Source organism: Flavobacterium sp. UM26 (genome assembly GCF_057922445.1).
Map to the genome: position 1 here is coordinate 1 of NZ_JBVHCY010000010.1, position 57,671 is coordinate 57,671.

At 33.8% G+C, this 57,671-nt stretch carries 48 protein-coding genes and 1 other RNA gene (1 of these 49 running past the window's edge); 33 read left to right on the forward strand and 16 right to left on the reverse strand.

The genetic code is table 11. The features are described 5' to 3' along the window. Nucleotides 1-2,513: VWA domain-containing protein (locus ACZ1AQ_RS11935; RefSeq protein ID WP_489633117.1), on the reverse strand; the 2,513-nt coding region annotated here is incomplete at its 3' end. 44 nt (nt 2,514-2,557) lie between these two features. Next, nucleotides 2,558-3,097 (reverse strand): hypothetical protein, encoded by a 540-nt coding sequence (locus ACZ1AQ_RS11940; RefSeq protein ID WP_489633118.1) that lies wholly within the window; start codon nt 3,095-3,097, stop codon nt 2,558-2,560. A gap of 431 nt (nt 3,098-3,528) precedes the next feature. On the opposite strand from ACZ1AQ_RS11940, the gene ACZ1AQ_RS11945 reads away from it, so the two are divergent. Genes ACZ1AQ_RS11945 through ACZ1AQ_RS11955 form a run of 3 tightly spaced genes read left to right on the forward strand, consistent with a single transcriptional unit; the run spans nt 3,529 to nt 7,019 of the window. Beyond that, nucleotides 3,529-4,014 (forward strand): SixA phosphatase family protein, encoded by a 486-nt coding sequence (locus ACZ1AQ_RS11945; RefSeq protein WP_489633119.1) that lies wholly within the window; start codon nt 3,529-3,531, stop codon nt 4,012-4,014. Nucleotides 4,015-4,022: 8 nt separating this feature from the next. Continuing rightward, entirely contained in the window at nt 4,023-6,089 is a 2,067-nt protein-coding gene (ppk1, locus tag ACZ1AQ_RS11950) for a polyphosphate kinase 1 (protein ID WP_489633120.1), read from the forward strand. Nucleotides 6,090-6,128: 39 nt separating this feature from the next. Then, entirely contained in the window at nt 6,129-7,019 is an 891-nt protein-coding gene (locus tag ACZ1AQ_RS11955) for a Ppx/GppA phosphatase family protein (protein ID WP_489633121.1), read from the forward strand. A 60-nt stretch (nt 7,020-7,079) separates the two neighbouring features. On the opposite strand, the gene ACZ1AQ_RS11960 is transcribed toward ACZ1AQ_RS11955, so the two are convergent. The 3 genes from ACZ1AQ_RS11960 to dnaX all read right to left on the reverse strand — a co-directional run bounded on the left by ACZ1AQ_RS11960 (nt 7,080) and on the right by dnaX (nt 9,471). Further along, the gene (locus ACZ1AQ_RS11960) at nt 7,080-7,637 is read right to left on the reverse strand and encodes an acetate uptake transporter (protein WP_489633122.1); all 558 of its coding nucleotides are present in this window, start codon (nt 7,635-7,637) and stop codon (nt 7,080-7,082) included. Nucleotides 7,638-7,735: 98 nt separating this feature from the next. Continuing rightward, the gene (locus ACZ1AQ_RS11965) at nt 7,736-8,119 is read right to left on the reverse strand and encodes a DNA polymerase III (RefSeq protein WP_489633123.1); all 384 of its coding nucleotides are present in this window, start codon (nt 8,117-8,119) and stop codon (nt 7,736-7,738) included. A gap of 266 nt (nt 8,120-8,385) precedes the next feature. Further along, the gene (dnaX, locus tag ACZ1AQ_RS11970) at nt 8,386-9,471 is read right to left on the reverse strand and encodes a DNA polymerase III subunit gamma/tau (RefSeq protein ID WP_489633124.1); all 1,086 of its coding nucleotides are present in this window, start codon (nt 9,469-9,471) and stop codon (nt 8,386-8,388) included. A 450-nt stretch (nt 9,472-9,921) separates the two neighbouring features. Here dnaX and rnpB point away from each other — a divergent pair. Next, an RNA gene (rnpB, locus tag ACZ1AQ_RS11975) (RNase P RNA component class A) lies at nt 9,922-10,245 on the forward strand. Between the two features lie 313 nt (nt 10,246-10,558). Here rnpB and ACZ1AQ_RS11980 read toward each other — a convergent pair. Together ACZ1AQ_RS11980 and ACZ1AQ_RS11985 are read right to left on the reverse strand one after the other, a co-directional pair. Next, a complete protein-coding gene (locus ACZ1AQ_RS11980) occupies nt 10,559-11,161 on the reverse strand; it encodes an RsmD family RNA methyltransferase (RefSeq protein WP_489633125.1) in 603 nt (200 codons plus the stop codon). Next, nucleotides 11,158-11,964 (reverse strand): DUF3822 family protein, encoded by an 807-nt coding sequence (locus tag ACZ1AQ_RS11985; RefSeq protein ID WP_489633126.1) that lies wholly within the window; start codon nt 11,962-11,964, stop codon nt 11,158-11,160. Before ACZ1AQ_RS11985 ends, ACZ1AQ_RS11980 begins: the two co-directional genes overlap by 4 nt. A gap of 247 nt (nt 11,965-12,211) precedes the next feature. Between ACZ1AQ_RS11985 and ACZ1AQ_RS11990 the strand changes: the two genes are divergently transcribed. The 4 genes from ACZ1AQ_RS11990 to kdsB all read left to right on the forward strand — a co-directional run bounded on the left by ACZ1AQ_RS11990 (nt 12,212) and on the right by kdsB (nt 15,701). Then, entirely contained in the window at nt 12,212-13,633 is a 1,422-nt protein-coding gene (locus tag ACZ1AQ_RS11990; RefSeq protein ID WP_489633127.1) for an ATP-dependent DNA helicase, read from the forward strand. Nucleotides 13,634-13,638: 5 nt separating this feature from the next. Next, entirely contained in the window at nt 13,639-14,031 is a 393-nt protein-coding gene (locus ACZ1AQ_RS11995) for a VOC family protein (RefSeq protein ID WP_489633128.1), read from the forward strand. A 5-nt stretch (nt 14,032-14,036) separates the two neighbouring features. Further along, a complete protein-coding gene (ygiD, locus tag ACZ1AQ_RS12000) occupies nt 14,037-14,867 on the forward strand; it encodes a 4,5-DOPA-extradiol-dioxygenase (RefSeq protein WP_489633129.1) in 831 nt (276 codons plus the stop codon). 105 nt (nt 14,868-14,972) lie between these two features. Beyond that, nucleotides 14,973-15,701 carry a 3-deoxy-manno-octulosonate cytidylyltransferase gene (kdsB, locus tag ACZ1AQ_RS12005; protein WP_489633130.1) on the forward strand — a complete coding sequence of 243 codons (729 nt, stop codon included), beginning with the start codon at nt 14,973-14,975 and terminating at the stop codon, nt 15,699-15,701. A 41-nt stretch (nt 15,702-15,742) separates the two neighbouring features. On the opposite strand, the gene ACZ1AQ_RS12010 is transcribed toward kdsB, so the two are convergent. Next, complete coding sequence (locus ACZ1AQ_RS12010; RefSeq protein ID WP_489633131.1) at nt 15,743-16,408, reverse strand: spermidine synthase; 666 nt, start codon at nt 16,406-16,408, stop codon at nt 15,743-15,745. A gap of 65 nt (nt 16,409-16,473) precedes the next feature. Between ACZ1AQ_RS12010 and ACZ1AQ_RS12015 the strand changes: the two genes are divergently transcribed. The 5 genes from ACZ1AQ_RS12015 to ACZ1AQ_RS12035 all read left to right on the forward strand — a co-directional run bounded on the left by ACZ1AQ_RS12015 (nt 16,474) and on the right by ACZ1AQ_RS12035 (nt 22,291). Further along, on the forward strand, nt 16,474-17,025 hold the full coding sequence (locus ACZ1AQ_RS12015; protein WP_489633132.1) for a 1-acyl-sn-glycerol-3-phosphate acyltransferase: 552 nt from the start codon (nt 16,474-16,476) through the stop codon (nt 17,023-17,025). Nucleotides 17,026-17,288: 263 nt separating this feature from the next. Further along, entirely contained in the window at nt 17,289-18,443 is a 1,155-nt protein-coding gene (locus ACZ1AQ_RS12020; protein WP_489633133.1) for a M14 family metallopeptidase, read from the forward strand. 78 nt (nt 18,444-18,521) lie between these two features. After that, the gene (locus ACZ1AQ_RS12025) at nt 18,522-19,001 is read left to right on the forward strand and encodes an Lrp/AsnC family transcriptional regulator (RefSeq protein ID WP_159685266.1); all 480 of its coding nucleotides are present in this window, start codon (nt 18,522-18,524) and stop codon (nt 18,999-19,001) included. 178 nt (nt 19,002-19,179) lie between these two features. Further along, nucleotides 19,180-21,765, forward strand: a complete 2,586-nt coding sequence (locus ACZ1AQ_RS12030) for a phosphoenolpyruvate carboxylase (protein ID WP_489633134.1) — start codon at nt 19,180-19,182, stop codon at nt 21,763-21,765. Nucleotides 21,766-21,775: 10 nt separating this feature from the next. Then, nucleotides 21,776-22,291 carry a DinB family protein gene (locus tag ACZ1AQ_RS12035; protein ID WP_489633135.1) on the forward strand — a complete coding sequence of 172 codons (516 nt, stop codon included), beginning with the start codon at nt 21,776-21,778 and terminating at the stop codon, nt 22,289-22,291. Here the strand turns inward: ACZ1AQ_RS12035 and ACZ1AQ_RS12040 are convergent. From ACZ1AQ_RS12040 to aroB, 6 genes are all read right to left on the reverse strand, one after another. After that, nucleotides 22,286-22,771: a DNA-deoxyinosine glycosylase gene (locus ACZ1AQ_RS12040; protein ID WP_489633136.1), complete on the reverse strand. Its 486-nt coding sequence runs from the start codon at nt 22,769-22,771 to the stop codon at nt 22,286-22,288. The two genes, ACZ1AQ_RS12035 and ACZ1AQ_RS12040, sit on opposite strands and share 6 nt — an antisense overlap. After that, nucleotides 22,768-24,876 carry a DNA helicase RecQ gene (gene recQ, locus ACZ1AQ_RS12045; protein ID WP_489633137.1) on the reverse strand — a complete coding sequence of 703 codons (2,109 nt, stop codon included), beginning with the start codon at nt 24,874-24,876 and terminating at the stop codon, nt 22,768-22,770. The genes ACZ1AQ_RS12040 and recQ overlap by 4 nt, the downstream gene beginning before the upstream one ends. A gap of 86 nt (nt 24,877-24,962) precedes the next feature. Further along, on the reverse strand, nt 24,963-25,358 hold the full coding sequence (locus ACZ1AQ_RS12050; protein ID WP_489633138.1) for a DNA primase: 396 nt from the start codon (nt 25,356-25,358) through the stop codon (nt 24,963-24,965). Nucleotides 25,359-25,366: 8 nt separating this feature from the next. Next, complete coding sequence (locus ACZ1AQ_RS12055) at nt 25,367-26,338, reverse strand: deoxyhypusine synthase family protein (RefSeq protein ID WP_489633139.1); 972 nt, start codon at nt 26,336-26,338, stop codon at nt 25,367-25,369. 82 nt (nt 26,339-26,420) lie between these two features. After that, entirely contained in the window at nt 26,421-27,821 is a 1,401-nt protein-coding gene (locus ACZ1AQ_RS12060) for a type III PLP-dependent enzyme domain-containing protein (protein WP_489633140.1), read from the reverse strand. Between the two features lie 293 nt (nt 27,822-28,114). Next, nucleotides 28,115-29,182 (reverse strand): 3-dehydroquinate synthase, encoded by a 1,068-nt coding sequence (gene aroB / locus ACZ1AQ_RS12065; protein WP_489633141.1) that lies wholly within the window; start codon nt 29,180-29,182, stop codon nt 28,115-28,117. 92 nt (nt 29,183-29,274) lie between these two features. On the opposite strand from aroB, the gene ACZ1AQ_RS12070 reads away from it, so the two are divergent. The 5 genes from ACZ1AQ_RS12070 to ACZ1AQ_RS12090 all read left to right on the forward strand — a co-directional run bounded on the left by ACZ1AQ_RS12070 (nt 29,275) and on the right by ACZ1AQ_RS12090 (nt 35,535). Further along, nucleotides 29,275-30,444 (forward strand): proline dehydrogenase family protein, encoded by a 1,170-nt coding sequence (locus ACZ1AQ_RS12070; protein WP_489633142.1) that lies wholly within the window; start codon nt 29,275-29,277, stop codon nt 30,442-30,444. A 250-nt stretch (nt 30,445-30,694) separates the two neighbouring features. Beyond that, complete coding sequence (gene fabG / locus ACZ1AQ_RS12075; protein WP_489633143.1) at nt 30,695-31,441, forward strand: 3-oxoacyl-[acyl-carrier-protein] reductase; 747 nt, start codon at nt 30,695-30,697, stop codon at nt 31,439-31,441. Between the two features lie 90 nt (nt 31,442-31,531). After that, nucleotides 31,532-33,559, forward strand: coding sequence for a hypothetical protein (locus tag ACZ1AQ_RS12080; protein WP_489633144.1), 2,028 nt, complete (start codon nt 31,532-31,534; stop codon nt 33,557-33,559). Nucleotides 33,560-33,586: 27 nt separating this feature from the next. Next, a complete protein-coding gene (locus tag ACZ1AQ_RS12085; RefSeq protein ID WP_489633145.1) occupies nt 33,587-34,483 on the forward strand; it encodes a LysR family transcriptional regulator in 897 nt (298 codons plus the stop codon). Between the two features lie 74 nt (nt 34,484-34,557). After that, on the forward strand, nt 34,558-35,535 hold the full coding sequence (locus ACZ1AQ_RS12090; RefSeq protein WP_489633146.1) for a YeiH family protein: 978 nt from the start codon (nt 34,558-34,560) through the stop codon (nt 35,533-35,535). On the opposite strand, the gene ACZ1AQ_RS12095 is transcribed toward ACZ1AQ_RS12090, so the two are convergent. Then, nucleotides 35,532-37,631, reverse strand: a complete 2,100-nt coding sequence (locus ACZ1AQ_RS12095) for an LTA synthase family protein (protein ID WP_489633147.1) — start codon at nt 37,629-37,631, stop codon at nt 35,532-35,534. The genes ACZ1AQ_RS12090 and ACZ1AQ_RS12095 overlap by 4 nt on opposite strands. A 172-nt stretch (nt 37,632-37,803) precedes the next feature. Here ACZ1AQ_RS12095 and ACZ1AQ_RS12100 point away from each other — a divergent pair, with 172 nt between their 5' ends. The 10 genes from ACZ1AQ_RS12100 (at nt 37,804) to ACZ1AQ_RS12145 (ending at nt 49,421) form a co-directional block, all read left to right on the forward strand. Further along, nucleotides 37,804-38,262 carry a thioredoxin family protein gene (locus ACZ1AQ_RS12100; RefSeq protein ID WP_489633148.1) on the forward strand — a complete coding sequence of 153 codons (459 nt, stop codon included), beginning with the start codon at nt 37,804-37,806 and terminating at the stop codon, nt 38,260-38,262. Next, entirely contained in the window at nt 38,259-39,239 is a 981-nt protein-coding gene (locus ACZ1AQ_RS12105; RefSeq protein ID WP_489633149.1) for an FAD:protein FMN transferase, read from the forward strand. Before ACZ1AQ_RS12100 ends, ACZ1AQ_RS12105 begins: the two co-directional genes overlap by 4 nt. Next, the gene (locus tag ACZ1AQ_RS12110) at nt 39,239-39,448 is read left to right on the forward strand and encodes a DUF4266 domain-containing protein (protein WP_489633150.1); all 210 of its coding nucleotides are present in this window, start codon (nt 39,239-39,241) and stop codon (nt 39,446-39,448) included. The genes ACZ1AQ_RS12105 and ACZ1AQ_RS12110 overlap by 1 nt, the downstream gene beginning before the upstream one ends. 38 nt (nt 39,449-39,486) lie before the next feature. Further along, complete coding sequence (locus tag ACZ1AQ_RS12115) at nt 39,487-40,803, forward strand: DUF3570 domain-containing protein (protein ID WP_489633151.1); 1,317 nt, start codon at nt 39,487-39,489, stop codon at nt 40,801-40,803. Between the two features lie 2 nt (nt 40,804-40,805). After that, nucleotides 40,806-41,468, forward strand: coding sequence for a response regulator transcription factor (locus tag ACZ1AQ_RS12120; RefSeq protein WP_489633152.1), 663 nt, complete (start codon nt 40,806-40,808; stop codon nt 41,466-41,468). A 12-nt stretch (nt 41,469-41,480) separates the two neighbouring features. Beyond that, complete coding sequence (locus ACZ1AQ_RS12125; RefSeq protein ID WP_489633153.1) at nt 41,481-42,860, forward strand: sensor histidine kinase; 1,380 nt, start codon at nt 41,481-41,483, stop codon at nt 42,858-42,860. A gap of 93 nt (nt 42,861-42,953) precedes the next feature. Beyond that, nucleotides 42,954-43,358, forward strand: coding sequence for a hypothetical protein (locus ACZ1AQ_RS12130; RefSeq protein WP_489633154.1), 405 nt, complete (start codon nt 42,954-42,956; stop codon nt 43,356-43,358). Nucleotides 43,359-43,455: 97 nt separating this feature from the next. Beyond that, nucleotides 43,456-47,790, forward strand: a complete 4,335-nt coding sequence (locus ACZ1AQ_RS12135) for a CusA/CzcA family heavy metal efflux RND transporter (RefSeq protein ID WP_489633155.1) — start codon at nt 43,456-43,458, stop codon at nt 47,788-47,790. A 9-nt stretch (nt 47,791-47,799) separates the two neighbouring features. After that, entirely contained in the window at nt 47,800-48,915 is a 1,116-nt protein-coding gene (locus ACZ1AQ_RS12140) for an efflux RND transporter periplasmic adaptor subunit (RefSeq protein ID WP_489633156.1), read from the forward strand. A 26-nt stretch (nt 48,916-48,941) separates the two neighbouring features. Beyond that, nucleotides 48,942-49,421: a DUF2231 domain-containing protein gene (locus ACZ1AQ_RS12145; RefSeq protein WP_489633157.1), complete on the forward strand. Its 480-nt coding sequence runs from the start codon at nt 48,942-48,944 to the stop codon at nt 49,419-49,421. A gap of 78 nt (nt 49,422-49,499) precedes the next feature. Here ACZ1AQ_RS12145 and ACZ1AQ_RS12150 read toward each other — a convergent pair whose 3' ends face one another. After that, the gene (locus ACZ1AQ_RS12150; protein WP_489633158.1) at nt 49,500-51,200 is read right to left on the reverse strand and encodes a putative transporter; all 1,701 of its coding nucleotides are present in this window, start codon (nt 51,198-51,200) and stop codon (nt 49,500-49,502) included. Between the two features lie 298 nt (nt 51,201-51,498). On the opposite strand from ACZ1AQ_RS12150, the gene pckA reads away from it, so the two are divergent. The 5 genes from pckA to hisB form a co-directional block, all read left to right on the forward strand. Beyond that, nucleotides 51,499-53,103 (forward strand): phosphoenolpyruvate carboxykinase (ATP), encoded by a 1,605-nt coding sequence (gene pckA / locus ACZ1AQ_RS12155; RefSeq protein WP_489633159.1) that lies wholly within the window; start codon nt 51,499-51,501, stop codon nt 53,101-53,103. A gap of 371 nt (nt 53,104-53,474) precedes the next feature. Then, nucleotides 53,475-54,332, forward strand: coding sequence for an ATP phosphoribosyltransferase (gene hisG / locus ACZ1AQ_RS12160; RefSeq protein WP_024981796.1), 858 nt, complete (start codon nt 53,475-53,477; stop codon nt 54,330-54,332). A gap of 126 nt (nt 54,333-54,458) precedes the next feature. Continuing rightward, on the forward strand, nt 54,459-55,757 hold the full coding sequence (gene hisD / locus ACZ1AQ_RS12165) for a histidinol dehydrogenase (RefSeq protein WP_489633160.1): 1,299 nt from the start codon (nt 54,459-54,461) through the stop codon (nt 55,755-55,757). A 76-nt stretch (nt 55,758-55,833) separates the two neighbouring features. Beyond that, the gene (gene hisC / locus ACZ1AQ_RS12170) at nt 55,834-56,880 is read left to right on the forward strand and encodes a histidinol-phosphate transaminase (RefSeq protein ID WP_489633161.1); all 1,047 of its coding nucleotides are present in this window, start codon (nt 55,834-55,836) and stop codon (nt 56,878-56,880) included. A gap of 138 nt (nt 56,881-57,018) precedes the next feature. Beyond that, nucleotides 57,019-57,671, forward strand: partial view of a bifunctional histidinol-phosphatase/imidazoleglycerol-phosphate dehydratase HisB gene (gene hisB / locus ACZ1AQ_RS12175; RefSeq protein WP_489633162.1) — the 5' portion only. Its footprint extends 484 nt past the window's final position; only the first 653 of its 1,137 coding nucleotides appear in the window; its start codon is at nt 57,019-57,021; its stop codon lies off the right edge, out of view.

The following is a 57,671-nucleotide window of genomic DNA, read 5'->3' on the forward strand; positions in this document are numbered from 1 at the left end:
ACTACAGTATTTGAAGCATTTTTCCAAGAATAGGTCACTGTTCCTACAGCACCTGTTACAGCACCCGCAGTTACCGAACCAGTGCTAGCACCAAAGCAAGACACATCAGTTTTAGAAGAGGCTGCCAATGCTAAAGCTGCTGCTGGTTGACCAATAGTTACTGAATTCGATTTAGAAGAACATGAATCAGTTACGGTTACAGTATAAGTTCCCGCTGGTAAGTTGTTTACTGTTGCAGTAGAACCCACTACAGTATTTGAAGCATTTTTCCAAGAATAGGTTACTGTTCCTACAGCACCTGTTACAGCACCTGCAGTTACCGAACCTGTGCTAGCACCAAAGCAAGATGCATCAGTTTTAGATGAAGCTGCCAATGCTAAAGCTGCTAATGGTTGACCAATGGTTACCGAATTCGATTGTGAAGAACAAGAATCAGATACGGTTACTGTATAAGTTCCCGCTGGTAAGTTGTTCACTGTTGCAGTAGAACCTACTACAGTATTTGAAGCATTTTTCCAAGAATAGGTCACTGTTCCTACAGCACCTGTTACAGCACCCGCAGTTACCGAACCAGTGCTAGCACCAAAGCAAGACACATCAGTTTTAGAAGAGGCTGCCAATGCTAAAGCTGCTGCTGGTTGACCAATAGTTACCGAATTAGATTGCGAAGAACAAGAATCAGTTACGGTTACAGTGTAAGTTCCCGCTGGTAAGTTGTTTACTGTTGCAGTAGAACCCACTACAGTATTTGAAGCATTTTTCCAAGAATAGGTTACTGTTCCTACAGCACCTGTTACAGCACCTGCAGTTACCGAACCTGTGCTAGCACCAAAGCAAGATGCATCAGTTTTAGATGAAGCTGCCAATGCTAAAGCTGCTAATGGTTGACCAATGGTTACCGAATTCGATTGTGAAGAACAAGAATCAGATACGGTTACTGTATAAGTTCCCGCTGGTAAGTTGTTCACTGTTGCAGTAGAACCTACTACAGTATTTGAAGCATTTTTCCAAGAATAGGTCACTGTTCCTACAGCACCTGTTAAAGTTCCCGCAGTTACCGAACCTGTGCTAGCACCAAAGCAAGACGCATCAGTTTTAGATGAAGCTGCCAAAGCTAAAGCTGCTGCTGGTTGAGTAATAGTGATTGTTAAAGCAGCAGTACTGCAACCATTCTTATCAGTTGCAGTAACTGTATATGTTCCTGCGGCGAGATTAGTTCTGTTTTTCGGATTGTTGGTTCCAGTTAAGTCTGACCAATCGTAAGTGTAAGGACTTGTACCTCCAGTTGCATCATTTAATGAAATTGATCCAGTTGTTCCTCCAAAACAGTTTACATTTGTCTTTGATAACAGCGTTAGAGTAGGACAAGGTATGAATACAGAGGGTGTAGTTATAGTCATTGACGACGGGGTACAAGTAGAGTTTTTGTAATTTAAAGTAGAACTACCAACTACTTGATTTCCACAACTAGAACTTGGAGGAGTTAGTTTATAATTTAAAGTAACTGTTTCGGTATTTAAAAAATCAATATTCCATGTTATTTCTTGTCCAACTACCGAAGTTGTTCCTTTTGTAACGTTCACTCCGCTAATGCCATAACCTGTTGGAATAGTTTCTTTTTCAACTAAACTTTGGGCAACCCAAGTAATTTGTGTCGCGATATTATTATAAACTGTAGTTAAATTGGATCCGCTATAAGTTATAGTTGCTGGACTTCCTTGAATTCCGTCTAATGTAAACTTTGCAACATATCGATCACTTCCTACAGTATTTATATCACCTGAGATTCCTCCAAATAAACCAACTGCAAAAATTTGATTATTGTAAACCACAGAGGATACGGTTGTTGTTTTTGCTGCTGTTGCTGCTGCAATAGCCGATGTAACACATACACTTGTTGTACTTACAGTATTGCATGAAGTGGTGTTTCCTGTGTCTCCTGTTCTATTGGCTACTCCATCAGTTAACAAAATTATACTTCTAGCAGTAGTACAATCAAATCTTCCATTAGTGTTTAACTCTGTACTTGCTTTAACTATACCATCTTGAATGTTAGTTGCATTCGTTGCTGTTAAATTGTCAATTTTACTTTTTAAAGTAGCAATATTCGTACTATTCAAAAAAAGAAATCCACTTTCTAGTTTAGCATTAGTGGTATACGAAACTATGGCTATTCTATTATTTGGGTTAGCTGCTGCAGCGTCGATAAAGGATTTAGCTGCATCTTTTGCATATTGCATTGATTTTTTAGAGTCTCCCGCTATAGTGTTATTCATACTCCCCGAAACGTCTATTACTAGAACTACATCAGAATTTCTTGCAGCTGGGTTAGATCCAGTGATTTGTAATTGAACATCAATAACGCCGCAATTGGTTGCACTATTTGTAACTGTTTTTACAGGCGTCATAGTTTGTCCATAAATCCAACTTGATACTAATGTACATAGTATTACCAAATAGTATTTATGAATATTAGTATTAAAATTTCTTGTGGAGAGTATATTTTTTTTCATGATGAATTGTTTTAAAAATGTAAGAATCACTTTTAAATGAAATACTAGTCGTTATTAGGATTTAATACGTAGGTATGTAAAATGGTGTTTACTTTGTAAGAATTACAATTTTTAGAAGCAGCAATAATCTGATTGGTAGACCATCGTGCAAGTGCAGTACCAGAGGGGATAGTTAACTTCGCTAAAAAATGGATAGATTCACCGGGCTCAACATTGACTTCTGTAATTTGATTTTTGTTAGAATCTAAAAAAACAGTAGAGAGTACCACATTTTTATTGGTCGCACTTTCATCTGGATTTTTATGGTTTGAATTAGCAGTATTGGATGATAAAAAATAGGTGTCTGATGTGAATCCATTATTGGTAATTATCATTTTGTAAATTACACCTTCAGAAGATGCGCTATCAACATTACCATTATCTTCGACAACTAATGTAGCTTTACATGAATTTTGCCCATATACAACTGAACTACCTATTGAGATAAAGACAATAAGTAGTAAACTTTTAGTGAAGTTTTGTATTGAAGATTTTGTTGGGTTAGTAGGTAAGTTTATTTTTTTTTGAGTAGATGTAGCTTTCATTGCATATAATTTTAAGAAACAATTTTTGATTTGATTAACTGATTCAAAATTAGATACAAAGAAAATATTCACCTTTTTTTTTCTATCAACAACCTAAAAACTCGTTAAAAAGCGTTTTTTTGTTATATTTTTTTTGTTTTTGGCTCATTAATATTTATTTAAATACTTAAAATCCTACGTAAAAACTACTATTTTATTTCAAATGTTTAGAATTCAATATCTTATAAAAATATTATTTGAATTGTATTTTAGCCTTCATTATTGTTTTGAGCAAAATAAAGACTAAACAATTGTTAATTTATTGTTCGTTATATGAAGACTAAAAAAATAACCGTAATTTAAATGTCTTAAAAAATTAATGATTGATTTTTTATAAAAAAGGAGATTAGCCTCAAGGGAAAGAGTAGTTGAACGAATTAATCCAAAATACCATGAAAAATTTAATCTTAGTTCGGCATGCAAAATCAAGTTGGGAGACACCACTGAAAGATAGAGACAGACCCTTATCGAAAAACGGTTTACAAACAGCTCATCTCGTTTCGAGTTATGTGTCAAAGTATTTGCCCAAAACATATTTATTTTGGACAAGTGTGGCTGAACGAGCTTCGCAAACCGCTTTAATTTTTGCTCAAAATTTATCTTATCCTATCGAGAGTATCATTTACAAAGAGGAACTGTATACTTTTGATGAAAATCAATTAGCAAAGGTGATTAAATCCTGCAAAAATGAATTTGATAGTGTAATTCTTTTTGGACATAATGGGGCAATTACAAATTTTGTTAATAAATTTGGTGACGTTTTTATTGAAAATGTTCCTACATCTGGGTTTGTTTCGCTACAATTTGATGTAGACGATTGGAGTGCCATAGAAAAAGGTAAAACTTTAAAAGTAATTGTTCCTAAAGATTTAAAATAAATAAAGTTTTGATACACAAATATATTGATAGAGAAAAGAGTTGGTTGGCTTTCAACGCCCGAGTTTTGCAAGAAGCAGCCGATGATTCGGTTCCTTTATTAGATAGACTTCGTTTTTTAGGTATTTTTTCCAATAATTTAGATGAATTTTTTAGAGTTCGCTTTGCAGCAATCCGTAGATTGAGTCTTTCCGGAATTTCAGGTGAAAAATATTTAGGAGGTGTATCTGCTCAACAATTGGTTAAAGAAATAACTGAAATTGTTATTGAACATCAAGCCGAGAGTTTGAACATATTAAATGAAATTGAAAGTCAGTTACAAAAAGAAAATATCTACATCATCAACGAGAATGATTTAGATAAAGATCAGGAAAACTACCTAAAAGATTTTTTCATTCAAAGAGTAAGTCCAGAGCTTGTTACTATTATTTTGAATGATCTAGCCGAATTCCCTTTGCTTAAAGATACCTTTGGTTATTTGGCTGTGAAATTGGTTATGAAAAAAGACGAAGAAGTACGCTATGCTGTTATTGAAATCCCTAAAACAATCAACCGTTTTGTTGTACTTCCCTCTAAAAACGAAAAGCAATATGTTATTCTTTTAGATGACGTAATTCGTCAAAATTTAAAAAGCATTTTTAATATTTTCGACTACCAAAGTATTTCAGCACACATGATAAAAATTACTCGAGACGCCTCGTTAGATATTGATAGCGACTTGAGTAAAAGTATGATCGAAAAAATTGCTTTGAGTGTAAAAGACCGTCGCATTGGAGAACCCGTTCGTTTTATTTACGACCAAGAAATAGAAGAGGATACGCTCAACTTCTTTTTGGATAAAATGCATATCGTTTCTACTGATAGTATTATTCCAGGTGGTCGTTACCATAACCGTAGAGATTATATGGACTTTCCAAATTTAGGTAGATATGATTTATTGTATCAGTCCAATGTACCTCTGCCTATTCCTGGGTTGAGTTTAGAAGGAAGCATGCTGGATAAAATAAGTGAAAAAGATTATTTGTTGAACGCACCTTATCAATCATTTTCTTATTTGACTAAGTTTTTAAGAGAAGCAGCGCTGGATCCAAAGGTGCTTTCTATTAAAATTACTTTGTACCGTTTAGCGAAGAACTCACAGATTATTAGTTCTTTAATCAACGCTGCCAAGAATGGTAAGAAAGTAACCGTTCAAATCGAATTACAAGCTCGATTTGATGAAGCTTCAAATATTTCTTATGCCGAGCAAATGAAAACCGAAGGCATAGAGTTAATATTTGGAATCAAAGGCTTAAAAGTACACAGCAAAATATGTGTGATTGAAAGACAAGAAAAGGACAAAGTAAAACGATACGGTTTTGTATCTACTGGTAATTTCAATGAATCAACTGCTAAAGTGTATACCGATGTAACCCTTTTTACAAGCCATCAGCAGATATTAAAAGACATCAACAAAATTTTTGATTTTTTCGATGTAAACTATAGAGTGCACCGCTACAAACATTTGATTGTATCCCCTCATTATACACGTAGCAAGTTTGTAAAATTAATAGATCGTGAAATCACACATGCGTTAGCAGGTAGAAAGACTTATATGAAATTGAAAATGAATAGTTTGTCTGATTTTGAAATGATAGATAAACTGTATCAAGCCAGTAAAGCAGGTGTTAAAATTCAACTTGAAGTAAGAGGTATATGCTCTTTAATACCTGGTATTCCAGGATTAAGTGATAATATTGAAGCCATAAGTATAGTCGATAATTATTTAGAACACTCCAGAGTTTATATTTTTGGAAATGCAGGAATACCTGAAGTCTATATTTCTTCTGCCGATTTTATGACAAGAAATCTCGATGCAAGGGTGGAAGTAACATGTCCTATTTATGACCAAGATATCAAAAATGAATTGATTGATCATTTTGATTTGGGTTGGAAAGGAAATGTTAAAGCGCGTTATCATTCTAAAGCGCTTGATAATCAGTACCGAAAACCTAATGGAGCGCCCTTATTTAGAGCGCAAATAGAAACGTATAAATATTATCAAAATAAACTTGAAGTAATTACCGAAGAAGCATAAAGTAGTGCTTTTTTTTGGTACAAATGAAAGAGATAAAATATGATTAAAATTAAAAAATATGCAGCTATTGATATCGGATCGAATGCGATGCGTTTGTTGATTGCTAATATTGTTGAACAAGAAGGAAAAGAAACACAATTCAGCAAGAGTTCCTTGGTTCGTGTTCCTATACGTCTAGGACAAGACGCTTTTACAGTTGGAGAAATTTCTCCCGAGAACATAGAACGAATGTGCGATGCTATGAAGGCATTTAATCTTTTGATGAAAGTACACAAAGTAGAATGTTATAAAGCTTTTGCAACTTCAGCAATGCGTGAAGCCTATAATGCCAAAGAAGTAGTGGCATTGATTAAGAAAAAAGCTGATATTAAAATTGAAATCATTGATGGTAAAAAAGAAGCAGCTATCATAGCTTCTACAGATTTACATCATTTACTAAAAACAGATGAAACTTACTTATTTGTAGATGTTGGTGGGGGTAGTACCGAGTTTACTTTGTTTTCTCACGGCAAAATGATTACTTCCCGTTCTTTCAAAGCAGGTACTGTACGTTTATTGAACGAAATGGTTCACGATGTGGTTTGGGAAGAAATTGAGAAATGGATCAGAACAAACACTGCCGATTATGAAGAAGTTACGCTGATTGGTTCTGGTGGTAACATCAATAAATTGTTTAAAATGTCTGGTAAACAGCAAGATAAACCGTTGTCTTATATCTATATAAATTCGCAATATGCCTATTTGAGTTCTTTAACGTATGAACAACGTATTTCACAATTGGGATTGAATTCAGACCGTGCCGACGTAATTGTGCCAGCAACTCGCATTTATTTGAATGCTATGAAATGGAGTGGAGCTCGTCAAATTTATGTTCCAAAAATTGGACTTTCAGATGGTATCGTAAAAGCAATGTATTACGGAAAAATCTAGAAACTGAAGAAGCCAACTAATTATATAGTTGGTTTCTTTTTTATGATTAAAAACTTATACTTAGTAAGGCAACACTCTCTTGTTTTTGACTTCTTCTAACAATTCCGCCATAGCCAAATAAAAAGCACTACCGCCACAAATAACACCAATTGCACCACCTATTTGATTGATGAATTCACTACCGGTGAATTTTGAAATCGCTAAAACAAAGAAAAGAACGGTTAGTGAAAGAAATACAAACTGTTGTACTTTGCTACCGCCCCAAGTTCCCCACCACATTAATGCAGTGAATGTTCCCCATAAGATTAAGTAGCAGCCAAAAAATGGGGCAGGAGTAGCGCCAGCCATTTCAAAGCCTGTATTAGGAAATAACCAAATTCCAACCAAAGTAATCCAGAAAAAACCATAAGAGGTAAAGGCAGTTCCGGCAAAAGTTTTCCCTTGTTTATAGGATAAAATTCCAGCCACAATTTGTGCTAATCCTCCATAAAAAAGTCCCATCGAAATGATTACGCCACTCACTGGAAAAAATCCTAGATTGTGAATGTTTAATAGGATGGTGGTCATTCCAAAACCTAAAAGTCCCAAAGGTGCGGGATTGGCTAATTTTTTATCCATATTTTTTAGTTTTTAAAGTTAGTAAACAAGTAAAAATAAGGATTTAAAAGCTAGTATTTTGATACTATTATTTCGAAAACCAAAAAATAGTTACATTATTACGCATCAACGTGCAAACCAAAAGTAGAACGCAACAAATCGATGGCGGGATTAATTTCTTTTAATCGATTATAACGGTCTTGGTCGTTTAGGTTTCTTTTGATTTCGATGCTCTCGTTTACAATTACATCGATAGTGATTTCGTGATTGTGCAAATGCCCTTTAAGATGTCCCAAAAGTCCGTGTTTCTGACTTTCAAAATCCAGTTTAGAACCTTCGTTTGGTAATTCAATCGTAATTCTTGTACCGTCTAATTTTGGGTCGTTAATCAGCAATAACGATTCCATAATTCTATAGCCTTTACTGCCTAATTTTTGGGCATATTTTGTCCATTGCAACAACATTTCGGTTTCTGTAAAAGCTTCTGTAGGAGTATGAACCACTTCTTTTACAATCGATTTGCTACTTTCTTCTAATGCTTTTTTGGCACGAATACTCGATAACGAAAAAGCCGAAATTTTAGGCTCGTCTGTACTTAAAACAGGCGTAATTGGTGTTGCAATTACTGGTTTTTCTACTGTTGCTTCTGTGTTTTGAGTTGTTTCAGTAACTGGTGGAGCAACTACAGGAGTTTCTGGTGCAGAGGCAATAGCAGGCTTAACTACTTCGGTTATCGAATAGTCATTTTTACGGAAATAAGTAGGTGGAATTATGAAAGACTCAGCTTTTTTTTTTCTCCATCAAAAGTGATAGAGGCCAATTGCATCAAACAAAGTTCGACTAGTAAGCGCTGATTCTGACTGACTTTGTATTTCAAATCACAGTCATTGGCAATTTCGATTCCTTTTAATAAGAAGTCGGCACTGCATTTTTGAGCTTGTACACCATAAAGTTGTTGCGCTTGTTCTCCCATTTCTAACAAACTTAGGGTAGAAGGAGTTTTCGCTACCAACAAATCTCTAAAGTGAGAAGCAAGACCCGATACAAAATGATGCGCATCAAAACCTTTGGATAAAATAGTATTAAAAGCCAATAACAAATCTGGAATTTTATTCTCCAAAACCAAATCAGTGATGTTGATGTAGGTTTCGTAATCTAAAACATTTAGATTTTCGGTTACCGCTTGTCTTGTCAAATTCGAACCACAAAACGAAACCACACGGTCAAAAATAGACAGCGCATCACGCATAGCACCATCTGCTTTTTGAGCAATAATGTGCAACGCATCATCTTCATATTGAATGCCTTGACTTTCGGCAACATCAGCCAAGTGTTCTTTGGCATCTTTTACCGTAATACGTTTGAAATCAAAAATCTGACAGCGAGACAAAATCGTTGGAATGATTTTGTGTTTTTCTGTAGTAGCCAAAATAAAAATGGCGTGCTTTGGTGGCTCTTCTAATGTTTTCAAGAAAGCATTAAACGCCGCCGATGACAACATATGCACCTCGTCAATAATGTACACTTTATATTGCCCAGTTTGTGGAGGGATTCGAACTTGGTCAATCAAATTTCGAATATCGTCCACCGAGTTGTTCGAAGCCGCATCCAACTCAAATACATTGAACGCAAAATCTTCTTCGGGGTCATCATAACCGGGCTGGTTAATTTTACGCGCCAAAATTCTAGCACAAGTCGTTTTTCCCACACCACGTGGCCCCGTAAACAACAAAGCCGAAGCCAAATGGTTGTTTTCTATAGCATTAAGTAGCGTATTGGTAATCGCTTTTTGACCTACAACATCCTTAAATGTTTGCGGGCGATATTTACGTGCAGATACTATAAATTGTTCCATTGTTGTCCTATGATTCGAAAGCAAATATAGCTTTTTTGTTTATTTCTTGATGTTCAAAATGGTTTATTTGCCAAAAAATCTTTTCAAATTTCTAATATCCCATTGACAATCAAAATAATGATGCAGCAAACGACATTCTTGCCGATTTTTCTATCGCATCCTTGTAATCTGAAGGATGATTAGGAGCAGCAATTCCCGTTATCATTCACGAGTCGTCCTGCTTTCCGCTATATCTTTTTTAGGTCACAGGTTACAAAAACCTGCGACCTAAAAAAGGATGCCGCTTCAATCAGGGCTATTTAAGTCCTTCTCTTTTTCATAAGGCGTTTACAATCTATTTTAACAAACTAAAATTCAGAATGAAACCAGTTAGTAGTTCATCCGCAAAGTAAATAGCCCTTATAAAATTGACTTTAACAAGGAAATCAAGTTTAAAAAAGTTACTTTTGTACCGCAGACCGCCTTATCGTCGTTCGCCTAGGCGGAGGGAGGAAAGTCCGGACACCACAGAGAAGCATAGCGGGTAACACCCGTCGGTTTGGTCTTTACGGACTAGATTAGGACAAGTGCAACAGAAAGTATGTACAGGTAATGCTGTAGTGAAACCAGGTAAACTCTATGCGGTGAAATATCAAGTATATCAGCATTTAAGGGCTTCTCGTTCGTTGCTGAAGGGTAGATAGCTTGAGCTTACAAGTAATTGTAAGTCTAGATAAATGATAAGGGTTTCGAGTTTTCGAGATACAGAATCCGGCTTATAGGTCTGCATTTTTTTTAGGTTCTTCCCTAAATTCTGTAGGTTTTACCATTTGAAATAGTGTTAAAAAAACTTGTTTTTGAACCATTTAAGGCATTTAAGCTCATATAAGTTTCATAAATATACTGCACTTATCTTTACATACCTTTTGCTAAATCTAATGCAACTAAATAATCAACGTACTTTTATAAATAGATAATTGGTTCATTTTTCCCATTCTTAATATGACCTTAAATGCCTTATATGGTAGTTTTTTTTTGTATGTGTGATTATCTAAATATTTAGGGTAGGAACAAAAAAAAGCCTTTGCTAAGCAAAGACTCTATATTTTTATTCTTCTTCTGAATCGGTTACTTCAAAATCGTCATCATCTAACTCTTCTTCGTCATCGGTATTATTGAATTCAAAGAAGCTAAAAAACGAACCACCATAACTTTTTTGAAACGAAAAATTATCCAAATGCTCCATTTTGGTGTATTTAGAATGCTCGATAATCATCATTCCTTCTTCGTTGAGTAAGTTTTTTTCAAAAACCAAAAGCACCACTTTTTCAAAAGTAGCTTGGTCCAATCCATAAGGTGGGTCGGCAAAAATAATGTCGTAAGTGGTTTTGCAGTTTTCTAAAAACTTAAACACATCGCTCTTGGTTGCCGCAATCGTAAAATCATATTCGGCAGCCACTTGTTTGATGAATTTTACACAACCAAAATCACCATCTACTGAAGTAATTGGATAACTGCCTCTTGAAGCAAATTCGTAGCTGATGTTTCCGGTGCCAGAGAATAAATCCAAGACTTTTAATCCTTCAAAATTAAAATGATTGTTCAACACATTGAATAAAGCTTCTTTACTCATATCGGTAGTGGGACGCACCGGCAGATTTTTTGGTGGTTGAATGCGTCTTCCTTTGTATTTTCCTGAAATGATTCTCATGCGTTGAATAGTATAAAATGTTGTCTGTTGATGGCTTCTGAAAAAGAATTACTACGTTGCAAACTGCTCGCATCAAAAAGAGAAATGTTTCGGATGTATTGGTAAGCTAGTTGGTAGTAAGGACTTTCTTCATTAATATTTCCCATAATTTCCAATGGAAAATTTTCTGGATTTAAACTCAATTGCTCGGCTGTAAAGAGAATGTAATACAAGAAATCTTCAGGTGTGGCGTATTCAAAGGAATTAAAAAGCAATAGTTGCTGGTTTTGTACCACTATGATTTCAAAATGACCGGTATTGAAATGAACGACCATTTTTTTATTGTCATTATTTTTGGAAGCTTCTAAAATTTTGGTAACTAAAATGCTGTTAGCGTGCTTATAATCAAAGGAACCAAATTGGTCAATAAAAAAATTATTGATGTTCACGTACGGAATGTAAACGGTATTCATTTCGTAATTGGCAATGGTATCGTAGGCAAAAAAATCAGTTTCGAACACTTTGGTGTTGTATTGCAAATAACTTCCTAAATAATTCTCATCAAATAGGGCAGTGGGCACAAACGTAGATAAAGTATTGTTGTGAATGACTACGATTTCGTCATACGTGTCCTTTAATTCAGGAAAATCGCTAAATGCATCGGCAAAAAGTTCTTCAATTTTGGTCGCTTTATGAAAGGTGTCAAAATGAACTTCGTTGTAAGAAAGGATTTTTTTATTTAAAGTGTCGAAACAACAAAAAGACAAACCTGTCAATGATACTTGAAGTGCTAATTTTTTGTATTTTTTTTCGGTGATACTCATCTTTTTTTGCTTTTTTTCGACTACGCAAACTTACAAATTTTAATAGCAATAACAATAGCCAAATTCAAGGCGAAATGCAATCTTAATGGTAATTATAAAATAAGATTACACAAAATTAAAAGGTTAGCACTTTTTGTATCAACAAATAATAGTACAGCATTTATGCCTTTGATAAAAATGAAATTGCCTTTGAAAATTGTCTATGCAATAGAAAACTTTCCGTTACTTTGTATCCAAATTTCACTCCATGAATTCCTCTCAATTTTATAGTTTTTTACAGAAAAATTTTCCTTTTCAGCCCACATACCAACAGGATATTTTTTTTCAGAAAATTGCTATTTTTTTAACTGAAATTGAGAACAATACCATTTTTGTCTTAAAAGGTTACGCAGGAACAGGGAAAACTACGGTAATTTCAACTCTTGTGAATAGCTTGTCGGGCATTAACAAAAAAGCAGTTTTATTAGCTCCAACGGGTCGAGCGGCCAAAGTAATCGCTAATTATTCTGAAAAACCTGCTTTTACGATTCACAAGAAAATCTATTTCCCTAAAAAAACATCTGGAGGAGGTGTTTCTTTTACCTTGCAACCCAACAAACATAAAAACACCATTTTTATCGTCGATGAAGCTTCTATGATTTCGGATACCAACTCGGATTCGAAATTATATGAAAATGGCTCACTCTTGGACGATTTGATTTCGTATGTGTATTCAGGAACCAATTGCAAAATGATTCTTTTGGGAGATACTGCACAGTTGCCCCCAGTGAATCTGGATATAAGTCCCGCCTTAGACATTGATACTTTATCGCTTCATTATAATAAAGAAATTGACCATATCGAACTCGATGAAGTGATGCGTCAAGAGGAAAACTCGGGGATTTTATACAATGCAACGGCTTTGCGTGAACTCTTGAACGATGCTTTCGTAACGGATTATCAATTTGATTTGAAAAAATTCAAGGATATTGTCCGTCTCGTGGATGGATACGATATTCAAGATGCGATTCATTCGGCTTATAGTAATTATAGCATCGAGGATACCGCATTTATTGTACGTTCCAACAAAAGAGCGAATCAGTACAACGAGCAAATTCGAGCTAAAATATTAGACAAAGAAAGCGAATTGGCTACAGGTGATTTTTTGATGGTGGTCAAGAACAATTACTTTTGGCTAAAAGATTCTGACGAAGCTGGTTTTGTAGCCAATGGTGACATTATTGAAGTATTAGAGATATTCGCAATCAAAGAATTATACGGTTTCAAATTCGCGAAAGTCAAAATACGAATGGTGGATTATCCCAACCAAAAACCTTTGGAAACCGTTTTGTTATTGGACACCATAAAAAGTGAATCTCCTTCGTTGACTTATGAAGAATCGAATAGGTTGTATCAAGAAGTGATGAAAGATTACGAAGGCGATACCAAATACAAACAGTTTCAGAAGGTCAAAGAGAACGAGTATTTTAACGCACTTCAAGTTAAGTTTTCCTATGCCATCACTTGTCATAAATCACAAGGTGGACAGTGGAACACGGTTTTCATAGAACAGCCGTATTTGCCTAACGGAATAGACACCGATTATATTCGCTGGTTGTACACCGCAATGACACGTGCTAAAAATAAGCTATATTTGATAGGATTTAAAGACGATAGTTTTGTAGACTAAATAAAATGAAACAAAAAATAGCACACATTGCTTTGTTGGTGGCTGATTATGATGAAGCCATTTCGTTTTTCGTAAATAAATTGGATTTTGATTTGGTTGAAGATACTACTTTATCCGAAACTAAAAGGTGGGTTTTAGTAGCTCCCAAAGGAAGTCAAGAGTTTAGTTTATTGTTAGCCAAAGCAGATGGTGCTATTCAAAAACAAAGTATCGGTAATCAATCGGGTGGGCGTGTTTTCTTGTTTTTAAATACAGATAATTTTGATAGAGATTATCAGAATTTAATAAGTAACAATATCGAAATTGTACGTGAACCCAAAACCGAAGATTATGGTAAAGTTCTTGTTTTTAAAGACCTTTACGGAAATCTCTGGGATTTGATTCAACGAAATAACTAAAGGGTATGCGAAGTATAAACGATTTAGATAAAATAGCCAGTTCTTTTTCGACTACCGAGAAGATGCCAGTTTTGTTTTTAGGTCACGGCAGTCCAATGAATGCAATCGAAGAAAATCAGTTTGTTACCTGTTTTCGCAATTTAGCCCAAAACTTACCCAAACCTAATGCTATTTTGTGTGTTTCGGCACATTGGTTTACCAAAGGTTCAAAAGTTACAGCTATGGAAATGCCTAAAACCATTCATGATTTTGGTGGTTTCCCAAAAGAGTTGTTTCAGGTACAATACCCCGCTCACGGAAGTCCTGAATTAGCTACGATTACTCAAGAATTATTGCTTCCTACAGTGGTTGAATTAGACCATCATTGGGGATTAGACCACGGCGCTTGGAGTGTAATCAAACATTTATATCCAAAGGCTGATATTCCTGTCATTCAATTGAGTATAGATTATTCAAAACCTACTGAATATCATTTTAAATTGGCGCAACAATTGAGTCGTTTACGGGAAAAAGGCATTTTGATTATTGGCAGTGGCAACATCATTCATAATTTGCGTTTGGTCGATTTTTATAATTTTGATAAAGATGATTATGGCTATGATTGGGCTATTGAAGCTAGAGCTAGAATTAATTCACTTTTACTAGATGGCAATTTTCAACCATTATTGGAGTATGAAAAACAAAGTCAAGCGTTTCAGTTGGCTATTCCAACTCCCGAACATTTTTTGCCTTTAATCTATACTTTGGGGTTAAAAGACAAAAGCGAAGAAATACAATTATTCAATGATAAATTAGTAGCGGGTTCGTTAAGTATGACCTCGGTTAGAATTGGCTAAAGTATTTAGTAACATTGGAATGTATGTATTTTATATATTTGTTCAATCAAAATTAAATTCAAAAAACTTCACCTCTTAGCGCCTTTACGGCAATAAAATAAAACAATGAAAATAATAGCAGTCATTCCCGCTCGATATGCATCCACACGATTTCCTGCAAAATTAATGCAAGATTTAGGTGGAAAAACAGTGATTAGAAGAACTTATGAAGCCGCCATTGACACCCAACTTTTTGATGATGTGTTTGTGGTAACCGACTCCGATTTAATTTATAACGAAATTGTATCAAACGGCGGAAAAGCCATAATGAGTATCAAAGAACATGAGTCGGGGAGTGACCGTATTGCAGAAGCTGTTGAAAATCTAGACGTAGATATCGTGGTCAATGTGCAAGGTGATGAACCATTCATAAATGCTGAACCCTTGGCAAAAGTGATTGAAGTATTTAAAAACGATACCAACCAACAAGTGGATTTGGCTTCCTTGATGCGAGAAATTACAAATGAAGATGAAATTAATAATCCAAACAATGTGAAAGTGGTTGTGGACCAAAATGGTTTTGCTTTATACTTTTCACGTTCTGTAATTCCGTATCCAAGAGAGAAAAATGTTGGAGTGCGCTATATGCAACATATCGGTATTTATGCTTTTAGAAAGCAAGCCTTATTGGATTTTTACAGTTTGCCAATGAAATCACTTGAAGCGTCTGAAAAACTAGAACAACTTCGTTATTTAGAATTTGGCAAACGAATCAAAATGGTAGAAACAACTCATGTTGGTATTGGTATAGATACTGCTGAAGATTTAGAAAAAGCTAGACAATTATTGAGATAGAGTTTTGTAATACAATTTTATTGACAAAATCATACTTTAATTTAGTGCAAACGCTGTATTAAAATCAATTCATTATGTCTTTCAATTCTGGGAATTGAATTGATTTTAAAATTGGTACTATTAAAATTGGCTATAAATTTTTTATTTCTAGCATTATCCCCTTCATGGATTATCATGGTATTGAAAAGAATAAAACCATTTTGTCTTAAAAGCGAAGCCGTATGATTGATGAAAAAGGTTTCGAATAAAAAATTAGGCATTTGTAAATCCTCAAAAACATCAATAACAATAAGATTGTAGTGGTCTTTACATCTTAAAACAAAATCAAAAGCATCTTGAATATGGATTTTTAAATTTGGAATTTCATTAAGTTGAAAATAAGAATTGGCAACTTCAATAATTGCTGGGTCAATTTCTACACCTGTAATTTTACCTCTATACTCAATTTCATCAACCAGAGTTTTTATAACACTACCTCCAGCTACACCAAGTATCAAAATATGCTCCATTGATTGAATGGTGTTGAAGCCTATTTTACGCAAACCAATTCTGAGAATACGTTGCAAACTTCCATAGGAATAATTGGTGTTTTCAGAATCTATCAACAGTTCACCATTGGTCCATGTTACTTCAATAGACTTACTAACAGTTGATTTCGATTTATAGATATTTATAGGAATAAAATAACTAAAAAGTTTTTTTAGCATTTGAATGTAATTTTATCAAAAATACCATTTTAATCATTTATTTTGCTACATATTTTGAAAAATCAATGAAAAAACAAATCTACAAATGGATCTTTTTTAACCTTATGGGATGGAAGATTGTTGGCAAAATAGAAAAAGACGTTAAAAAATGCGTGATGATGGTTATGCCACACACTAGTAATCATGATTTTTATTTAGGTGTTTTTACCAGAGGGATCGTAGGTCTAGAAATGAATTGGATAGGAAAGAAAGAACTTTTCATGTTTCCTTTTAATTATTACTTCAAGTATATGGGAGGAGAACCTTTGGATAGGAGTGGAGGTTTGAATAAAGTAGATGCTATTGCTGCTATTTTTAAACGAAAAGATGAATTTCGTTTGGCTGTTGCACCCGAGGGAACTCGTAAAAAAGTGCCACAACTCAAAACAGGTTTCTATTATATAGCATTAAAAGCGAATGTCCCAATTATTCCAGTTGCTTTTGATTTTGGTAAAAAAGAAGTAAACTTAGGTATTCCTTTTTTACCAACAGGAAACTATGAAGCCGATTTAAACGTTCTAAAAAAACATTTTGCTGGAGTAATAGGTAAAATACACCAAAACGGATTTGATTGGTAAATTATGTTGATGTAAACTAAACATGTACATTTGTGCATTTTTCAATGCTAATTTTATTTCTATACCTAAATAAAAGTAAAACTTTATTTTGTGAGTTGTAAAATATTTGAAATATACACTTTACTATATTTTATTTCCTTAAATATTCATTCTTTTCTAATGAATTTTGATGCTTGATGATAGGTTTTAAATTTGATTTAAATTTAAATATTTATCATTGCAGTTTTAAAGATGTTTACTTTTGTATAAACAAAATCAAATATATGGAAGCGTTAGAATTATTCCTTCAATTTAAGGAACAATCAATACAAGGCAGATACTTAACATTAGAAGCTATTTTGCCTATACTAAAAAAACATAATACCAATAATCAGTTAAAGCAAGTAGGTGTTTCAGTGCAACAAAAGCCAATTTATACTTATCAAATTGGAAACGGAAAAACTAAGATTTTTTTATGGTCGCAAATGCATGGTAACGAAAGCACCACTACAAAAGCGCTTTTAGATTTTATCAATTTTTTGAATAGTAACACCGAACTAGCTAAAATGCTTTTAGAGGACTATACTTTTCTAGCGATTCCTATCTTGAATCCTGACGGTGCTGCTTTATATACTCGTGAAAATGCGAATAAAGTAGATCTAAATCGTGATTCACAAGATTTGACTCAATCTGAAAGTAAAACCTTAAGAGGTGTTTTTGAAGTTTTTCAACCGGATTATTGTTTTAATCTTCATGATCAAAGAACTATTTTTGGTGTTGCAGATACTGGAAAACCAGCTACAGTTTCTTTTTTAGCACCTTCTTATAATGAGGCTAGAGAAATTAATGCGACTAGATTAAAAGCTATTCGTGTGATTGAAAATATAAATACTATTTTGCAGAATTATATTCCAGGTCAAGTAGGTCGTTTTGATGATTCTTTTAATATAAACTGCATTGGTGATACTTTTCAATATTTGGGTGTTCCAACTATTTTATTCGAAGCAGGACATTTTCCGAAAGATTATGATAGAGAAGAAACTAGAAAATATATCTTCATTTCGTTGCTTGCAAGTTTTACTACACTTTTCGAAAACGATATAGTTGATAATGAAATTGGTCAATATTTGAATATTCCTCAAAATAAAGTGGTTTTTTATGATTTTATATATAAAAATATCAAAATAAATTATGATGGTAATGAAATTATAACGAATTTTGCTGTTCAATATAAGGAAGAATTGATTGATGGTAAAGTAACCTTTACAGCTTACATTGCAGCAATCGATAAATTAGAATCTTATTTTGGTCATTATGAGTATGATGCACAAGGCGCTTTATATTCTGATAACCTTGATAATTTGCCTAAAATTAATCAAATAGCCAATTTTTCATTAGATGAGAAGGTTATTTTTGTTAATGGAATGATTAAAGTTTAATTTTTTTATCAAAACATTGATTTTTTCTTATATTTGTACACATTCTTGCCTTAAAACAGTAATATTAATTAAAGAATTATGAGTAAATTTCGTTTGGATGAAGTAGATCATCAAATTTTAGATATGTTGATTGACAACACTAGAGTTCCTTTCACCGATATCGCAAAAAAATTATTAATTTCTGCAGGTACTGTACATGTAAGAGTTAAAAAAATGGAAGATGCTGGAATCATTATGGGATCTTCATTAGTTTTAGATTATGACAAACTAGGTTATTCTTTTATAGCCTATGTGGGTGTATTCTTAAATAATACGTCACAAACCAAATTTGTTTTGGAACGCATTAATGAAATTCCTTTTGTTACTGTTGCTTCTGTAACTACTGGTAAATTTAATATCTTTTGTAAAATTAGAGCCAAAGATACTAAGCATGCCAAGGATGTTATTTTCATGATCGATGATATCGATGGTGTATACAGAACTGAAACTATGATTTCATTAGAAGAAAGTATCAACGATAAGAAGCGTTTGATGCATACTATCTTTAAAGAGATGTAATAACTTGAATGCGATATATTTATAAATATAACCTCAAGTTTTCTTGGGGTTTTTTTATGAATTTTCATCTTTAAACTATTCTAAATGTTATATCTATATCTAATCTATTTATAGATGTTAGATTTTTATGTTTGAACAGAATGACTACCAATAAAACCAAAATAATTAGTTAAGAATTATGTATACCCTTCCCAAAATTGAACGATTCAATAGAGATGTTCTTTCAAAATATCATATATATAACAGTGTTTTTATAACATTACCTTTCGATTCTGTTGATAATACGGGTGTTTTACTTCCTTTATTCACAGATATTTGTGAAAAAGGTTTTAAAAAACAAGAAACCCCAAAAGAAATCGTTGATTTTTTCTCAACAAAATATTTAAATAATGCAACCGAATCAGAAGCAATCGATTTAATGTTTCGCTTTATTCAATATATAGAAAGACAAATAGTTCTTTTTGATGCCATTGAAGATGCTGCTTTTTCATCAGTAAACAATATGGAAGGTCGTGGCTCTTTGCGTGATATTAAAGAAAAAGCTGACGCCAAAAACAAGCAAAAAGAATTGATTGCATTCTTGGAAAATTTTAATGTGCGTACAGTTTTGACAGCACATCCTACACAGTTTTACCCTGGTCCTGTTTTGGGTATCATTAATGATTTGACAGCAGCTATTCGTAAAAATGACCTAATTGAAATCAAGCAATTATTGGCACAATTGGGAAAAACGCCATTTATTCAAAATGAAAAACCAAACCCTTTTGACGAAGCAATTAGTTTAATTTGGTATTTAGAGAATGTATTCTATAATACTTCGGGTGAAATGGTGCATTATTTGGAAAAAAATGTTTTTGATGGAACAACCATTCAAAATCCATTGATTAAGTTAGGTTTTTGGCCAGGTGGAGATCGAGATGGAAACCCATTTGTAACTACCGAAATTACCTTAAAAGTTGCAGAGAGACTAAGAACAAGTATTCTAAAATGTTATTATTTCGAAATCAGAAGTCTCAAAAGAAAGTTAACTTTTTCTGGAGTTGATGTTTTAATTTCTGAATTAGAACAAAAATTGTATCGTTCTGTTTTTTATTCAAAAGGAGAAATTTTCATCACCTTAGAAGAATTCAAAGAACAAATTCATAGAATTAAAACCATTATAATTGAACAACATCAATCATTGTATTTAGATGATTTAGAGGCATTATTGATACGTGTAAATTTATTCGGATTTCATTTTGCAACATTAGATATTAGACAAAATAGCAAAATACATGATGCTGTTTTTAAAGATGTTGTAGAGTATTACTTAAAGTCAAATACAAATGTGTTTCCTGAAAACTATTACAGCTTATCTGAAAACCAAAAGTTTGAAGTCTTAGCAAACGTAAAAGGTGATTTAGATCCTAATGTTTTCGATAATGTGATCACAAGACAAACTTTAGAATCGATTCAAGCTGTAAAAACTATTCAAGTGAATAATGGAGAGTTTGGAGCCAATCGTTATATTATTAGCAACAACGAAAGTGCCTTAAATGTATTAGAAACTTTTGCATTGATAAAACTGAGTAATTGGGAAGAGGCCAGTATTGATATTATTCCTCTTTTTGAATCAGTAGAAGATTTACAACATGCCCATGAAATTATGGAGAAATTGTATACCAATCCTTCATATGCAAATCATTTGAAAAATAGAGGTAACAAACAAACCATAATGCTCGGTTTTTCTGATGGAACAAAAGATGGAGGGTACTTGATGGCTAATTGGAGTATTTACAAAGCAAAAGAAGCTTTGACTGAAATCTCAAGAAAATATGATGTTCAAGCCATATTTTTTGATGGTAGAGGAGGACCTCCTGCTCGTGGTGGTGGAAAAACACACCAATTTTATGCTTCATTAGGTCCTCAAATCGAGAATAAAGAAATACAAATTACTATTCAAGGACAAACGATTAGTTCTAATTTTGGTACTTTAGATTCTTGTCGATACAATTTAGAAAATCTTTTGAGTGCTGGAGTTACTAATCAAGTATTTAATAATACCAAAAATAGATTGTCTAAAGAGGATAAAGCAATTTTGGATAAAATGTCTGAATTGGGATATGAGAAATATTTGAATTTTAAAAATCATCCTAAGTTTATACCATATTTGGAGCAAATGAGTACTTTAAAATACTATGCAAAAACAAATATTGGTAGCCGTCCTTCTAAGAGAAATACCTCTGAAAATTTAGAATTTAGTGACTTAAGAGCAATTCCATTTGTGGGATCTTGGAGTCAATTAAAACAGAATGTTCCTGGTTTTTTTGGAGTAGGTACTGCTTTGAAATATTTTGAAGACAACAACGAATGGGATAAAGTTCAAAGTTTATATAAAAACTCTTTGTTTGTAAAGACTTTATTAGAAAACAGTATGATGTCTTTGGCTAAATCTTTTTTCCCACTTACGGCATACATGCGAAAAGATCCTGAATTTGGTGAATTTTGGCAAATTATTTATGATGAATTTTTAGAAACTAAGCGTTTGCTATTGAAAATTGCAGGGCATAAAGATTTAATGGAGAACTATCCTGATGGTAAAGCTTCTATAGATATGAGAGAGCGTATTGTGCTCCCATTGCTAACAATACAACAGTATGCCTTATTGCGTATAAATGAGTTGAATAAAGTAGATCAGCCAGATGAAGAACTGATTAAAGTATATGAAAAAATTGTAACCAGATCACTTTTTGGTAATACAAACGCAAGTAGAAACTCAGCTTAATCTTATAATTATGAATTCAAATCAGTTACCTGTAAACGAATATTCAAAGTTTCAAGCTACTTATATCAATGCTGCAATGAACGTAGAATTGATAGAGGAACTAGAAATTTCATTGCATGATTTTATTCGATTTGTTCAAAACATTCCGATGGACAAATTTGATTATCGCTATGCTGAAGGCAAATGGACAATCAAAGAAATTATTCAGCACATCATTGATTCGGAAAGAGTTTTTAGTTACCGTGCGTTGCGAATTTCTAGAAACGATAAAACACCTTTGCCAGGTTTTGAAGAAAATGATTATGTAGATAATACTGATGCCAATAAAAGAGGTTTACAGGAGTTACTTACTGAGTTATCTGCCGTTAGACATGCTACTTTGTTGTTATTCAAAAGCTTTTCTGATGAACAATTGGCTAGGATGGGTATAGCTTCTGAGAACGAAATTTCTGTTCGCGCCATTGGTTTTATTATTATTGGGCATCAAAAACATCATCAAAAAGTTTTTGAAGAACGTTATTTATAAATTACTCAAAATCAAAGACCATTCGTTTAATTTTTTCTCGAATGTCATTGTGTTTGCAGGGCTTGTAGAAGGCATTACATAATAAGTAATGCCTTCTTTTTGTCCATACTTTTTATAGAAAAAATGATAAGCAGTTTTACCGTTGAAGAGAAGTGTTGTGATCTGAGGATATGAATAAAAAAAAGCATCAAAATCATTAATTTTTTGATTTTTGATAGCAATGTCAAGACTACCTTTTCTTTCGCAATTTTGTATCACATCCCACAGACCAATGTGATTTTGAAGTAAAAAATCAACTTTGTTTTTGTAACATTCCGGAACACTATCTTGCTTAAAAATGGAAAAAAGGATTTTCCAAAATTGATTTTGTTTGTTTCCGTAATACTCAATTTTCTCTAAAGATAGTACACCAGGAATAGAACCCAAAATAAGAATTCTAGTCCTAGAATCAACAAGCGGATCAAAGGAAGTAATTGTCATTCTAATTTATTTTCTTTTTCAATAATGGCGAGTGCCAATCTAATTTTGTCATACGGAATTTGTTCTTCAAAATATTCAAAATAGGGTTTTAAAGCATTTGATGATTCAAGCTTTGATTTAGCTTCTCTTATTTTATTTATTTCATCAGGAGTAATATATCTGTCTATATCAATTGGGTGTCCATCTAAATAAAGTTTGGCTAAATGAGATGCAATAGTACTGACGCTTAGATTTCGTTTGGTTGCAATTTCATCTACACTTAAACCAGCGTTAAACAATGCTAATGTTTCTTTGTATGTAGTAGATTCTTTTTTATTGTTTATCGTTTTGTTTTTTTGAAAGGCGATAATTGTCTTTATAAAGATATCTCCATATTTTTCCAATTTAGCTTTCCCTACACCATCTATAGCTAAAAATTCAGAATCACTCATAGGACGTTGATTTTCTAACTGTCTTAGTGTTGCATCGTTAAAAATTACATACGCAGGAACACCTTCCTCTTTAGCTAATTCAGCTCGTAGTTTTCTTAAAATTTCAAATAAAGAATTGGTTGTCGTTTTAGGAGTACGTTCTTTAATTTCTAGTTTGGTTTTGTCAATTTTTTGTACAGTAGTTAATTGCACTTTTTCACCTTCAAATAAAACTTTTTTAGCCAAAGGAGTTAGTTTGATTTTATTTTGTTGATGGAAAGCAATTTCACAAAATCCAAGATTTATCAATTGGATAATATATTGGTTCCAATCGTACCAAGAGACATCAATTCCGATACCATATGTCTTTAGATGTTGGTATTCTTTATCGAAAATAGAGGCGTTCTTGGAGCCTCTTAAAAAGTCAACAATTACTGCTAATGGTTCTGATTCTTTCAATCTTGCAATTGCAGACAAGGCCTTTTGAGCAATAATAGTTCCATCAAAAAAAGCAGGCGGATTTTTGCAGATGTCACAATTTCCACAATTTTCAGTAACCAATTCACCAAAATAAGAGAGCAAAATTTTTCGTCTACAGCTTAAAGCATCAGCATATTGTTTCATTCGCTCCAATTTTGCTAATTGCACTTCGGCATTTGAACCTTCAGAAGCAAATTTTTGTAACTGAATCATGTCACCATAGCTTTCGAACAAAATCGTTTCTGAAGGTAAACCATCTCTTCCGGCACGTCCAATTTCTTGGTAATATCCTTCAATATTTTTGGGTAGATTGTAATGAATCACCCAGCGTACATTCGATTTATCAATGCCCATCCCGAAAGCAATGGTAGCACATACTACTTGACAGTCATCATTGATAAAAGCATCTTGTACTGCTGATCGAGTTTGACTATCCAAACCTGCATGATACGCTCTTGCATTAATTCCTACTTTTTGAAGCTTTTCAGCGATTTCTTCGGTGGTTTTTCTGCTTAAGCAATAAATAATTCCAGATTCATGTGGTTTTGTATCTATGAAATCAATGATTTGTTTTACACGGTCCAATGCAGGTCTTACTTCTAGGCTTAGATTTTTTCTATCAAAGGAAGCTACGAACGTTTTTGGGTTGACTAAGTTTAATTGATCTGAAATGTCAGTTCTAGTCGCTTTGTCTGCTGTAGCTGTCAATGCTAATATTGGAGTAGAAGGGAAGCGATTTTTTAAATATCCTAAATTGGTATAAGCGGGTCTAAAATCATGGCCCCAAGCCGAAATACAATGAGCTTCATCAATGGCTATTAGACTTATGGTTATTGAGTTGAATAAGTTTTCAAGGTATGATAAACTTTCTGGAGCAATATAAACCAATTTGAATTCATTTGTTTGTAAAGCATGAATATAAAACTGTTGCTCCTCAGTTGATTGACTACTATTGATAAAACACGCTTTAATTCCATTGGCTTTTAAACTATCAACTTGATCTTTCATTAAAGCAATTAATGGAGAAATAACGATTGTAATTCCTGGCAGAATAAGTGCTGGTAGCTGGAAGCAAATAGATTTTCCTCCGCCCGTGGGCATAATGGCTAGAGTATCTTGTCCAGATAAAATGCAATTGATAATTGCTTCCTGATTGGGTCTGAATTTTTCAAACCCAAAATTCTCTTTAAGAGTGGCATGTAAATTAGTTTTCATTTTGGCTTGTATTTATTTTTGATTAATAAAAGTATAAAAAAAGGAGCTCTTGTTATGAGCTCCTTTATATTTTTTTAGGCTAACTTTTAGTCTTCGTCATCCTCATCGTCTTCATCAGCAACATCATTATCGCCATCTTCATCGTCTTCAGGATCTAGATCTGGTTTGTCTAAATTATCGTCATCATCGTCATCGTCTGATACTGCGTCTTCGTCATCTATTTCAATACCACTAATTGGTACTACTACATCATCCAAATCTTCGTCATCATCAAAGTTTTCGATACGATCTGCAAGTTTAGTACTTACCTTTACAAGGTAAATAGTGTCTTCAGTGCGTACTTCAACTGCTTCAACTAATTCATTTTTAGCATTTCTGAAACGAATTACATCCGAATCATCATATCCATCAGGAAATTTCTCAACTAAAAGATTTAAAATTTCGTTAGTCAATTTTGCGTAATCAACAATTACTCTTTTCATAAAATATTCTATAAATCTAACAAATAAGCGAAAATTAATGGAGCCACAATAGTAGCATCCGACTCAATAATAAATTTAGGAGTTGTAATATCTAATTTACCCCAAGTGATTTTTTCATTTGGTACGGCACCAGAATAGGAACCATAACTAGTAGTTGAATCAGATATTTGACAGAAATAACTCCAAAATGGCACATCATGCATTTCCATATCTTGATATAGCATAGGAACTACACAAATTGGAAAATCTCCAGCAATTCCACCTCCGATTTGGAAGAATCCAATTCCGTTAGACGAATTTTTAGAATACCAATCAGCTAAGAAAGTCATATATTCAATACCAGACTTCATTGTTGAAGCTTTCAAATCTCCTTTAATAACATAAGAAGCAAAGATGTTACCCATTGTACTATCTTCCCAACCTGGGACTATAATAGGTAAATTTTTCTCAGCAGCAGCATACATCCAGCTGTCTTTTAAGTCAATTTCATAATATTCTTCTAGTACTCCAGAAAGCAACATTTTGTACATGAATTCATGAGGAAAATAACGTTCTCCTTTATCATCTGCATCTTTCCAAATCTTGTAGATGTGTTTTTGTAGACGACGAAACGCTTCATGTTCAGGAATACAGGTGTCTGTAACACGGTTTAATCCACGCTCTAATAAATCCCATTCATCTTGTGGAGTCAAATCACGATAGTGAGGAACTCTTTCGTAGTGAGAATGAGCTACAAGATTCATGATGTCTTCTTCTAAATTCGCACCAGTACATGAAATGATTTGTACTTTATCTTGACGGATGATTTCGGCGAAAATTATTCCTATTTCTGCAGTACTCATTGCACCTGCCATACTTACCAACATTTTGGCTCCGTTGGCTAATTGCTGCTCATAAGCTTTTGCAGCATCTACTAACGATGCAGAGTTGAAATGCAAATAATGCTTTTCAATAAACTGACTGATTGGTCCTTTACTCATTTTAATTAATTTAAATTATTAAAAATCATAAATTGTATTTCAAATTTAAGTAATTTTTAAATTGACTATGATTATGTGTTTATTATTTTTTTCCGTAACCCAATATTTTCAAAACTTCTTCAGAGGTTTGTTGTTCTGAGAAAACTTCTGTAGCTAAAATTCCATTTTCATCTCTATCAATCAAAATGTGTTTGGGCTGTGGAATTAAGCAGTGATGTAAACCACCGTATCCTCCAATGGTTTCTTGATAGGCTCCTGTATTAAAGAAACCAATATAAAGTGGTTTTTCTTTGTTGTACTTGGGTAAATAAATAGCATTCATATTTTGCTCAGAGTTGTAATAGTCATCACTATCACAAGTCATGCCGCCTAACAAAACTCTCTCGTACGTATCGTTCCAACGGTTGATAGCCAACATGATAAAGCGTTTGTTAATCGCCCATGTATCTGGTAAAGTAGTAATAAATGAAGAGTCAATCATGTTCCATTTTTCTCTATCATTTTGTTGTTTTTGATACAATACTTGATAAATAGCACCACCACTCTCACCAACTGTAAACGAACCAAACTCTGTAAAAATGTGTGGTACATCAACTTCAGCTTCTTCACAAGCAATCTTAATTTGATTGATAATCTCATCAATCATATATTGATAATCGTATTCGAATGTCAATGAGTTTTTTATTGGAAAACCACCACCTATGTTCAAACTATCAAGAGTAGGGCATTCTTTTTTTAGTGCCACATACACTTTGATACATTTTACTAATTCATTCCAATAGTAAGCATTGTCGTTTATTCCTGTATTGATAAAAAAGTGTAACATTTTAAGTTCCAACTTTTTATTTTCTTTAATCTCTTTTTTATAAAAAGGAACAATGTTTTTGTATCCAATACCTAATCTAGAGGTATAGAATTCGAATTTTGGTTCTTCTTCAGCGGCAATACGAATTCCAATCTTGAATTTGTTTTTTATTTGTGATTGCAACAAATCTAATTCCTCGTAATTATCAATGATTGGAATGGTGTTTTTGTGACCATTATTAATCAATCGAGCTATGTTTTCTACATATTGATCTCTTTTGAAACCATTGCAAATTACATAAGTACTTTTGTTGATTTTACCATTTTCAAGCAAATTCTCAACAATATTGATATCAAAAGCTGAAGAGGTTTCGATATGAATATTATTTTTGAAAGCCTCATTCATAATGTATTCAAAATGAGAGCTTTTTGTGCAGTAGCAATAGTAGTATTTAGCCTCATATTTATTTTTTTCCATCGACTTACGAAACCAACTTTTGGCTTTGTTGATGTTGTTTGAAATTTGAGGTAAATACGTGAATTTTAATGGCGTGCCATATTTTTCAACCAATTTCATTAAATCAATATTATGAAATTGAAGGTTGTCTTTGTTTAATTTAAATTCTTCTTGTGGGAAGTAGTAAGTTTGATTGATTAAGTCGTAATATTTTGTATTCATTAGTTTTGACAATTTATAGAAATTAATTAAGCGTTTCAACTAAATTGATTCCTATTCAAACCCTAATGTTTGCGTACCTAATCTGTAGTTTTTCGTTTTCTGTTTTTATGTATTGAAAAGGGTCAAAATTAAAGCATCCAATCATGGTATAAAAACGATGGAAAGATTTAATTAAAAATCGTTCTTGCTTGTTTTTATCTCCTTTGTTGTTGCTATTTTTTTGACTTTTTTTCATTGATGCAAATGTAAAAAATAAAATATACGTAATGCAATCCTTTTTATTAAAAAAAAGATTAAGATTTGTAATCTTCAAAGGCTTCAAGAATCAATTCGTTTTCAACCAATTGATTTATTTTTATGGTTCCGATACCTTCAATTAAGGCAAATTGAATGGTTCCATATTCATTTTTTTTGTCGTGAATCAATAATTCAAGGATTGGATTAAGATCATTTTCTTCGAAAATAATTTTATCATAAATACTATTTATGGTTTGTTTTATTTGTTCATATTCGAGTTCAGAAATCAACCCTTTTTTTAGTGAAATGTAGCTTTCTAAAATCATTCCAATAGCAATTGCTTCGCCGTGTAATAATGTTTTTTTATCATCACTCTCAAGAAAATAACTTTCTATCGCATGTCCTAAGGTATGACCAAAATTTAAGGCTTTACGAATACCTTTTTCGGTAGGATCTTGCATTACAATTTCGTTTTTTATAGCTACAGATCGATGGATAAGTGAGTCAAAATCAGCAAAGTCAATAGAAGTTAAATCTAAAAACTTTTCCCAATATTCTTTGTCAAAAATCAATCCGTGTTTAAGCATTTCAGCAAGTCCTGAGCGCATTTCATTTTGAGAAAGTGTTTCTAAATATGCGGTATCGATTAATACCATTTTAGGGACATTAATAACCCCTATTTGATTTTTTAAATTGCCTAAATCTACACCATTTTTGCCTCCCACAGATGCATCAACCATGGAAAGTAGTGTTGTTGGGACATGAATAAAATCAATACCACGTTTAAAGGTTGAAGCTACAAAACCTCCCAAATCAGTAACTACACCACCACCAACATTAATTACCAAGGATTTTCTATCGGCACCTAATTCGGTCAAAACATTCCAAATTTCGATGCATGTTTCAATATTTTTATTGATTTCACCCGCTTCAAATTCTACAATTTCAATAGTCAAATCGGTTTCCAAATAAGGTAAGAACTTGGGTAAACAACTATCAGAAGTATTGGTATCAACAATAATAAAAAGATTAGAGTATTTGTTTTCTCTCAAAAAAAGATTCAAATGCTCATAGGCGTTTTCGTTAAAATAAATAGGGTAATTGTTGGCTGTAATAGTTTGCATGATGTTCAAATTATTTGAGTGGCAAAATAAGGCATTTTTTAGTTAATAGAATTCAAAACTCTAGCTATATTTGCATTAAAATTTAACAAATAATGAAAAATATATTCAATAATACACAAGTTGCCTTTGCATTAAAAAGTGATACAGAACTAGATAGAGCTTATTTTTTATTTAAAATGATTGCTAGTGAACCTTTGGTTAGAATTGGAACAGCAGTTACAAATTTTGCTATAAAAGCCAATTTGCCAGTTGAAAGCCTTATTAGAGCAACAGTTTTTGATCATTTTTGTGGTGGAGTTAATGAAAACGATTGTTTGACTGTTGTAGATAAGATGTATACCAAAGGGGTTTCTTCTGTTTTAGATTATTCTGTTGAAGGAAAGGAAGAGGAAGAGCAATTTGATGCAGCTTTAAAAATGACTTTAAAAACTATTGAATTTGCTAAAGAAAGACAAGCAATTCCTTTTGCTGTATTCAAACCTACAGGCTTTGGTCGCTTAGCATTGTATGAGAAGTTAGGAGAGAAGAAGCCTTTAACAGATGATGAAATTATTGAATGGAATAAGGTAAAAGAACGATTTGATGCCGTTTGTAAAGAAGCTTATATTAAAGATGTAGCCTTGCTTATCGATGCAGAAGAAAGCTGGATGCAAGATGTAGCAGACGATTTGGTTACCGATATGATGCGTAAATACAACAAAGAAAAAGCTATTATATTCAATACGCTGCAAATGTATCGTTGGGATCGTTTGGGTTATTTGAAAAAAATTCATGAAGAGGCCAAAAGAGATAACTTTTACATCGGAATGAAGCTTGTTCGTGGAGCTTATATGGAAAAAGAAAACCTCAGAGCTCAAGAAATGAATTATCCAACACCTATTTGCGCGTCAAAAGAAGCATCCGATGAGAATTATGATGCTGCTGTTGCGTACATGATGGAACATCTTGAGATTATGTCGATTTTTGCTGGTACACATAATGAATTGAGTACCTACAAATTGATGAATTTGATGGAAAAAAGCGGAATCAAAAACAATGATAATCGTATTTGGTTTGGTCAATTATATGGTATGAGTGATAATATCAGTTACAATCTTGCTGAAAATGGGTATAATGTTGCAAAGTATTTACCATTTGGTCCTGTAAAAGATGTTATGCCTTATTTAATCAGACGTGCTGAAGAAAATACATCAGTCGCAGGACAAACCAGTCGTGAATTATCGATGATAAAAGCAGAACGTAAAAGAAGAAAAGAAAATTAATTCATTCTGCATAAAAGTGGTCTAAGCCACTTTTTTTGTAGCTTACATCACCTATGATGTCTCATGATTGAATCTGATTTTTTTTAAAAAGGAAATATCTTATATTTGGCACACCAAAAATGTGCTTGATATAAGCATTGAAGGATTATATGGTTCTCAGAAATAATTAATCTTTTGAAAGTGAAATCTGCTTTTTCTAAAATCAAAAGAAATTGAGTGAGCATTTTCGAAAAACAAATATTGACTAAAAATGAAATTACTAGAAGGAAAAGTTGCCATTATTACTGGTGCAAGTCGTGGAATTGGAAAAGGAATCGCTGAAGTTTTTGCAAAACACGGCGCCAATGTTGCCTTTACATACAGTTCATCTGTTGCTTCTGCTGAAGCTTTAGAGAATGAATTGAATGCAATGGGTATCAAAGCAAAAGGTTATCAGTCTAATGCTGCCGATTTTGAAGAAGCACAAAAATTTGTTGATGCCGTTTTGGCTGATTTTGGAACTGTTGATATTTTGATCAATAATGCTGGAATCACAAAAGATAACTTATTAATGCGTATGTCAGAAGCTGATTTCGATTTAGTTATCGATGTAAATTTGAAGTCAATATTCAATATGACAAAAGCAATACAAAAGACTTTTTTGAAACAACGTTCAGGTTCTATCATCAATATTAGTTCTGTTGTAGGTGTTTCGGGCAATGCTGGTCAAGCTAATTATGCAGCATCTAAAGCAGGTGCAATTGGATTTACTAAATCTGTAGCATTGGAGTTAGGTTCTAGAAACATTCGTTGTAATGCTATCGCACCAGGTTTTATTGAAACTGAAATGACTGCAAAATTGAGCGAGGATGTTGTCAAAGGTTGGAGAGAAGGTATTCCATTGAAACGTGGTGGTTCTACAGAAGACGTTGCTAATGCTTGCTTGTTCTTGGCTTCAGACATGAGTGCTTATATTACAGGTCAGGTATTAAACGTATGTGGAGGAATGCTTACTTAAAAAGTATTCAGTACTCAGATTGTACATTCAGTATTGAATCTGAAAACAACTCTGAATATTTATAGAATACGCTATAATTATAATTAAAATATGACAACAAACACCATTCTATTCCTTATTCTTTCAATAGTTATAGCTGCTGGTTTGTCGTATTTTCAGTACCTACATAAAGCCAAAAGTCAATCGAAAAATTATTGGCTTTTGGCTTTTTTACGTTTTGCTTCGATTTTTGGTATTTTATTGTTATTAATAAATCCAATTATTAGTAGAACCGAATTAGAAATTATCAAAACACCTTTGCCTATTGTGGTTGATAATTCTAGTTCAATTTCTTTTTTAAAAGCTAATACTAAAGCTCAAGAATTGTTTGTTGAACTAACTTCAAATAAAGATTTACAACAGAAATTTGATGTTCAACCTTTTTTGTTTGATGCAAATTTAAGACCATCAGACACTTTTAATTTCAAAGGAGCGCAAACACAATTAGATGTTGTAGCCAAAGATTTGAAAAGTTTGAATAAGAACATACACTTTCCTACAGTATTGCTAACAGACGGAAACCAAACTTCTGGAGATGAATATGTTTACAGTTTTGATACGGAAAACAGAGTTTTTCCTGTCGTTTTGGGCGATACTACGGCTGTCTTTGATATAAAAATAAGTCAATTGAATGTAAACAAATATGCGTTCTATAAGAATAAATTTCCTGTTGAAGTTTTTGTTCAATATTCTGGAAAGCGTTTGAATACAGCTAATTTTTCAATTTCAGAAGGAAAAAACACGATTTTAAAACAAGCGGTAAGTTTTACTGCTGGGCAAAGAACCGCGACAGTTACCGTTTTTTTACCTGCAGATAAAATTGGCTTGCATTTATTCAAAGCCAACATCACTGCTGGTGTAAAAGAAAAAAACAATTACAATAACACCAAGAATTTTGCTGTTGAAGTATTGGACCAAAAAACAACAGTTGGATTGGTTTCGGCAATTAATCATCCTGATTTAAGTGCTTTTAAACGCGCTATTGAAACTAATGCACAACGTAAAGTAAGTATTGTTAAGCCACAAGAAATCAAATCATTGTCGGATTATAATGTTTTGATTTTATACCAACCCAATACAAGTTTCAAATCTATTTTTGATGGTGCTAAAGCCGCTGGCATCAATACGTTAGTTGTTACAGGAATGACGACAGATTTTAATTTTTTGAATCAACAACAAAATGATTTGGATTTTAAAGTCACCAATCAGAAAGAAGATTTCTTACCGTCATTCAATACAAAATTCAATTTGTTTGCATTGGAAAATATAGGTTTTGAAAGTTTTCCTCCCTTGGCACATCCTTTTGGTACCATTACCGCGAAAGAGAATGTTACGGTTTTACTTTCTTCCAAAATACGAAGTATAGATACGGGTTTACCTTTGTTAGCATTTACTGAAGCAGGAGGTAAACGAGCTGCGTATTTGTTAGGAGAAAATAGCTGGAAATGGCGATTACAATCTCACGTGGACCAGCAATCATTTGAAAAATATGATGTTTTTATCGATAAAACCATTCAATTTTTAGCTTCAAATAGTTCTAAAAGAGCGTTGGTGGTTACCCACGAAAATTTTTATAATTTTGGAGAAGCTATTGCAATCACTGCGCAGTTTTTTAATAAAAACTATGAGTTTGATGACAATGCGCGACTAACTATTTCTGTTACAAACGTAAAAAATAAGCAAACCAAAAATTATGATTTGCTTAAAGGAACCAATGCTTATCAAGTCAATTTAGATGGACTTTCCGCTGGAAGTTATACCTTTACTGTAAAAGAATTGAATACCAAAACCAGTTATTCAGGACGTTTTGAAATTCTAGATTTCGATATAGAAAAACAATTTGTTACTCCAGATTACACCAAATTAGCACAGTTAGCAGAGCAAACTAAAGGGAAAGTATTTCTTCCTTCACAAATCAATCAACTGATACAGCAATTGCTTGCAGATGAATCGTACAAAGCTATTGAAAAAGAAAATGTCATCAAATCACCTTTAATTGATTGGGTTTTGCTATTGGTTTTGATTGCACTTTGTTTAACAACAGAATGGTTTATCCGAAAATATCACGGTTTACTCTAGTTAAAATAGATTTTTAAATATTGACAGATGGATTTTAGGCTAAAAGTATTTTATACCGTAGCAATTCGACTTAATTTTACTAAGGCGGCTGCGGAATTGTATATCAGTCAGCCAGCCGTTTCAAAGCATATACAAGAATTAGAAGAGACCTACAAAACGAAGCTTTTTGAACGAAATGGTTCTAAAATTGCCTTAACTCCAGCTGGACATCTTTTGTTACAACATACCAAATCTATATTTGATATTTATCGTGATATTGAGTTTGATATGAGTTCTTTTGTAACAAAACGCCAAGGATTACTTAGACTTGGGGCAAGCACAACACTTTCACAATATATTATTTCTCCAATTTTAGCCCGATTTCATGAAAAAGAGAAGGGGATAACTATTCAATTAACTAATGGTAATACGGAACAAATAGAAAATGCTTTAATTAACAAAGAAATTGAAGTTGGAGTAGTAGAAGGACAGTCTAAAAATCAGTCGATTAAATATGTCCCTTTTTTAAAAGATGAATTGGTTTTAGTGTGTCGTTTTGCACATCCTTTGGCTAGTAAAAATGAAATTACTCTTGAAGAGTTAAAAAAACTTCGTCTCCTAACTAGAGAACGAGGTTCGGGAACACTTGAAGTTATTGAATATGCCCTAAAACAGCAACAAGTAAAATTAACAGATTTACAAATTGAAATGCAATTGGGGAGTACGGAAAGTATAAAATCTTATTTATTGCATTCGGATTGTTTTGCATTTATATCAATTCATGCGGTATCTAAAGAATTAAAAAACAATGAGTTGATTGTTTTAGATGTGAAGAACTTATCTATTGAGCGTTCCTTTTTTTGTATAACTTTAGTTGGAAAATCCAATACATTATCTGAACTCTTTATCAGAAGTATTTCTGATTATTATAACCTAGAGTTATAGGTTATTGTGTTTTTGTATTGGACTGGCAAGGCTATAACTAAGACCTTTGTAGAGTAATTTTAAACTACTTTACGATGGATACAACATCAAAACATAGCGCTGTTTCACCCACACACTTTTTGAATCTTTCTAAAACGAATCAACAAATTCTTTTTGTTCTACTTTTAATAGTTTGTCTTACATTTTCTATCTCACCACCCATTGCATTACTTCTAGGATTAATAATAGCAAATTTATCAGGACATCCTTTTTTACATTTAAATCATAAAGCAACTTCAATTTTACTGCAAATATCCGTAGTTGGATTAGGATTTGGAATGAATTTGCATAGCGCAATTGCAGCAGGAAAAGAAGGAATGCTTTTTACTATTGCTTCCATTTTTTCTACTTTGATTATTGGGATTATCTTAGGAAGATGGCTTGGAATTGACAAAAAGATAACGCATTTAATTTCTTGTGGTACGGCAATCTGTGGAGGAAGCGCCATCGCGGCTATAGCACCAGTAGTGGAATCTAAAGAAAATCAGACGTCAGTAGCTTTGGGAGTTATCTTTATTTTAAACTCTTTGGCTTTGTTTTTGTTTCCTGTTATTGGACATTGGTTGCAATTGTCGCAAAACGAATTTGGATTATGGTGTGCTATTGCCATACACGACACCAGCTCTGTTGTTGGTGCCGCAAATAAATTTGGTGCCGAGGCATTGCAAGTGGCAACTATGGTAAAATTAGCTAGAGCTTTATGGATTATTCCTATTGCTATTGGTTCTTCCTATTTATTCAAAAATGGGAAAAAGAAAGTGACCATTCCATATTTTATCTTCTTATTTATTTTGGCTTTGATAGTAAATACTTATGTTCCTGCCTTCACAACTGTAGCACCATTTTTAGTGTCTATTTCAAAAGTTGGTCTTACAGTTACTTTATTTTTAATCGGAGCTGGGCTTAATTTTTCAAGCCTAAAGCAAGTTGGAATAAAACCTTTATTGTTAGGAATTCTACTTTGGGTTTTTATTGCTGGAATTGCTTTGCTGGCGATATTGAATTTAAGCTAATTTTCCTTTTGATATTGCTTGTTTTTAAGCATTTCAGAGGCAGTCTGATAATAAGTAATCGTTTCGTTAATGTAATTTTGATTAAGATGTCTTTCTGCAATTTCTTCAAAATCTGATTGGTATTCTGGTTGAATATTTTTGTTGTATTTCAATTTTAAATCAAACTGTTTTACTCTTTGCTTAGGCGAAAGAATGGTTAAAACGGAATCTTTAATCAAGCCTAAGTCTTGATAAGTTGCAATAAAAGCTCTGGGTTGATAAGTAGTTTTCAAAACATCTTGTCCATAAAATTTACTTTTATAATCAAAATGTAACAATCCGAAAACGGTAGGCATAATGTCAATTTGAGACATTAATGTATTGAATTCTCTTTTGTTACTTCGATTTGGGTCATAAATAAAAGCTGGAATTCGGTACTTATCTAATGGCAATTCAATTTTTCCAGCACTCGAAGCGCAATGGTCAGATATAATTACAAAAAGAGTGTTTTTGAACCAAGGCTGTTTTTTAGCCATTTTGAAGAATTGTTTCAGTGCGTAATCGGTATATTTTACGCCACCTTCACGAGATTTCGCATCGCCAGGAATATCAATTTTGTTGTTAGGATAAGTAAAAGGTCTGTGGTTACTTACTGTCATCCAATGAGAAAAGAAAGGTTTACCTGTTTTAGTATCAGCATTCATCGTTTGAATTGCTTTTTTTGCCATATCTTCATCACAAACGCCCCATACATTAGAGAAAGTAATTTCTTCTTTAGCAAATGATTTTTTATCAATTATGTGGTAGCCATTTCCTCCAAAGAAAGACTCCATATTGTCAAAAAAAGCATCTCCACCGTATAAATAATTTACTTTATAGCCTTTCTTTTTGAAAACAGACGCAGTAGTAAATTTATTTTTATTGTCTTTTCTTTTTACCACGCTTTCTCCTGCTGTTGGGGGCAAACAAAGTGTTACGGCTTCAAGACCTCTTACCGTTCTATTTCCAACGGCATATAGATTGGTAAATTCTAAACTTTTATCCGCTAAGCTATCCAAAAAAGGGGTGATGTTGTTTTCATTACCGTATCTCTTCATAAAATCTGCACTTAGACTTTCTATCGTGATTAAAACTACATTTTTTTTAATTTCTGAACTGTCAGATACAATAGTTCTAAGTGAACTTTTTCCTTTAATTCCTGGTAATAACTTAAATAAGTTCGTAAACGCTTCGTCTTTGGGTAATGTTTTGTAAAACTTAAAATAATCCAATTCACTATTCATAAAGGCCAAGTAGAATTTATAAATGCCGTTGGATTGTAATTCATTGGTGAAAATATTGGTTGAATTTTCTTTTTTAGCCAAAGCAGGAATAGCCCAAAAAGAAAGGGCAAACACACTCAAGAAAAAAAAGGATAGATATATTTTTTCTTTGAAAGTAGGTAAGTCAATCAAGTAGTTTTTCGTTCTTTTAACTATATAAAAAGTTATGATTCCAACCACAACAAATAAAGCTGAAAAAATTGGAATCACAGGATACGATTCCATAATGTTGCCAATTACTTCATTGGTATAAATCAAATAATTGACGGCGATAAAATTATATTTTACTCCAAATTCGTTCCAAAAAAAGTATTCACTAATACCATTTTGTAAGAGCAGTAAAACATACAAAAAGATTACAAAACTGTACATCCACAAGCGCAAACGCTCACGATATTGCGGTAAAAACAAAAACAATCCAAATAAGGATGTTTTGATTCCGATAAAAGCAATTCCTATTTTGGGTAAAGCGCCACCGTATTCATCCAAAATAGTATTTCCTAACGTTACATAGCCTAACAATAATAGCATCAATCCAAAAATGATAGAACCATAAGGCTTATTGTATTTTGAATTGGAAATAAATATCAAATAGAGCCACAGAAATCCACTAGCAATAGTAAATACAAAGAGGTCTGAACAAAGTCCTAGTCCAAAAATTTTAATCACTTCGAGAAACGTAAAAGAACTTTGAGTGATAGGATGTACCATCAAAAAAGTTCTCAAAACAAAACTAATAATAAGATAAAATAGAGATAAGCAGAAAAATGGAGATAGTTTTTTTAAAAATGGCATTCTGTAATTTTTTTTTTTTTTTTTTTTCAAAATTATACTTGTTTAACCAATTATTGGTTTAATCTTCATTTAAGATTAACTTAAGATTTACGTAATGTAAATTAAAATTAAGATTCTCTTAAAATAAGTAACAGGAAGTTGAGTTTGACTATAAATATAATACTTTTACTTTATGAATTTAACAAATGTTTATATGAAGAATGCAATGCTACTTTTATTTCTTTTTTTGACTGCAAGTAGTTTTTCTCAAAACTGGAGAACTAATTTTGAGGAAGCGAAAGCAGAAGCTATTAAAGAAGACAAAAATATCGTTTTGGTATTTTCTGGTTCGGATTGGTGTGCCCCTTGTATGAAGCTAGACAATGTAGTATGGAAATCTGAAGCATTTCAGCAAGAAGCAGATAAGAATTGGGTTATTTATAAAGCAGATTTCCCAAAGAAAAAAGCCAATCAATTAGCTCCTGATTTAACCGCTGCTAATCAAAAATTAGCCGAAAAATACAATCGAGGCGGAAGTTTCCCTTTGGTCGTATTACTAGATAAGACTGGAAAAGTTTTAGGAATGACAGGTTTTAAAAATGTCCCTGCCAATGAGTATATTCAATTGATTCATTCGTTAGAGAAAAAATGAAAAAAATAATTCTTTTATTTCTTTTGACATCCATTTTCGCTTTTGGGCAAGTGACCCATAAGCGAAAATTGTATATGTTAGGAAGCCCTTTTGAAATGACGGTTGTTGCTAAAGATACAATTCAAGGCAACATTTACATTGATAAGGCGGTAGCCGAAGTGAAGCGTATTGAAAATTTAATTTCAGATTGGATTCCAACCACACAAATATCTCAGGTAAGTAAAAATGCTGGAATTCAACCCGTAAAAGTTGATAAAGAAGTCTATGATTTAGTAGAACGTGCTATAAAAGTATCACAGCTTACTTCAGGGGCTTTTGATATTTCTTATGCATCGATGGATAAAATTTGGAAATTCGATGGGAGTATGAAGGAAATGCCTACTCCTGAAGCCATCAAACAATCTGTGGCTAGAATTGGCTATCAAAAAATTGTTTTAGATGCCAAAGCACAGACTATTTTTTTGAAGGAAAAAGGAATGAAACTAGGTTTAGGCGGTATTGGTCAAGGCTATATCGCTGATAAAATCAAAGAATTATTACTTTCAAAAGGATGTACCTCCGGAATTGTAAATGTATCGGGCGATATTAATGCTTGGGGCTATCAAACGACAGGTAAACCTTGGACAGTGGCGATTGTCAATCCAATGAATAAAAGTAAAGTTTTTGCCACTTTTCCACTCGAAAATAGTGCGGTAGAGACTTCAGGCAGTTATGAAAAATATGTGGTTTTTGATGGTAAACGCTATTCTCACATCATTGATCCTAGAACGGGTTATCCGGCTCAAGGAGTAGTAAGTGTTTCAGTTTTTGCTAAACAAACTGAAATTGCAGATGCTCTGGCTACAGGGATTTTTGTTTTGGGTGTAGAGGTTGGTTTGGATTTAGTCAACCAACTAAAAGGTATTGGATGTATAATTGTTGACGATAAAGGGGAAATACATACCTCTAAAAATATTGATATTAAAAAATTTAACTAATGAAAAAAATACTTTTTGCTAGTGTACTAGTAGCCGCTTTACAATCTTGTACTTCTGTAAAAGAATATGAAAAAGTAGCTATAAATGATCCTGATATGAAGCTTGCTGCAAGAGCATCAGAACGATATGAAACCACTTTTCAGGTTTACAGAGAAGCTTCTGCTGGAGCTAATGGAGGAAAAACTGGTGGTGGTTGTGGATGCAACTAAAGCCTTGAAATAATTTATTTTTAATTGAAATTTAAATAATGAAAAAAGCCCTATCCATTCTATTATTGAGCATTGTTTTCTTTGCCAATGGACAACAAAATGACTCTACAGCAGTTGGATTCAAGAAAAGAGTTTTAGAAACTACCGAAGTCGATTTTTTGTTTAGTTATTATAAACAAGATGGGATACACTCGGCTGTTTCTGGAGGAAGTGGAACCGAAAACTTAACCGATGTTACGGCTGCTATAGTGGTTGCCATGCCCTTAAGCGATGATGAAGTACTCACAGCCGATGTTGGTATTTCCGCTTATTCTTCTGCTTCATCGAGTAATATTAATCCTTTTGATAGCAATACACCAAACCCTTGGCAATCCAGTTCAGGAGCATCGCAATCGGATCAATTGACTAGTTTAGCTTTATCGTATTCTGCAAGTTCTGATGACAGAAACACGATTTGGAATGCTCACGTATCGGGTTCGGTGGAATATGATTATTCTTCTATTGGATTTGGTGGTGGAGTAACCAAAGAATTTAATGATAAAAATACAGAAGTAAGCCTTTCTGCTAGTGCCTATTTGGATACTTGGAGACCTATTTATCCGAAAGAACTACAGGATTTTAAAAATAATGGAGATAATTTAAACGGTGGAATATTTGATTTTTTCACCATAACAGGAAATACAGCTTATAATCCGAGTCAATTTGAATTTCATAAGGATAAGAAAAGAAATTCCTATTCTGTATCGTTAAGTTTGTCGCAAGTGATTAACAAGAAATTGCAAGCATCGGTTTTCTTGGATGTGCTACAACAACAAGGTTTATTATCTACACCTTATCAAAGGGTGTATTTTAAAGATGTGTCTGCTTCCTTTATCAATAATTTTCAATTGGCCAATGATATAGAACGCTTACCAGATTCAAGATTTAAACTGCCCATAGGAGCGAGGTTGCATTATTACATCAATGAACGTTTTGTACTAAGGACTTATTATAGATTCTATACTGATAACTGGGGAGTACAGTCACATACTGCAAGTATTGAATTACCAATCAAAGTAACAGACCGTTTTACCATTTTTCCAATGTATCGTTATTATACACAAACGGCTTCAGACTATTTTGCACCAATCAATACGCATTTATCAACAGATCAATACTATACTTCTGACTATGATTTGTCTGCTTTTGATGCCAATCAATATGGATTAGGCGTCAATTATACCGATATTTTTACAAAAGCAAATATTTGGAAGTTTGGTTTGAAAAATATTGATTTTAGGTACAATCATTATGATAGAAGTGATGGTTTGAAGGCAGACATAGTATCTTTAGCCTTTAAATTTTTAATGCAGTAACTATGAAAATTCTTATTGTAGAAGATGAAGTTGGAATTGCTGATTTTCTCAAACAAGGTTTAGAAGAAGAAGGCTATTCAGTATCGGTAGCTTACGATGGTGAATCAGGTTTAGCCATGGCTTTACAGCAAAAAGTAAACGTTATTTTACTAGATTGGATGCTGCCAAAAATGCACGGAATAGACATTTGTAAAGCCATTCGTAAAGCCAATATTCAAACGCCTATTTTGTTTTTGACTGCTAGAGATACCGTACAAGAAACTATAGAAGGTTTGAAAGCTGGAGCGAATGATTACATCAAAAAACCTTTTAGTTTTGATGAATTAATTGAACGAATTAAAATTCATTTTAGAAATACTACTTCTAATGATCTATTGGTTTTAGGTAACATCAGCATTGATCCGTCCAAACATCAAGTGCTGCAGGGCGATCAAGAAGTTAATCTTACGCAACGCGAATATGAATTATTAGTATATTTAATCAAAAATAAAGGTAAGGTTTGTACTCGAAATCAAATTATTGAGGACGTTTGGGACATTCATTTTGAATACGATACCGGTGTAATTGACGTGTTTATGAACGCCATCCGAAAAAAACTCAACCTCAATAAAGAAGAAGATCTTATTAAAACCATTCGTGGCGTTGGCTATATTGCTAATGATTAATTTTTCATAAATATGTTTTCATTTTCATACAAAGACAGAATTGCCTTTAACTATATTTTGAGCACGGGGCTCTTAATTTCTGTCGTTTTCATTGTGATTTATCAAAGTATGAAATACAATGTGAACACGCATATCAATGAAGACATTCAAACTGAGGTTCAAAAGCATTTAGAAGAAATTGAAATCGATCGCAACAATACGTATTTAATTCAAGTCGATCAATGGCGTGCTAGAGAGCATAACACTGTAAATGTCAACCCTGTTTTTGTGCAATTCTTTGATAGCAATAATCAATTAATTGACAAATCTCCCAATTTGAAAGGCCTTCAACTTAAGATGTACAAAAGCGCTTTTGACAATACTTTTATTGATACTTATCTCAACAAAAAGCCCATTCGTCAGATTCAAGTTCCGCTGTACGACGAACAAAAAATTGTAGGTCATCTGTTTGTAGCCATGTCATTAGATGATGCACAAATGATTTTGAATAATTTGCGCAATACCCTTTTTGTTTCTTTTCCATTAATACTCATTTTGCTGTTTCTGATTGCTCGATTGATTGCAGGCCGAAGCATAAAACCTGTTACTACTATCACCGAAACCTCTAGTAACATCACAAAAGACAACCTAAAAGGACGCATCGTTTTACCTCAAAACAAGGATGAACTTTACACCCTTTCCAAAACAATCAATGATTTGCTGGATCGAATAGAAAATGCTGTAGAACGCGAAAAACAATTCACTTCGGATGCTTCACACGAATTAAGAACACCGCTAACAGTTTTAAAAGGTACTTTGGAAGTTTTGATACGAAAACCAAGAACACAAGCTGTGTATGAAGAAAAAATTTTATCTAGCATTAAAGAAGTCAATCGACTGAATAATTTGGTGGACCAATTATTGTTGTTGGCGCGTTTCGAAAATCAAAAACAACAATTAAAAATTGAAAAGGTGTATTTGAACGCATTGATTTTGGACACTTTGACGATGTATTCTGAGAAGATAAAATCTAAAAAAACAACCGTTATTACCCAATTTACCTCTGATTTTTATATCGAATCCGATCATTACTTAGTGGCCATCATCATTGGGAATGTTATTAGTAATGCCATCAAGTATTCTGGCGAAAACACTGTGGTCACAATTGATTTAAGCAAATCAGAAAATAAAACTTACTGTACCATTACCGACCAAGGAATTGGAATTGCTAAAGCCGATTTGGATAAAGTCTTCAACCCATTTTATCGCTCAAATGCGACGAATCATCCGCATATAAAAGGCTCTGGATTAGGACTCTCTATAGTAAAACGAATTGCAGAATTACTCCCTATGGATATCGAAATTTTTAGTGAAACTGGCAAGGGAACTAAAGTTGTCTTAAGTTTTCATTAATCTCTTTTTAAGCCGTTCTTAAGATATTTCATATATTTAGCACTTACCTTTGTACTAAAGCTTGATGCTGTAACCATTTGAAAGTAATTGGATATGTCTGTCAAAAAAATAACGACCCTATTATTTCTATTTGTTTTTGTGTATTCCAACACAGAAATAGGGCAGTTATTCAAAATTCCCAATTTGTATCAGCATTATTTAGAGCATCAAAACCACAACCAAGAACAAGCCTTTTCGTTTATCGATTTTACCATCAGTCACTACAATAATTTAAATAAACACGCCGATACCGATGGTCACGATAAGCACGAAAATTTACCATTCAAGAGCCAAACTATCAATCTCGACACGCTTGTCTTAGCTTTTGAGGAACCTCAATCTATTTTTTCTTTAAAAAATCCTATACTAGCAACTGTAAATCAATCACTTCCGATTTACAAAGAATGCTATATTTCTAACGTATGTAGTGCTATTTGGCAACCGCCTAAACTAGTTTAAAATTATCTTTATCGTTACTTATCTTTTTTGATAATGAATATTTTGCTGAATTATTGGTGTTCTAATGATTCTAACGTATAATTTTTAATTTACTAGTATGCTAAATAAAATCATAGCATTTTCTATCAACAATAAACTCATTGTATTGTTATTTACTTTGAGCGTATTTGGTTTCGGATTGTTCTCTGTATTCCAAATTTCAATCGGCGCTGTGCCTGATGTGACCAACAATCAAGTGCAAGTGATTACCACTTCACGTAATCTTTCTACTCAAGATATAGAGCAATTTATAACCTATCCTGTCGAGATAGAAATGGCCAATTTGCCAGGCGTAAAAGAAATTCGTTCTATTTCAAAATTTGGATTATCAGTCGTTACCATTGTTTTTGATGACGATTTGGGAACCTATTTGCCTCGTCAATTAATTGCCGAAAAGATAAAAGCGGCTTCCGAAAAAATCCCCGAAGGTTTTGGTACACCCGAAATGGGACCAATTACCACAGGATTGGGCGAAATTTATCAATACACTTTGGAAGTAAAACCTGAGTTTAAAAACAACTATTCCATAACCGATTTGAGAACGATTCAAGATTGGATTGTCAAACGACAATTGTCTGGAATCAATGGTGTGGTCGAAATCAATACTTGGGGTGGTTATTTAAAACAATACGAAATCAGCATTCGTCCTTCGGAATTAAAGGCGATGAATTGCAGCTTGACCGAAATTTTTACCGCTTTAGAGAAAAATAACAGCATTGCAGGTGGGGCTTATATTGAAAAAACGAATCAAAGTTATTTCATTCGTGGTGAAGGAAAAGTCAATAGTATTCAGGATATTGAAAATATTGTGGTTAAAAATACCAATGGTCTTCCTGTTTTGATTAAAAATATCGCCAAAGTACAATTTGGTCACGCCAATCGTTTTGGTGCGATTACTGGAAATGGAGAAGGAGAGAAGGTACTCGGACAAGTGATGATGCTAAAAGGAGCCAACTCTAAGCAAGTCATTAGTGATGTTAAAGATAGAGTAGCCGAAATTCAAAAATCGCTACCTGAAGGGGTCTATATCAATGGTTTTTTAGAAAGAAGTGAATTGGTTGGGAAAACTACTTTTACGGTAGCCGAGAATTTAATTTTAGGTTGTTTGATTGTAATCTTTGTGGTGGTTTTATTGCTTGGTAATTGGCGTTCTGGATTGGTCGTAGCTTCGGTGATTCCGTTGTGTTTGCTGTTTGCCATTTCGTTTATGAATATTTTCGGAATCGATGCCAATTTAATGAGTTTAGGTGCCATTGATTTTGGAATTATTATCGATGGAGCTGTAATTATAGTGGAGTTCATTGCCTTTCAAATCGCCCAAAATTCGGCACATTTGGCTGGATTAAACAAAGAAAATCGCCAAATAGAAATTGACCAAATTACCTATAAAAGTGCATCCAAAATGATGAATTCTGCCATTTTTGGTCAGTTAATCATTCTGATTGTTTTTATTCCGATTTTGTCTTTGTCAAGCATCGAAGGAAAGATGTTCAAGCCAATGGCTATGACGTTTAGCTTTGCTTTATTGGGCGCGATGATTTTCTGTTTTACTTATGTTCCTGTTGTAGCTTCGATGTTTTTAAAACCAACAAGACAAAATCCAAACTCGATTTCAGAGAAGCTCATCCGAAAATTAAATTCTTGGTATCTGCCTTCAATTACTTGGGCTTTGGATAATACCAAAAAAGTATTGTACGGAGCCGTTGCGTTATTAGTGTTTTCTGGTATTCTGTTTAGTACGATGGGAGGTGAATTTATTCCCACCTTAGACGAAGGAGATTTTGTGATTCAACCGGTATTGAAAACAGGAACTTCTTTGACTAAAACCATCGAAACCACTACTAAAATGGAGAAAATCATTTTGAAAAATTTCCCTGAAGTAGAGCAAGTCGTATCTAGAATTGGTGCTGCCGAAGTACCCACAGACCCAATGTCGATGGAAGAAAGTGATATAATTGTGAAACTTAAACCTAAGTCGGAATGGGTTTCTGCCAGTTCCAAAGATGAATTGGCCGATAAGATAAAAGAAGCATTAAACGCTCAGATTCCAAATATGGAAATCGAGTTTACGCAACCCATTGAAATGCGTTTTAATGAGTTGATTTCTGGAACGCGTTCTGATGTTGCGATTAAGATTTTCGGAACCGATTTGGATGTTTTAGCCAGAAAAGCACACGAAATTGAACGTGCCATCAAAAAAGTTCCTGGAGCTTCGGATGTTATTATAGAAAAAACCGAAGGTTTACCTCAAATGTATGTACAATACGACCGCTCCAAAATTGCGCGTTATGGTTTGAATATTGAAGACTTGAACGATGCCATCGCACTAAGTTTTGCTGGAAAAGTGGTAGGCAATGTGTTTGAAGGCGAAAAACGATTCGACATGGTGATTCGTTTGGATCAAAGCAACAGAAAAAGTATCGAGGATTTGAAAAATTTATATGTTACGGTTCCTAATGGTGCTCAAATTCCGTTGAATGAGTTGGCTACCATTGAGTATGCTGAAGGTCCAGCCAAAATATCTCGTGACAATACCAATCGACGCATTGTAGTGGGAATCAATGTTAGAAATCGAGATTTACAGAGTGTAGTGACCGATATTCAAAAGATTGTAGATACACAAATCAAATTGCCAGCAGGTTATTATGTGAAATATGGAGGGCAATTCGAAAATTTAGAAAGTGCCAAAGCCCGATTGCTTATTGCTGTTCCTATCGCTTTATTGTTGATATTTATACTGTTGCATTTTGCTTTTGGGTCAATGAAAGAAGCTTTGATGGTGTATTCGGCGATTCCTTTATCGGCAGTGGGAGGCATTTTGTTGTTGTGGATTCGCGATTTGCCTTTTAGTATTTCGGCAGGGGTTGGATTTATCGCTCTTTTTGGTATCGCTGTATTGAACGGAATCGTGTTGATTGAACACTTTAAAGAACTAAAAAATCAAGGAATGACCGATATGAATGCCTTAATTTTGAAAGGAACCACAGACCGTTTGCGTCCCGTTTTATTGACAGCCGCCGCTGCCGCTTTAGGTTTTTTACCAATGGCGATTTCCTCATCGGCTGGGGCAGAGGTGCAACGTCCTTTGGCTACCGTAGTGATTGGTGGACTTTTTACCGCTACGGTTTTGACCTTGATTGTATTACCAATTCTCTTTAAAGTCTTTGATTCAAAAGAATTTAAAAGACCTAAATTGAAAAAAGGCAAAAAGCACCTTACTGTTATTTTACTTTTGTTGGCTAGTAGTTTTGGATTTGCCCAAAACACATCAATGTCACGTGAGGCTTTAATAACCAAAGCTCTTGAAAACAACAAAGGAATCAAGGCTGCAGCATTGCAAGTCAATAAAATGCAAGAGAACATCAAGAGCAGTTTCACCTTCGAAAAAACAAATGTGTATTATTCTTATGACCAAAATAATTTGGCCTTGAACAATCTACCGCTGAAAGTTTTTGGGGTGCAGCAACGCTTTTTGTTTCCTACCGTTTATGGCGTACAAAAGAAAGCGAATACCTCAGAATTTGAGAAAGAGAAGGCTAATTTTGAGCTTCAAAAGAATAAACTTTCGTTACAAGTTGCCAAAACCTATGAACAAATCGTGTATTGGCAACATCAGGAACGCTTATATTCTTATTTGGATAGTTTGTACCAAAATTTCTCTAAAGCCAGCGATCGTCGTTTCGAATTGGGCGAAACCAATTATCTAGAAAAAATTACGGCTCAATCGAAATACAGACAAATCAAAACGAAGCTCACGCAAATCAATTTTGCGAAAAAAGCACAATATGAATCTTTACAAGCTTTGGTGCAATCTGATGAAAAAATAAGCATTCTAGAGAAAGAATTATTGCCAATTAGTACTTTGGACACTACTTCAAATAAAGCGTTACATACTGCTTATTTAGAAAGTATTAGTAATACTTATAAAAAACAAATCACTTTGCAAAAACAGCATTGGTTACCCGATTTGAATTTGGAATATTTTCAAGGAAGAAATAATGGTTTGTCGCAATCTTTGTATGGATTTCAAGTGGGTATTGCGGTTCCTATTTTGTTTTCAGGTAATGTTTCCAAAACCAAAGTAGCCCAACTAGAATCGCAAAGTTGGGAAGAGCAAAAGCTTAATCAAGAACAAAAAATGACGCGATTTATTCGTCAGCAGCAAAATGAAATTGCCAAGTACCAAGAAAGTATCAATTATTACAACGCCACTGGGAAAAAATTATCTGAGGAAATCATTAAAGTAGCGAATAGCAGCTATAAAAATGGAGAAATTGACTTTTTTCAATACATTCAAAGTTTAGAAAATGCAGTATCTATAAAAATAGAATATGTAGAAGCTGTACTGCAATTCAACAACAATCAATTAGAGTTACACTATCTTAATTATTAGTTTATCAATATGAAAAAACAACTGTATATATTAGTTTTTACACTGCTTTTTATAAGCTGCAAAAAAGAAGAAACTGCCCCAAAAATAACTGAAGACGATGGCTTGGTAAGAGTAACTCAGGCTCAATTTCAATCCGCAGGAATGGTCATTGGTAGTCCTGTAATGAAAGATTTTGACGAAACGATAAAAGTGTCAGGCAAGATTGATGTTCCGCCTCAAAATAGAGCAAAAGTCACCACTTTTATAGGTGGTTATGTCAAAAGTACACAACTTTTGGTGGGAGACAGAGTTCGTAAAGGACAAGCTTTGTTGACTCTTGAAAATACAGCATTTATTGATATTCAAAAAGAATATTTAGAAGTTGCCGAGCAGTTAAAGTATCTCAAATCGGAATTTGTTCGACAAAAGACTTTGTATGATGAAAAAATCACCTCTCAAAAGAACTATTTCAAGGCGGAAAGCGAGTACAAAAGAGCTTTGGCAACCTATCAGAGTTTGAAACAAAAACTGATTTTGATGCACATTAGTCCTATTCAGGTAGAAAAAGGTAAATTCACATCGACAATAACCATTTATGCTCCTATTACTGGGGATATTGTGATTATGAATGCTAATGTGGGTATGCTAATGGCACCCGAAGATGTGATTCTAGAGATTGTAGATACAGATCACTTGCACTTAGAATTGTCTGTGTTTGAAAAAGACATTTTAAAAGTGAGTAAAGGGCAAAAAATCAAATTTACTGTACCCGAAGCGACTAAGGAAGTGTTTAATGGAGAAGTGCATTTGGTTGGGAAATCCATAGAAGGCAATGATAGAACCATCAATGTTCACGGACATTTAGAAGACGAAACCAAGCAAAAGTTACTTACAGGCATGTTTGTAGAAGCGGCCATTATTTTTGATACTAAAAAAGGCCTAGCAGTGCCTACTGAAGCTATTATGAAAGAAAACAACAAGCATTATGTTTTTGTTTTGGTTACTAATAAAAATGAATATGCCTTCAAGAAATTAGCTGTATCTTTAGGAGAACAAAATGAGGATTTTAGTGAAATAATCCCAAATACATCCATCAACCCTTCAACTAAAATTTTAACCAAAGGCGTTTATGATGTAGCAGAATAAAAAAAATTAACTTAAAAGTAAAACTTATGAATGAAGCACATTTGCACCTAGTGGTGAACCATTTTCCTATCATCGGGACGATTCTAGGATTAGGAATTTTAGTGGTTGGGTTGTTGTTAAAAAACAATTCGGTCAAGAATACAGCGTTTTTTCTGTTCATTATTGCGGCTATTTTTGCTGCAGTGAGTATGGCAACCGGAGAAGGAGCAGAGGAATTGGTAGAAGATATGCCAACTATTGGTCACGACATTATTCACGAACACGAAGAAATGGCAGAAAAACTAGCCATCGCACTTTATGTTTTGGCGGCTACTTCTTTAGTTGGCTTGTATTTGAATTACAAAAAATCTGCAAAATCAGTTCTGGTGACTTATCTAGCAGTTATTATTGCTGCGGTAGCCATATTTTTGGGACAACAAACTGGAACTACAGGTGGAGAGATTCGTCATACAGAGATACGATCAGTAGCTATTCCTACTGATGTTCACATGGAAGACAAAGATTAATTTTAGACTTACCTAACCAAAAAAGGATGTCATTATTTTGACATCCTTTTTTATTGAAATTGAAACTAACAAAAGTAATTAACTCGCAAAGAGTAATATTAATAACTGAGCGACCAGTATTCGACTAATAGTCACTAAAGGATAAACGGTAGCATAGGATTGGTTAGGAATGTCAGAATCTAAGTATTTGTTACTAAAAGCTAGAGCAGCCGGATCGGTGTATGAACCACTCATTATTCCAACCATTTGATAAAAATTGAGCTTGAAAACAAAACGACTGATGAGTACTAAAAGTGTCAATGGAATAAAAGTGATAAAACAGCCGTAATAGATCCACATCCAGCCATTATTGGCTACAAAATTTTCATAAAAACCGTGTCCCGCTTTGATTCCGACTGCAGCAAAGAACATACAAATTCCAAGATCTTTCATAAAGTGAATGGCTCCGTTGTTGATATATGAATGAATCACTCCAACACCACCATATCTACTGATAAACAAGGCCGCTAAAAGAGGACCAGCTGCTAAACCTAATTTTAAAGGAACGGGTAATGAAGGAATGACAATTGGTATAGAACCAATGATTAATCCAAAAATTAAACCGCCAAATAAAGATAGAAAATCGGGTTCTAATAATATTTTTTTAGAATTTCCAATGATTTTTTCGGCTTCTTGAATAGCCTCTTTGTTACCAACAACCATCAAAGTATCTCCATAAAACAATTCCAAAGAAGGCTGTGCCAAAATTTCTAATCCAGAACGAATAACGCGAGTAACTTTTACATCAAATTGATTATATAAATCCAACTCTGCCAATGTTTTATGAATAGCTGTTTTGTGAGTCACACTAAGAATTTTTGTAGTCACATCTTCTTCTGATTCAATGAACAAATCTGTTGAGATTTTACCCACAATATCAATAAAATGGTTGATGTCTTTTTGTTTGGCTACGACCATTAAAACATCTTTAGCTTTTATAACAGAATCCAATGAAGGAGAATAAACGACTTTAGTACCACTTTGCTTTTGTCTAGAAATAATAACATTATCAATATGAAACTCTTTGAATACTTGTTTGAAAGTCTTACCAATAACTTCTGGTTTAGTAACTCTACATTTTTGACGAACAATAGCATTCTCGTGATCTTTATTCTTCTTTTTGAGTAAGATTACTTCTTTCTCTAGATCAATTTTTAAGGCATTTTTCGCTACTATAATAAGAAGAATAATCCCAAAAACTCCAATCGGGTAGGTGATAGCATAAGCAATCGCTGGATCAGAAAAATGATCAGCTGGAAGATTCAATTGCTTTTGAATTTCAATCAAAGTAGATTTAGCCGCACCTAATCCAGGAGTATTGGTAACAGAACCCGACATTAAACCTACAGCATTTTCTACTTTTACATTGGCTAAAATATGAATGAGATACGCAATAATTCCTCCAAGAAAAACCGTTCCAACACCTAAAGCATTAAATACTAAGCCCTCTTTTTTGAAGGAAGAAAAGAAAGTAGGACCAACTTGTATCCCAATTCCATAGACAAAGAGAATCAATCCAAACTCTCTCACAAACTGAATCAAATCTGCTTGCATACTGTAACCGAAGTGTCCTAAAAAAAGACCAACGAACATCACAGCAGATACGCCAAGAGAAACTTTACCTATTTTCAGTTTTCCTGCAAAGAAACCTATACTTATTGCCAAAAATAAAACTATTAATGACTGTGCCATCTCCGGCTCATCGGTCGGGGTGAACAATATTCTAAACCATTCAAACATAATGTCAAATTTTATTATTAAAAGTAGTGTAAATGAATCAATTTTGTAGATGAATTTTTATGATAAAAATCAGTTAATGGGCTTATTTTTAAAATAAATACCTAAATTTGTTAAGAAAACGTTTTCGTTGTAAAGTATTAATAATCAGTATGTAAAACTGCAATCGTTTTCGTAAATATTTCTTCTATTTATGATATTTATCAGTTTTTTCCATCCATAATCGACGTAAATTTGAATATCAAAAAACAAGAGATTTATAAAAAAAATAAGGTTAAAAAAATAATAAAATTTAAATACAATGAAAAACATTAAAATCATTCAGGAACTACACAATTTAGGGATTACTGGTTATCATGAAGTAGTATATAATCCATCTTATGAAGAATTGTATCAAGCAGAGGTTTCTTTGAAAAGAAAAGGATACGAGAAAGGAGCCAATACTTCAACTGGAGCTGTAGCAGTTAAAACCGGTATTTTTACAGGACGTTCACCTAAAGATAGATATATTGTTAAAGATGATGTAACTAAAGATACCATTTACTGGGATGACAAAGTAAACTTTCCAACTTCAAAAGTAATTTGGGACGAATGTAAAGAATTAGTATTGACTCAATTGTCTACTTCTCCAAAATTATATGTAGTAGATGCATTCTGCGGAACGAACCCTGACACCCGTTTAAAAGTACGTTTCGTGATGGAAGTAGCTTGGCAAGCACACTTTGTAACCAATATGTTCATCAGACCTTCTATTTACGAATTAGAAAACTTTGGAGAACCAGATTTCATCGTAATGAATGGTTCAAAAGCAACTAATCCAAACTGGAAAGAGCAAGGATTAAACTCTGAGAACTTCGTAATGTTCAATTTAACAGAAAAAATCCAAATTATCGGTGGAACTTGGTACGGTGGTGAGATGAAAAAAGGAATGTTCGCGATGATGAACTACTACTTACCATTAAAAGGAATGGCTTCTATGCACTGTTCTGCAAACGTAGGTGAAGATGGAGATGTAGCAGTATTCTTTGGACTTTCTGGAACTGGAAAAACAACCTTATCTGCTGACCCAAAACGTTACTTGATTGGTGATGACGAACACGGATGGGACGACAATGGAGTATTTAACTATGAAGGAGGTTGTTATGCAAAAGTTATCGACTTAAGCGAAAACAACGAACCAGACATTTGGAGAGCTATCAAACGTGATGCCTTGTTAGAAAACGTAATTGTAGATGAGTACGGAGATATTGATTACTACGATCATAGTATCACTGAGAACTCAAGAGTTTCTTACCCAATCTATCATATCAACAAGATTGTATTGCCTTCAAAAGCAGGACACGCTAAGAAAATCATTTACTTGTCTGCTGATGCCTTTGGTGTATTGCCTCCAGTTTCAATCTTAGATGAAGATCAAGCACAATATCACTTCTTGTGTGGTTACACTTCTAAATTAGCAGGTACTGAAAGAGGAATTACCGCACCAGAACCCTCTTTCTCTCCAGCCTTTGGTGAAGCCTTCTTAACCTTGCACCCAACAATGTATTCTAAAACTTTGATTGGTAAAATGAAAGAACACGGAGCAAAAGCGTACTTAGTAAACACAGGATGGAATGGTACAGGAAAAAGAATTTCTTTGAAAAACACTAGAGCAATCATTGATTCTATCATTAGTGGAGATATTGATAAAGCAGAGACAGCAAAAATTCCATTCTTGAATTTAACTATCCCAACAGCTTTACCAAACGTAAGCGAAGGAATCTTAGATCCTAGAGATACTTACAAAGACAAAGCAGAATGGGAAGCTAAAGCAAAAGACTTGTCTTCTAAATACATTAAAAACTTCGAGCAATATACTAATACCGAAGAAGGAAAACGTTTAGTAGCTGCTGGACCACAACTGTAATAGCTGTAATAATTCTATAATAATAATTAAGTTGGTTTTTTTTTGAAACACTCGTTACCACTTGCTCTTGGCTTGTCGTAGCGGGTGTTTCGTTTTAAAAATATAGAGTGATTTAACAATTAAGCAATACAATGTTGTAAAATAATTAGTTTTGTAAAAAAATATTTCTGTATATTTGCATCGTTCAAAAAACAAAAGCAATGTTCGCAACTCAATTACATCATCATCATTTACATTATTGCTCTCAAGCGATGTGTTAATGGTATGTTTGTAATTCATCATATTTTAAAACCCGTTTGAGTACATCAACGGGTTTTTTTATACCTTCTTAGTTGTACTCAAATTTTATCAATCTAAACAAAAAACTAAAAATGAGTACACTAAAAATTGCTATCCAAAAGTCAGGAAGATTAAACGAAGATAGCATCCAAATCCTTAAAGATGCTGGAATTTCAATTGACAATGGCATTGATCAATTAAAAGCAGAAGCCTCCAATTTTCCTCTTGAAGTATTGTATTTGAGAAATTCTGATATTCCTCAATATCTTATTGATGGCGTAGTTGATATTGCTATCGTAGGTGATAATTTGTTAGTCGAAAAAGGAAAAAATATTGAAGTAATTCAAAAATTAGGTTTTTCTAAATGCAAAGTTTCTGTAGCCGTTCCTAAATCCTTTAATTATACTTCAGTTAAAGATTTGGAAGGCATGAGAATCGCAACTTCTTACCCAAATACCGTGATTAATTTTTTCAACTCCAAAGGTGTTACAGTTGATATTCACCAAATTTCAGGGTCGGTAGAAATCGCTCCAAATATAGGTTTAGCCGACGCTATTGTTGATATTGTTTCTAGTGGTAGTACCTTGTTCAAAAACAATTTGAAAGAAGTAGAAGTGATTTTCAAAAGTGAAGCGGTTTTAGCCGTTTCACCTAAAGTGAGTAAGGAATCTCAGAAGATCATCGATACTTTGAAATTCAGAATCGAATCGGTGTTGAGAGCCAGAAGATCCAAGTACATCTTGATGAATATTCCCAATGACAAAATTGATGCTGTGGGCAAAATTCTTCCTGTATTGAGAAGTTTAACCGTATTGCCATTGGCCCAAGAGGGATGGAGTAGTGTACACTCGGTTATTGATAAAGATACGTTTTGGGAAGTCATCGATCAATTAAAAGAAGTTGGCGCTGAAGGAATTTTGGTTTGCCCAATTGAGAAAATGGTGCTTTAAGCCCCCTAACCCCCGAAGGGGGAATTTCCGATTAGATTTAAAAAAATTAAGACAGAAAAGTACATTATAATCTTAGCGAACTTTGCGAACAATCTTTGCGGACTTTGCGGTTAAAAAAAAAGGATAATGAACAAAATATACAATCCAAAACCAGAATCGTGGTCAACCCTCTTAGAAAGACCCACCAAAACAGTAGATGATATAGAAGCTACTGTAAAAGAAATTTTTAAAGAAGTACAAAAAAAAGGTGACGAAGCCATTACCAAATACACTTCTCTTTTTGACGGAGTTGCAGTAGCGAAACTTGAAGTTACTCTAGAAGAAATTAATGAAGCGATTGCGTCAATTCCGCAAGAATTAAAAGAAGCTATTCTATTGGCAAAATCTAATATCGAAAAATTCCATGCTGCTCAAAAAACGACTCGTGTAAGCGTGGAAACTACTCTAGGTGTTGCTTGTTGGCAAGAAAAACGCCCGATTCAAAAGATTGGGTTGTACATTCCAGGTGGAACAGCTCCTTTGTTTTCGACCGTTTTAATGTTGGCAGTTCCAGCGAATATTGCGGGTTGCAAGGAAATTGTGTTGTGTTCACCTCCAGATAAAAAAGGAAAAATCAATCCAGCCATTTTGTATGCCGCTCAATTGTGTGGGGTAACCAAAATTTTGAAGGTAGGTGGTATTCAAGCCATTGCTGGATTGACTTTTGGTACAGCTGCAATTCCGAAAGTGTATAAAATTTTCGGACCAGGAAATCAATTTGTAACGGTAGCCAAACAATTAGCGACTCAGTTTGGGGTGGCTATCGATATGCCTGCGGGGCCATCAGAATTGTTAATTGTTGCTGATGAAACAGCTGTTCCGGCTTTTGTAGCTTCGGATTTGTTGTCTCAAGCGGAACACGGTACCGACAGTCAAGTGATTTTAGTCTCGACTTCAAAAGACTTAATTGACGCGGTTGAAACTGAAATCCAAACCCAATTGGAAGTGTTACCAAGAAAAGCCATTGCGACAAAAGCCATTGAAAACTCTAAATTGATTTATGTTGAAAATGACCAAATCGCTTTGGACTTGATTGACGAATACGGGCCTGAACATTTCATTATTTGCGCTAAAAACGAAGATTTTTATGTAAATAACATTGGTAATGCGGGTTCGGTTTTTATTGGGAATTACACGCCAGAAAGCGCGGGAGATTATGCTTCTGGAACCAACCATACTTTGCCAACCAATGGTTATGCTAAAAATTATAGTGGTGTCAATTTGGATAGTTTCTTAAAATCGATGACGTTTCAAAAAATTACAGTTGAGGGCATTCAAAACATAGGTCCTGCTATTGAACTAATGGCTGAGGCTGAAGGATTGCAAGCCCATAAAAATGCGGTGACGCTTCGACTACAGTCCTGCGAGGTTTCTAAAACCTCGTAGGTCTATATTTTAGATTGTTATTTGTTAACTAATACCTACAAGGTTTTTGAAACCTTGCAGGAATAAAAAACATATTATGAATACTTTTGATATAAATAATTTAGTTCGTGAGAATGTAAAACAAATGAAACCTTATTCATCCGCACGTGATGAATTTGAAGATTTTGACACCGCTCAAATGATTTTCTTGGATGCGAATGAAAATCCGTTTGAAAATGGCGTAAATCGTTATCCAGACCCGCAGCAACAATCGGTAAAATCTATTTTAGGGCAAAATAAAGGGTTGCAAAAGAAACAAATTCTACTTGGAAACGGTAGCGACGAGGTGTTGGATTTATTGTTTAGAGGGTTTTGTGAGCCTAAAATCGATAACATTATCACATTGCCGCCAACCTACGGAATGTACAGTGTTTTGGCCAATTTGAATGATGTTGCCAACAAAGAAGTGTTGTTGACCAATGAATTCCAACCCAATGTAGAAGCCATTTTGGAGGCGGTTGACGCCAATACGAAAATCATCTTTTTGTGTTCACCAAATAACCCAACGGGTAACTCATTTTCGGACGAAAGTGTGGTGTATTTATTGAATAATTTCAAGGGATTAGTGGTTATTGATGAAGCCTATATCGACTTCTCTACCAAAGCGAGTTGGGTGAACGAATTGGACGCTTATCCTAATTTGGTAATTACACAAACCTTGTCTAAAGCCTACGGGTTGGCAGGTATCCGACTCGGAATTTGCTATGCTTCAGAAGCTATTATTGGAGTGTTGAATAAAATTAAACCGCCTTACAATGTCAATGAATTAACGCAGCAAAGAGCGATTGAACGTTTGCAACAACCAGCTAAAATTGAATTAGAAATTAATTCTATTATTGCGCAAAGAGAACTTTTACTTAAAGCATTACTTAAAGTAAATTTTGTTGAAGTTGTTTATCCCACAGAAGCGAATTTTGTATTAATTAAAGTGGATGATGCAAACAAAAGATACGATGAGTTAATTGCCAAAGGCATCGTGATTCGTAACCGAACTACACAACCACTTTGCGACAATTGTTTGCGATTGACGATTGGGACAGAAACAGAAAATAAGAAATTGATAGAAGCTTTATTAGCCATTTAGTAGTAGAGAACCGTAAATTGCGTGAGGGATGTAGTGGAGCTCTTTTTGTAACGGAGGAACGGAGTTCCAAAAAAGCGGGAACGGAAGCCCGACCCACCTTTTTCTGGTGGGGCACGCCCAAATAAAAAAATAAATAAGATGAAAAAAGTACTTTTTATAGACCGTGATGGAACGCTAGTTTTAGAACCAGAAGGGTATCAGTTGGACAGTTTGAGTAAATTAGAATTTTACCCGAAGGCGTTTCAATATATGGCAAAAATCGCCAAGGAATTGGACTATGAATTAACGATGGTTACCAATCAAGATGGTTTGGGAACCGCTAGTTTTCCTGAAGAAACATTTTGGCCTACGCAAAATTTTATTTTGAGAGCTTTTGAAAACGAAGGCGTTTTGTTTGATGATATTTTTGTGGACCGCTCGTTTCCTGAAGACAATGCCCCAACGCGTAAGCCTAGAACGGGAATGTTGACCAAGTACATAGACAATCCAAATTATGATTTAGCGAATTCTTTTGTGTTGGGCGACCGCTTGACTGATGTAGAATTGGCCAAAAATCTTGGAGCCAAAGCCATTTTCTTGAAGCAAGAAGAAGGGTTGGGAGCCGCAGAATTGTCTAGTAAAAAAGAGGAATTGGAGGCCGTAATTGCTTTGCAAACTACCGATTGGAAAGCGATTTATGAGTTTTTGAAATTAGAAGCTCGTTCGGCTAGTATTACTAGAAAAACGAACGAAACCGATATTAGCATTCAGTTGAACTTGGATGGGACAGGAAAAAGTAAAATCGACACGGG

Excerpts from the sequence above, each read along its gene's own strand:
- ACZ1AQ_RS12115 (WP_489633151.1), top strand. The coding sequence starts at position 39,487 with ATGAAAAAAGCCCTATCCATTCTATTATTGAGCATTGTTTTCTTTGCC.
- ACZ1AQ_RS11980 (WP_489633125.1), bottom strand. The coding sequence starts at position 11,161 with ATGAGAATCATTTCAGGAAAATACAAAGGAAGACGCATTCAACCACCA.
- ACZ1AQ_RS11940 (WP_489633118.1), bottom strand. The coding sequence starts at position 3,097 with ATGAAAGCTACATCTACTCAAAAAAAAATAAACTTACCTACTAACCCA.
- ACZ1AQ_RS12020 (WP_489633133.1), top strand. The coding sequence starts at position 17,289 with ATGGAAGCGTTAGAATTATTCCTTCAATTTAAGGAACAATCAATACAA.
- ACZ1AQ_RS12050 (WP_489633138.1), bottom strand. The coding sequence starts at position 25,358 with ATGAAAAGAGTAATTGTTGATTACGCAAAATTGACTAACGAAATTTTA.
- ACZ1AQ_RS12100 (WP_489633148.1), top strand. The coding sequence starts at position 37,804 with ATGAATTTAACAAATGTTTATATGAAGAATGCAATGCTACTTTTATTT.
- ACZ1AQ_RS12080 (WP_489633144.1), top strand. The coding sequence starts at position 31,532 with ATGACAACAAACACCATTCTATTCCTTATTCTTTCAATAGTTATAGCT.
- fabG (WP_489633143.1), top strand. The coding sequence starts at position 30,695 with ATGAAATTACTAGAAGGAAAAGTTGCCATTATTACTGGTGCAAGTCGT.
- ACZ1AQ_RS12130 (WP_489633154.1), top strand. The coding sequence starts at position 42,954 with ATGTCTGTCAAAAAAATAACGACCCTATTATTTCTATTTGTTTTTGTG.
- ACZ1AQ_RS12025 (WP_159685266.1), top strand. The coding sequence starts at position 18,522 with ATGAGTAAATTTCGTTTGGATGAAGTAGATCATCAAATTTTAGATATG.
- ACZ1AQ_RS11985 (WP_489633126.1), bottom strand. The coding sequence starts at position 11,964 with ATGAGTATCACCGAAAAAAAATACAAAAAATTAGCACTTCAAGTATCA.
- pckA (WP_489633159.1), top strand. The coding sequence starts at position 51,499 with ATGAAAAACATTAAAATCATTCAGGAACTACACAATTTAGGGATTACT.
- ACZ1AQ_RS12060 (WP_489633140.1), bottom strand. The coding sequence starts at position 27,821 with ATGAATACAAAATATTACGACTTAATCAATCAAACTTACTACTTCCCA.
- ACZ1AQ_RS12145 (WP_489633157.1), top strand. The coding sequence starts at position 48,942 with ATGAATGAAGCACATTTGCACCTAGTGGTGAACCATTTTCCTATCATC.
- ACZ1AQ_RS11945 (WP_489633119.1), top strand. The coding sequence starts at position 3,529 with ATGAAAAATTTAATCTTAGTTCGGCATGCAAAATCAAGTTGGGAGACA.
- ACZ1AQ_RS12070 (WP_489633142.1), top strand. The coding sequence starts at position 29,275 with ATGAAAAATATATTCAATAATACACAAGTTGCCTTTGCATTAAAAAGT.
- kdsB (WP_489633130.1), top strand. The coding sequence starts at position 14,973 with ATGAAAATAATAGCAGTCATTCCCGCTCGATATGCATCCACACGATTT.
- ACZ1AQ_RS12035 (WP_489633135.1), top strand. The coding sequence starts at position 21,776 with ATGAATTCAAATCAGTTACCTGTAAACGAATATTCAAAGTTTCAAGCT.
- ACZ1AQ_RS12030 (WP_489633134.1), top strand. The coding sequence starts at position 19,180 with ATGTATACCCTTCCCAAAATTGAACGATTCAATAGAGATGTTCTTTCA.
- ygiD (WP_489633129.1), top strand. The coding sequence starts at position 14,037 with ATGCGAAGTATAAACGATTTAGATAAAATAGCCAGTTCTTTTTCGACT.
- ACZ1AQ_RS12040 (WP_489633136.1), bottom strand. The coding sequence starts at position 22,771 with ATGACAATTACTTCCTTTGATCCGCTTGTTGATTCTAGGACTAGAATT.
- ACZ1AQ_RS11955 (WP_489633121.1), top strand. The coding sequence starts at position 6,129 with ATGATTAAAATTAAAAAATATGCAGCTATTGATATCGGATCGAATGCG.
- ACZ1AQ_RS12120 (WP_489633152.1), top strand. The coding sequence starts at position 40,806 with ATGAAAATTCTTATTGTAGAAGATGAAGTTGGAATTGCTGATTTTCTC.
- ACZ1AQ_RS11960 (WP_489633122.1), bottom strand. The coding sequence starts at position 7,637 with ATGGATAAAAAATTAGCCAATCCCGCACCTTTGGGACTTTTAGGTTTT.
- ACZ1AQ_RS12055 (WP_489633139.1), bottom strand. The coding sequence starts at position 26,338 with ATGAGTAAAGGACCAATCAGTCAGTTTATTGAAAAGCATTATTTGCAT.
- ACZ1AQ_RS12010 (WP_489633131.1), bottom strand. The coding sequence starts at position 16,408 with ATGCTAAAAAAACTTTTTAGTTATTTTATTCCTATAAATATCTATAAA.
- ACZ1AQ_RS12135 (WP_489633155.1), top strand. The coding sequence starts at position 43,456 with ATGCTAAATAAAATCATAGCATTTTCTATCAACAATAAACTCATTGTA.
- hisD (WP_489633160.1), top strand. The coding sequence starts at position 54,459 with ATGAACAAAATATACAATCCAAAACCAGAATCGTGGTCAACCCTCTTA.
- ACZ1AQ_RS11990 (WP_489633127.1), top strand. The coding sequence starts at position 12,212 with ATGAATTCCTCTCAATTTTATAGTTTTTTACAGAAAAATTTTCCTTTT.
- ACZ1AQ_RS12090 (WP_489633146.1), top strand. The coding sequence starts at position 34,558 with ATGGATACAACATCAAAACATAGCGCTGTTTCACCCACACACTTTTTG.
- ACZ1AQ_RS12110 (WP_489633150.1), top strand. The coding sequence starts at position 39,239 with ATGAAAAAAATACTTTTTGCTAGTGTACTAGTAGCCGCTTTACAATCT.
- ACZ1AQ_RS12085 (WP_489633145.1), top strand. The coding sequence starts at position 33,587 with ATGGATTTTAGGCTAAAAGTATTTTATACCGTAGCAATTCGACTTAAT.
- aroB (WP_489633141.1), bottom strand. The coding sequence starts at position 29,182 with ATGCAAACTATTACAGCCAACAATTACCCTATTTATTTTAACGAAAAC.
- hisG (WP_024981796.1), top strand. The coding sequence starts at position 53,475 with ATGAGTACACTAAAAATTGCTATCCAAAAGTCAGGAAGATTAAACGAA.
- ACZ1AQ_RS12125 (WP_489633153.1), top strand. The coding sequence starts at position 41,481 with ATGTTTTCATTTTCATACAAAGACAGAATTGCCTTTAACTATATTTTG.
- dnaX (WP_489633124.1), bottom strand. The coding sequence starts at position 9,471 with ATGGAACAATTTATAGTATCTGCACGTAAATATCGCCCGCAAACATTT.
- ACZ1AQ_RS11995 (WP_489633128.1), top strand. The coding sequence starts at position 13,639 with ATGAAACAAAAAATAGCACACATTGCTTTGTTGGTGGCTGATTATGAT.
- ACZ1AQ_RS12105 (WP_489633149.1), top strand. The coding sequence starts at position 38,259 with ATGAAAAAAATAATTCTTTTATTTCTTTTGACATCCATTTTCGCTTTT.
- ACZ1AQ_RS12015 (WP_489633132.1), top strand. The coding sequence starts at position 16,474 with ATGAAAAAACAAATCTACAAATGGATCTTTTTTAACCTTATGGGATGG.
- ACZ1AQ_RS12095 (WP_489633147.1), bottom strand. The coding sequence starts at position 37,631 with ATGCCATTTTTAAAAAAACTATCTCCATTTTTCTGCTTATCTCTATTT.
- ACZ1AQ_RS12140 (WP_489633156.1), top strand. The coding sequence starts at position 47,800 with ATGAAAAAACAACTGTATATATTAGTTTTTACACTGCTTTTTATAAGC.
- recQ (WP_489633137.1), bottom strand. The coding sequence starts at position 24,876 with ATGAAAACTAATTTACATGCCACTCTTAAAGAGAATTTTGGGTTTGAA.
- ACZ1AQ_RS12150 (WP_489633158.1), bottom strand. The coding sequence starts at position 51,200 with ATGTTTGAATGGTTTAGAATATTGTTCACCCCGACCGATGAGCCGGAG.
- hisC (WP_489633161.1), top strand. The coding sequence starts at position 55,834 with ATGAATACTTTTGATATAAATAATTTAGTTCGTGAGAATGTAAAACAA.